This is a genomic window from Thioclava sp. F36-7, assembly GCF_002020075.1.
GTDB lineage: Bacteria > Pseudomonadota > Alphaproteobacteria > Rhodobacterales > Rhodobacteraceae > Thioclava > Thioclava sediminum.
Genome location: NZ_MPZR01000015.1, coordinates 1 through 49473 on the forward strand (window position 1 = coordinate 1; position 49473 = coordinate 49473).

Annotated in this window: 42 protein-coding genes and 4 pseudogenes; 31 read left to right on the forward strand and 15 right to left on the reverse strand. The window is 61.3% G+C overall.

Annotated elements, in window-relative coordinates; genetic code table 11:
* Positions 1–40: 40 nt before the first annotated feature.
* From BMI89_RS19270 to BMI89_RS19280, 4 genes and pseudogenes are all read right to left on the reverse strand, one after another.
* Complete coding sequence (locus BMI89_RS19270; protein WP_143593963.1) at positions 41–1597, reverse strand: serine hydrolase; 1557 nt, start codon at positions 1595–1597, stop codon at positions 41–43.
* A gap of 522 nt (positions 1598–2119) precedes the next feature.
* Positions 2120–2290 (reverse strand): hypothetical protein, encoded by a 171-nt coding sequence (locus BMI89_RS20970; protein ID WP_168173880.1) that lies wholly within the window; start codon positions 2288–2290, stop codon positions 2120–2122.
* Between the two features lie 173 nt (positions 2291–2463).
* Positions 2464–2925, reverse strand: a pseudogene (locus BMI89_RS19275) (transposase); the annotation flags it as partial.
* A gap of 301 nt (positions 2926–3226) precedes the next feature.
* Positions 3227–5440, reverse strand: coding sequence for a heavy metal translocating P-type ATPase (locus BMI89_RS19280; protein ID WP_078572429.1), 2214 nt, complete (start codon positions 5438–5440; stop codon positions 3227–3229).
* 111 nt (positions 5441–5551) lie between these two features.
* Between BMI89_RS19280 and BMI89_RS19285 the strand changes: the two genes are divergently transcribed.
* Positions 5552–5980 carry a helix-turn-helix domain-containing protein gene (locus tag BMI89_RS19285; RefSeq protein WP_078523303.1) on the forward strand — a complete coding sequence of 143 codons (429 nt, stop codon included), beginning with the start codon at positions 5552–5554 and terminating at the stop codon, positions 5978–5980.
* A gap of 20 nt (positions 5981–6000) precedes the next feature.
* On the opposite strand, the gene BMI89_RS19290 is transcribed toward BMI89_RS19285, so the two are convergent.
* From BMI89_RS19290 to BMI89_RS19300, 3 genes are all read right to left on the reverse strand, one after another.
* Entirely contained in the window at positions 6001–6621 is a 621-nt protein-coding gene (locus tag BMI89_RS19290; RefSeq protein WP_078523302.1) for a class I SAM-dependent methyltransferase, read from the reverse strand.
* A 139-nt stretch (positions 6622–6760) separates the two neighbouring features.
* Positions 6761–7735 (reverse strand): calcium/sodium antiporter, encoded by a 975-nt coding sequence (locus BMI89_RS19295; protein WP_078523301.1) that lies wholly within the window; start codon positions 7733–7735, stop codon positions 6761–6763.
* Between the two features lie 306 nt (positions 7736–8041).
* Positions 8042–8686, reverse strand: coding sequence for a metalloregulator ArsR/SmtB family transcription factor (locus tag BMI89_RS19300; protein WP_246831743.1), 645 nt, complete (start codon positions 8684–8686; stop codon positions 8042–8044).
* Between the two features lie 103 nt (positions 8687–8789).
* Between BMI89_RS19300 and BMI89_RS19305 the strand changes: the two genes are divergently transcribed.
* The 7 genes and pseudogenes from BMI89_RS19305 to BMI89_RS21165 all read left to right on the forward strand — a co-directional run bounded on the left by BMI89_RS19305 (position 8790) and on the right by BMI89_RS21165 (position 15466).
* Entirely contained in the window at positions 8790–9641 is an 852-nt protein-coding gene (locus tag BMI89_RS19305; RefSeq protein ID WP_078523323.1) for a sterol desaturase family protein, read from the forward strand.
* 139 nt (positions 9642–9780) lie between these two features.
* A complete protein-coding gene (locus tag BMI89_RS19310) occupies positions 9781–10497 on the forward strand; it encodes a DUF1499 domain-containing protein (protein WP_078572430.1) in 717 nt (238 codons plus the stop codon).
* 24 nt (positions 10498–10521) lie between these two features.
* A complete protein-coding gene (locus BMI89_RS19315) occupies positions 10522–10947 on the forward strand; it encodes a rhodanese-like domain-containing protein (RefSeq protein ID WP_078523298.1) in 426 nt (141 codons plus the stop codon).
* 514 nt (positions 10948–11461) lie between these two features.
* Positions 11462–12338, forward strand: a pseudogene (locus BMI89_RS19320) (site-specific integrase).
* A 24-nt stretch (positions 12339–12362) separates the two neighbouring features.
* Positions 12363–13561 (forward strand): annotated as a pseudogene (locus BMI89_RS19325) (IS91 family transposase).
* 962 nt (positions 13562–14523) lie between these two features.
* Positions 14524–14815 (forward strand): annotated as a pseudogene (locus BMI89_RS19330) (transposase); the annotation flags it as partial.
* A 363-nt stretch (positions 14816–15178) separates the two neighbouring features.
* Positions 15179–15466 carry a 5-formyltetrahydrofolate cyclo-ligase gene (locus tag BMI89_RS21165; protein WP_246831742.1) on the forward strand — a complete coding sequence of 96 codons (288 nt, stop codon included), beginning with the start codon at positions 15179–15181 and terminating at the stop codon, positions 15464–15466.
* 27 nt (positions 15467–15493) lie between these two features.
* Here BMI89_RS21165 and BMI89_RS19340 read toward each other — a convergent pair whose 3' ends face one another.
* Complete coding sequence (locus BMI89_RS19340) at positions 15494–16645, reverse strand: HPP family protein (RefSeq protein WP_078523506.1); 1152 nt, start codon at positions 16643–16645, stop codon at positions 15494–15496.
* Positions 16646–16698: 53 nt separating this feature from the next.
* On the reverse strand, positions 16699–17454 hold the full coding sequence (locus BMI89_RS19345; RefSeq protein ID WP_078523505.1) for a sulfite exporter TauE/SafE family protein: 756 nt from the start codon (positions 17452–17454) through the stop codon (positions 16699–16701).
* A 76-nt stretch (positions 17455–17530) separates the two neighbouring features.
* Here BMI89_RS19345 and BMI89_RS19350 point away from each other — a divergent pair, with 76 nt between their 5' ends.
* From BMI89_RS19350 to BMI89_RS19405, 12 genes are all read left to right on the forward strand, one after another.
* Positions 17531–18226 (forward strand): FCD domain-containing protein, encoded by a 696-nt coding sequence (locus BMI89_RS19350; RefSeq protein WP_078572436.1) that lies wholly within the window; start codon positions 17531–17533, stop codon positions 18224–18226.
* 512 nt (positions 18227–18738) lie between these two features.
* A complete protein-coding gene (locus BMI89_RS19355; protein WP_078572437.1) occupies positions 18739–19083 on the forward strand; it encodes a metalloregulator ArsR/SmtB family transcription factor in 345 nt (114 codons plus the stop codon).
* The gene (locus BMI89_RS19360) at positions 19076–19594 is read left to right on the forward strand and encodes an SRPBCC family protein (protein WP_078549158.1); all 519 of its coding nucleotides are present in this window, start codon (positions 19076–19078) and stop codon (positions 19592–19594) included. The genes BMI89_RS19355 and BMI89_RS19360 overlap by 8 nt, the downstream gene beginning before the upstream one ends.
* A 34-nt stretch (positions 19595–19628) precedes the next feature.
* Positions 19629–20021, forward strand: coding sequence for a GFA family protein (locus BMI89_RS19365; protein ID WP_078572431.1), 393 nt, complete (start codon positions 19629–19631; stop codon positions 20019–20021).
* Positions 20022–20312: 291 nt separating this feature from the next.
* Positions 20313–20723: a GFA family protein gene (locus BMI89_RS19370; protein WP_078549154.1), complete on the forward strand. Its 411-nt coding sequence runs from the start codon at positions 20313–20315 to the stop codon at positions 20721–20723.
* A gap of 290 nt (positions 20724–21013) precedes the next feature.
* A complete protein-coding gene (locus tag BMI89_RS21170; RefSeq protein WP_246832078.1) occupies positions 21014–21355 on the forward strand; it encodes an EamA family transporter in 342 nt (113 codons plus the stop codon).
* 149 nt (positions 21356–21504) lie between these two features.
* The gene (locus BMI89_RS21175; protein WP_240497844.1) at positions 21505–21879 is read left to right on the forward strand and encodes a hypothetical protein; all 375 of its coding nucleotides are present in this window, start codon (positions 21505–21507) and stop codon (positions 21877–21879) included.
* Positions 21880–22564: 685 nt separating this feature from the next.
* Positions 22565–23077: a hypothetical protein gene (locus BMI89_RS19385; protein WP_078572432.1), complete on the forward strand. Its 513-nt coding sequence runs from the start codon at positions 22565–22567 to the stop codon at positions 23075–23077.
* Positions 23067–24929, forward strand: coding sequence for a tyrosine-type recombinase/integrase (locus tag BMI89_RS20710; protein ID WP_143593964.1), 1863 nt, complete (start codon positions 23067–23069; stop codon positions 24927–24929). The genes BMI89_RS19385 and BMI89_RS20710 overlap by 11 nt, the downstream gene beginning before the upstream one ends.
* Complete coding sequence (locus BMI89_RS19395) at positions 24926–26329, forward strand: hypothetical protein (protein ID WP_143593965.1); 1404 nt, start codon at positions 24926–24928, stop codon at positions 26327–26329. Before BMI89_RS20710 ends, BMI89_RS19395 begins: the two co-directional genes overlap by 4 nt.
* 187 nt (positions 26330–26516) lie before the next feature.
* A complete protein-coding gene (locus BMI89_RS19400; protein WP_078542310.1) occupies positions 26517–27647 on the forward strand; it encodes an AAA family ATPase in 1131 nt (376 codons plus the stop codon).
* A gap of 15 nt (positions 27648–27662) precedes the next feature.
* Entirely contained in the window at positions 27663–27938 is a 276-nt protein-coding gene (locus tag BMI89_RS19405) for a hypothetical protein (protein ID WP_078542309.1), read from the forward strand.
* A gap of 384 nt (positions 27939–28322) precedes the next feature.
* Here BMI89_RS19405 and BMI89_RS19410 read toward each other — a convergent pair whose 3' ends face one another.
* Both BMI89_RS19410 and BMI89_RS19415 read right to left on the reverse strand, forming a co-directional pair.
* Positions 28323–29708: a sensor histidine kinase gene (locus BMI89_RS19410; RefSeq protein ID WP_078542308.1), complete on the reverse strand. Its 1386-nt coding sequence runs from the start codon at positions 29706–29708 to the stop codon at positions 28323–28325.
* A complete protein-coding gene (locus BMI89_RS19415) occupies positions 29705–30376 on the reverse strand; it encodes a response regulator transcription factor (protein ID WP_078542307.1) in 672 nt (223 codons plus the stop codon). Before BMI89_RS19415 ends, BMI89_RS19410 begins: the two co-directional genes overlap by 4 nt.
* Positions 30377–30527: 151 nt before the next feature.
* On the opposite strand from BMI89_RS19415, the gene BMI89_RS19420 reads away from it, so the two are divergent.
* The 6 genes from BMI89_RS19420 to BMI89_RS19440 all read left to right on the forward strand — a co-directional run bounded on the left by BMI89_RS19420 (position 30528) and on the right by BMI89_RS19440 (position 36793).
* Complete coding sequence (locus BMI89_RS19420) at positions 30528–31604, forward strand: tricarboxylate transporter (RefSeq protein ID WP_078542306.1); 1077 nt, start codon at positions 30528–30530, stop codon at positions 31602–31604.
* Between the two features lie 79 nt (positions 31605–31683).
* Complete coding sequence (locus BMI89_RS19425) at positions 31684–33714, forward strand: tripartite tricarboxylate transporter permease (RefSeq protein WP_075774267.1); 2031 nt, start codon at positions 31684–31686, stop codon at positions 33712–33714.
* Between the two features lie 18 nt (positions 33715–33732).
* Positions 33733–34821, forward strand: coding sequence for a 4-oxalomesaconate tautomerase (locus BMI89_RS19430; RefSeq protein ID WP_078542305.1), 1089 nt, complete (start codon positions 33733–33735; stop codon positions 34819–34821).
* Between the two features lies 1 nt (position 34822).
* Positions 34823–35638: a universal stress protein gene (locus BMI89_RS19435; RefSeq protein WP_078542304.1), complete on the forward strand. Its 816-nt coding sequence runs from the start codon at positions 34823–34825 to the stop codon at positions 35636–35638.
* 7 nt (positions 35639–35645) lie between these two features.
* Positions 35646–35807, forward strand: coding sequence for a hypothetical protein (locus tag BMI89_RS20975; RefSeq protein ID WP_166504574.1), 162 nt, complete (start codon positions 35646–35648; stop codon positions 35805–35807).
* A gap of 14 nt (positions 35808–35821) precedes the next feature.
* Positions 35822–36793 (forward strand): D-2-hydroxyacid dehydrogenase family protein, encoded by a 972-nt coding sequence (locus BMI89_RS19440; protein WP_078542303.1) that lies wholly within the window; start codon positions 35822–35824, stop codon positions 36791–36793.
* Here the strand turns inward: BMI89_RS19440 and BMI89_RS19445 are convergent.
* A complete protein-coding gene (locus tag BMI89_RS19445) occupies positions 36771–37799 on the reverse strand; it encodes an AbrB family transcriptional regulator (RefSeq protein WP_078572438.1) in 1029 nt (342 codons plus the stop codon). The two genes, BMI89_RS19440 and BMI89_RS19445, sit on opposite strands and share 23 nt — an antisense overlap.
* Before the next feature lie 104 nt (positions 37800–37903).
* Here BMI89_RS19445 and BMI89_RS19450 point away from each other — a divergent pair, with 104 nt between their 5' ends.
* The 3 genes from BMI89_RS19450 to tcuB are packed head-to-tail and all read left to right on the forward strand — an operon-like array spanning position 37904 to position 41041.
* Entirely contained in the window at positions 37904–38587 is a 684-nt protein-coding gene (locus BMI89_RS19450; protein ID WP_078542302.1) for a GntR family transcriptional regulator, read from the forward strand.
* On the forward strand, positions 38584–39978 hold the full coding sequence (tcuA, locus tag BMI89_RS19455; RefSeq protein WP_078542301.1) for an FAD-dependent tricarballylate dehydrogenase TcuA: 1395 nt from the start codon (positions 38584–38586) through the stop codon (positions 39976–39978). Before BMI89_RS19450 ends, tcuA begins: the two co-directional genes overlap by 4 nt.
* Complete coding sequence (gene tcuB, locus BMI89_RS19460; protein WP_078542300.1) at positions 39968–41041, forward strand: tricarballylate utilization 4Fe-4S protein TcuB; 1074 nt, start codon at positions 39968–39970, stop codon at positions 41039–41041. The genes tcuA and tcuB overlap by 11 nt, the downstream gene beginning before the upstream one ends.
* A gap of 955 nt (positions 41042–41996) precedes the next feature.
* On the opposite strand, the gene ligD is transcribed toward tcuB, so the two are convergent.
* Entirely contained in the window at positions 41997–44405 is a 2409-nt protein-coding gene (gene ligD, locus BMI89_RS19465; RefSeq protein WP_078572434.1) for a DNA ligase D, read from the reverse strand.
* Positions 44405–45334: a Ku protein gene (locus BMI89_RS19470; RefSeq protein ID WP_078523458.1), complete on the reverse strand. Its 930-nt coding sequence runs from the start codon at positions 45332–45334 to the stop codon at positions 44405–44407. The genes ligD and BMI89_RS19470 overlap by 1 nt, the downstream gene beginning before the upstream one ends.
* Before the next feature lie 362 nt (positions 45335–45696).
* Between BMI89_RS19470 and BMI89_RS19475 the strand changes: the two genes are divergently transcribed.
* A complete protein-coding gene (locus BMI89_RS19475) occupies positions 45697–45954 on the forward strand; it encodes a hypothetical protein (protein ID WP_078542293.1) in 258 nt (85 codons plus the stop codon).
* Positions 45955–46032: 78 nt separating this feature from the next.
* Here the strand turns inward: BMI89_RS19475 and BMI89_RS19480 are convergent, their stop codons facing one another.
* Positions 46033–47598: an FAD/NAD(P)-binding protein gene (locus BMI89_RS19480; RefSeq protein ID WP_168176847.1), complete on the reverse strand. Its 1566-nt coding sequence runs from the start codon at positions 47596–47598 to the stop codon at positions 46033–46035.
* An 819-nt stretch (positions 47599–48417) separates the two neighbouring features.
* Here BMI89_RS19480 and BMI89_RS19485 point away from each other — a divergent pair.
* A complete protein-coding gene (locus BMI89_RS19485; RefSeq protein ID WP_078523535.1) occupies positions 48418–49191 on the forward strand; it encodes a response regulator transcription factor in 774 nt (257 codons plus the stop codon).
* The last annotated feature ends 282 nt before the right edge of the window (positions 49192–49473 follow it).

Consider the following 49473-nt stretch of genomic DNA (forward strand, 5'->3'; position numbering starts at 1 on the left):
CTCGTTCGCTTCATTGTCCGTCCTCAAGTTGGGTCGGACTCTAATCGATGGTGGAGGAAAAATCCCGTGGCAGGTCAGCTGCGCGAAAGGTGACGCGCGAGACCGAACCTGCGGGTTGGTTCTCGGTCACCGGATAGACAACGAAGGTGTCACCATCCCAATGGCGCATGGGCAGCGCTCGGTGGTCCGGGCCAAGCGTTAGCACAAGCGATCCGTTGGTCTCAGAGATCGAGGCGGGGCCGAAATAGGGATTGTCATAGGTGCCGACATAGGTTTGCGCGGGCGCTGCCTGGGCAGGGTCAGCGGGGGGCTTTGCACCCACCAGCTGCCCCACAGGGGCCGATAGCGGCGCCATGATCGGGGCATAGGCCGCCAGCCAGTCGTGGGTATCCCTCCCCAGTTCCGCGCGATCGAGGAAGCTCGCGGTGATGGCTTCGGCGGCCCCTGTCGGCGGTGCATTGGTCAAGACGACGATGCCCAGATCGAGCTCGGGCAGCATTGCGACACTTGTCGATGCGCCCAATGTGAAGGCCCCGGAATGGCTTAGCATCACACGGCCTGACCAGCGGGTATCGACATTGAAGCCAAACCCATAGGCGCCCGCGCGCGCAGAGACCGCCATCGGCGCGCCTCGGATCATCTGCGGGGAGGTTGCAGGCAGAAGCGCCTCTTCAGAGATCAGGCGCGTCCCGTCCGCCATACCGCCGCCCAGCACCATCGCCATCCAACGCCCCATGTCGTGCGCGTTGGAGCTGACCCCGCCCGCCGGGCTTTGCGCGTCGGGCTGGCGTTTGTCGGAGATCACATAGCCATCGCCACCCGGCACATGGCTTGCGGCCCGATTGTCCCGCGCCATGTAATCGGCATGGGTCGAGCTGGTCGCGCCCATGCCAAGAGGCGCATAGAGCGCCGTCTCCGACAGGCGCGCCCAATCCTTGCCTGCGGCCGTGGCCACCGCTTGGGCTGCAGCCGTAATGCCGAAATTGGTATAGGTGTATTGCGCCCGGAATGGGCCTTGGGGCAGCAGAGCGAGCCGCTTGAGGATTTCGCTCCGGTCGAACCCGATATCTTCCAGATCGTCTCCGGCATGATCGGGCAGGCCCGAGCGATGCGCATAGAGATCGGCGATGGTGATATGTTCGTTGATCCACGGATCGCCCAAACTGAAGGCGGCCAGAAAATCGTGGATCGGGCTGTCCCATTTGACGCGGCCTGCGGTCACTTGGGTGGCGACAACGGTGGCACCGACGGGCTTTGACAGCGAGGCGAGAAGGAAGACCGTCTCGGGATCGACGCCCTCCGGGCTTCCAACGGCGCGCTTGCCAAAGCCGCGCGCATAGACGGTGCGTCCGTTATGAACCACAGCGACCGCCAGTCCGGGAATGCCGGTTCGCTTGAGGATATCCTGACTGAGATCATCCAATGTCGAGATCGCCGCCGTGATCCGCGCGTCCGGAACGGGAAGCAGCACCGTCATGGGCGGCGCGGGCATCGGCTTGGGCAAGGCCAGCTCGGGCAGCGGCTGGGTCGTCTGTGCCGCCGCAGACAAAGGCCCGGCCATAAGACTGGCCAAGAGCAGCGCGCCGCCCAGCAGCATGTAATGCGCGTGACTACGTCTCGAACGGCCCCGTGCCTGTGGCGCGTCGGAGGGTGCGGGGCGTTCGGCTTGTTGTCTCAAAGGGTTTTGCGGCATGGCTCGGAAATGTTTTTGGACGACCTCACAGCATCTTGACAGAAGTCGCGCGAATTAAAAGGTTTGGATCTTTGTAAAGCTGGCGTGACCCGAGTTCTCGCCTCCGGCCATAGCTCTCTAAGTGCCGATCCGAGCCTTGTCGCGCGCCTCAAAGGCCCACAGGGCCTCTTGCAACTCCAGCGCATCAATGCCGTCGCGATCCTGGCCAGGCCTCCGTCAGCCGCATCGTATGCCACGCCGCAATTCCGCCCTCGGGTGGATATTGGAACCGGGGAAAGGCAGTCCGCATTTCGCTCGATGTTCGTAGAGCGGGACCGGCGCGTCTGTCGGATTGGCGCAAGTCACGCCGACGGGGCAATAGTGGCGCTGCAGCGCGACCACGCGCTCGAAGAAGGGCAGGCCAAGCAGGGTCGGCTCTCCGCCCGGTCAGGCAAACTGCACCTCGCGCTGCCCCGCCTTGACGCTCGCCGCGATCAGATCGCGCATATAAGTTTCGAGAACTGCATCTGACATGCGGAACTTCTTTTCCTGCGGGTAGAGATGTTCCTTTTCAAGGTAATAGCAATATTTGCAGTCGATATTGCAACGAGGCCGCATTGGCTTGGTCGTCACGGCAAAGGGCCGGGAGGGGCGTCATCGGATCATCCTTGCTTGGGGCGCGGGCGACGCTAGGCCAGCGACAGGTTCGCGCCGCTTGAAGGGTCGAAAACGTGCCACGTGTCGGGTTGAACGGTCAAGTCGATCAGATCGCCGATACCGGGCAGGTGGTTGTTCACGTCGGCGGAGATCAGGCTGGCATCGACGGCAAAGCCCTTTCCGGAGACCGGCCCCTCCTTCAGGCACCGCTCCACAGTGGCTTCAAACACCTGTCGCAGCAGGTTGCTTTCGCGGAACTTGGCGTGGCGATGCCGCGAGAAGGTCGAATGATCCGGGACGTTGCCCTCTAGGCCCAACCGGCAGAACCAACGATAGGCCAGGTTCAGGTGAACCTCGTTGCACAGGCGTCCTTCGGATCGGATGCCCATGACGTAGCCGATCACCAGCATCCGAATGATCAGTTCGGGGTCGATGGAGGGGCGGCCAAGGTGGCTGTAGAACGGTCGCAGCGCGTCCCGCAGGCTGTCGCCGTCAAGGAACAGATCGATCTCTCGCAGCATATGATCGGCCGGGACATGACGGTCCAGATTGAAATCATAAAACAGCTGCACTGGAGCGTCCTGCCGACCCATCATCCCGAAATCCTCCCATCCCCTCATCGACGAGTGAATCGAAAGACTTGCCGCACTGCAACAAAGACTTTTTCAATAGAATGGGCGGAAAGCTGTCGTTCGCTACAAAGACAAAGTGGTGCCTCTATCGTTTGGAAGCGGCGATTCAGGGCACGCTATCCCACAAATTACCGCGGCGGTTTCCTTCGAAGAAAGAGTAGGCACTCCAGCTCCGAGTTGCCTCAAACGTTTTCGGCTGCCCGGTTGAACGGCACGGGGTTTGTCGATTTAGGAAATCTCCAGCGCTTGAGCAGAGATTTCAGGCCTACTGCGCCTCCGCCTTGAACCGTAGGAGGCGGAGCGCGTTCATCGTGACCAGCACCGTCGCGCCGGTATCGGCCATTACCGCGATCCAGAGACCGGTGAGACCGAGCAGCGTCGTCACCAGAAACACCCCTTTCAGCCCGAGCGCGATGGCCACGTTCTGACGGATGTTGGCCATCGTCGCGCGGGCCAGCCGGATCTGCTCGACGACATCGGTGATGCGGTCGCGCAGCAGCGCGCCGTCGGCGGTCTCGAGCGCGGCATGGGTGCCCGAGCCCATCGCGATACCGAGATGCGCGGTGGTGAGCGCCGGGGCGTCGTTGATGCCGTCGCCCACCATCATCACATGCGCATCGCGGGCCAGATCGCGCACTGCCGTCACCTTGTCCTCGGGCAGCAGCCCGGCACGGGCTTCGATGCCCAACCCGTCGGCGATCGCGCGAGCCGTCACCGGATTGTCGCCGGTCAGCATGACCGAGGAAATCCCCATTTGCTTGAGCGCGGAGACCGCCTCTGCCGCATCGGCGCGCGGCTCGTCGCGCAGCGCGATCAGGCCCAGAAGGCGCCCGGGCGTGAAGACGCAGACGACGGTTTTGCCCGCGCTTTCGAGGCGGCGGACGGTGGCGCTGTCGGCGGCGCTGAGAACGCCCGCTTCGGTCGCGAGGCGCGGTGCCCCGACATTCCAGACCTCGCCGTCGATCTTGGCCCGCGCGCCGCGGCCCGGGATCGCCATGCCTTCGGTCGCCTCCGGCACCGCGATGCCGCCCGCCTCCGCCCGGGCGAGGATCGCCTGTGCCAGCGGGTGGCTGCTACCGGTCTCGACCGCCGCGGCGGTGGCGAGAAGCTCAGCCTCGGCCCCGTTCAGCGGCAGAAGATCGGTGATCTGCGGCCGCCCCTCGGTCAGCGTGCCGGTCTTGTCGAAGGCGACGAGGCTGGTTCTGGCGGCCGTCTCAATCACCGCGCCGCCCTTCATCAGCAGACCGTGGCGCGCCCCGGTCGAGAGACCCGCCGCAACCGCGGCGGGAACCGAGATCACCAGCGCGCAGGGGCAGCCGATCAGCAGCAGCGCAAGGCCGCGATAGATCCACGTCTCCCACGGCGCGCCGAAGGCCAGCGGCGGCACGATCGCGGCGAGAAGCGCCACGCCCACAACCGCGGGCATGTAGACGCGGCTGAACCGGTCGATGAACCGCTCGACCGGGGCGCGCGCGCTCTCGGCCTCCTCCACGAGGTGCAGAATGCGCGAGATCGTGTTGTCTTCGGCGGTTTTCTCGACGCGGATGCGCAGCTCACCCTCGGTGTTGATCGCTCCGGCGAAGACCGCGTCGCCGGGCTCTTTCAGGACCGGCACGCTCTCGCCCGTCACCGGGCTTTCATCGACGCCCGAACTGCCGGAGACGATGTTGCCATCGGCGGGGATGCGGTCACCCGGGCGGGCCTGCACGATCTGGCCGATGGCGAGGCTGTCGGCGGGAACCTCGCGAATGCGGTCGCCGACAACCAGCCGCGCGGTCTTCGGCACCAGATCGGCCAGCGCCCGGATCGAACCGCGGGCGCGCGACGCCGCAAGCCCTTCGAGCATCTCGCCCACCGCGAACAGGAAGACCACGAGCGCCGCTTCCTCCGCCGCACCGACGAAGAGCGCGCCGATCGCTGCGATGCTCATCAGCATTTCGATTGTGAAGGGCATCCGCGCCCGTGCCATCAGGGCGGCGCGCTTGGTCACAGGGGCAATTGCGATCACGGTCGTGAGCACGAAGGCCCAATGCGCGACCGGCCCGCCGATCAACAGCTCGACCATCCATGCCGCAGCCAGCAGAAGCCCGGTCGCGATCAGGTAACGGCCCTTCGGGGTCGCATACCATGACGGATCGGTAGGCCGGGTATCCATGCTTTGGGCCGGGCTATCCGGCTCATCCGCGCTTTTCTCTGATCCGGGGAAAGCGCCGTCAGGCAGGATGAAGCCGCCCTTGGGCTTTTCCGGCGCAGCCCCTTTGGCCGAGACGCCATAGCCGAGGCGGCGGATCGCTTTCTCCACGCTCTCGCGCGAGGTAGTGGCCGTGTCGAGCCGCAACCGCAGCCGCTCGTTCATCAGTGTGACCTCGACAGCGTCCACACCGGGCAGAGCCTCGACCGCGCCGCGCACCTTCGCCGCGCAGGCGCCACAATCCATGCCGGTCACGCGCCATTCCTGAAGGTCTTTCGCCTCGGTCATCCGATACCATCCTCTCACTCTCGATTTCTCGACAGAGGAGAAGATAAGAGCTACAGCAACTATAGGTTCAAGAGGGAAATTCGACCTCACGTAGCCGTGAAAGGGAGCGACATGCACACGATCGGAACATTGGCCCGCCGCACCGGCACCAAGGTGCAGACGATCCGCTATTACGAGCAGATCGGCCTGATGCCCGAACCGGGGCGGACCGCAGGCGGTCAGCGGCGCTATGATGATGCCGATCTCGACCGGCTCGCCTTCATCCGCCACTCGCGCCAGCTCGGCTTCCCGCTCGAGGCGATCCGCGAATTGCTGGACCTGTCGGATCACCCTGCGCGCGATTGCGGGGCCGCGGATTCGATCGCGCGGCGGCAATTGCGCGAGGTCGAGACCCGGATCGCGCGGCTTGAGGCGCTCAGGAGCGAGCTGGAACGGATGATCGGCGAATGTCGGGGTGGGACAGCCTCGGAGTGCCGGGTGCTGGAGGTGCTGCGCGACCACTCGGAATGTCTCGCCGACGATCACGACGCGATAGGCTGACCCCGCTGCACAGGGGCCGATCAGCGGAGCTTCCGGAACAGGCTGAACTGGAAAGACTGCAGGTTGCCTGAGGGCGTCGTGTGTTTCTGGAACCGTTTCGCCACCAACTCAAAATCGGGGCCCAGCACACCGCCAAGGGCCTCCGGACTGTAGCGACGAACGGGAAGGCCGCTGCAGGTCTCCGGCCCGTCAGGAGCGAAGGTCGCGATGATCGCGTGCCCCCCAATGCGCAGAGCACGAGACAGGCGCGTCACATAGGCATCCCGGTCCGATGGGTCGACCAGAAAGTGGAACACGGCGCGATCATGCCAGAGGTCATAGACCCGCTGGGGCGACCAGCGCGTGATATCGGCGACGATCCACTCCACATCCGCGCCGCGCGGCCCAAGCCGGGCACGCTGGGCGTCGAGGGCCGTCTGGGAGAGGTCGAGAACGGAAATGTCGCGCAGGCCACGCGCGATCAAGCCGTCAACGACCCGCGAAGTGCCGGCGCCCACGTCGATCACCCGGGTGTCCGGCGTCACACCGGCGCGTTCGGCAAGTTCGAGCGAGATCTCCGGAGCGTCCTGATGCCAACTGAGGTCACTGTCACTCTTGCTGCCGTAGATCCGGTCCCAGTGATCCTTTCGCGCCTCGTTCATCCAAATCCCCTATTCGCTGGCAATAATCGCATTGCTATCAAGGCGCCTGGTGTTCGTGATCCATATGCTTTTTCAGATTTTGACGCCGCCCCGCCCAGGGTTCGACATTTCAAAGTTTTCACCTTTGGCTCCAACGTTCTCAAGGCCAAAGCTTCCAAAGATAGATACCGTAGCCCGCGATTAGCGCCAGCCCCTCCCATCGGGTGATCCGTAGCCCGGTGGTCGCGAAGACCACCAGAAGGAGTGAGACAAGAACCATCAGCGGGGCGTCAAATCGCGCGATTTCCTCGGGCACGCGCGACGGGGCGATCAGCGCCGTCGTCCCACCGATGCCGAGAATATTGTAGATGTTTGATCCGACTACATTTCCGAAAGCCACCTCGCCCTGACGCTTCAGCGCCGCCACGATCGAGGTGATCAGCTCGGGCATCGAGGTGCCAATCGCCACGATGGTCAGACCGATGACCGTTTCCGAGACGCCAAAAGCCCGCGCGAGCGATACGGCGCCACCAACCAGCAATGAGCCACCGAAAACCACGAGTCCCAATCCGGCGAACGCGAGCAACAGCGGCATGAGAATACCGTGAGGTGCATGCGGTGGCGCGAGGCCGGGATCCGCGTCAGCAAGGGCCACCGTCTTGTCGTAGATCGCGCCGCGGTCAGCGTGCTGGCGTTCCTGATGGATCACGAAGCCCAAATAGCCGACCAGCGCTGCGATCAATCCAACTCCAGCGATCCGCCCCATCGGAGCGAACGGCGCGACCCCAGCGAAGACCACGGCGACGACCAGCATCACCATCGCATCTCGTCGCAGGGCGACGCGCGCCACAACGAGGGGCGCAATAACGGCAGAAACGCCAGCGATCAGAAGGATATTCGCGATGTTTGAGCCCACGACGTTGCCGAAGGCGATGCCTGGCGATCCACTCAGACCGGCCTGAACCGATGTCACCAGTTCCGGTGTCGAGGTGCCGAACCCCACCAGTGTCAATCCGATCACAAGCGGTGAGATACCGATCCGCTCAGCGGTCTGGACCGCCCCGCGGACCATAAGCTCGCCTCCGACCACCAGCGCGACCAGCCCCGCCAGAATGGGCCCCCAAATCTCGAACATCTCAGTCCATCCCTATGCGGTCATCGCCGCTTACCGCACGCAAAATGGCGGTGGCGCGCGCGGGTATCAAGAGAGTTGCGCGAGGTGTGTCGCGGTGTAGAGCAGCGCTCCGGCATGCGTATCAACGGCAGCAACTGGCCGTCCATGAACGGCGACCCGGTAGCAGACACTAAGCGGAGGTTGCTTCCATCATGAGATCTCATGTGAAGTCTGGGCGAATTGTCATTGCATTTTTGAAGGCCTCGCATGCAGTGCGATCACATAGTCAGGTCGACCCGTAGCGACATCGAATAAGGCCTTTGTCGATCAGGATGTTGCCTGAATGGCTCGACCGTCTTCGCGCCACTCAGGCAGACCGCCGTCAAGACGACGAGCGTTGAAGCCATTCTTGCGCAAGAACGCCACGGCTTGGTGAGCGTAGACACAGTATGGACCACGACAATAGGCCACAATCTCGGTGTTTCGGTCGAGATCCGTCAGGAACTTGCCCAGCTCCGTCACGGCCATGTTGAGCGCGCCCGGGATATGAGCATCGGCGAACTCGTCGGCGGGGCGCACGTCGAGGACGGTCACCGACCCTTCACTCAGTCGAGCGGCAAGCTCGTTGCGGTTGATCGGTTCCGGCGCGTCTTCGCCGTTTGATAGCCCGCGCAGAATCTCCCCAACCTGTGCGAGGTTCCTTTCGGCCACATCGCCCAAAACCCCCAACAACGTCAGTGTCCTCGCGTCGGTCAGCCTGTAGATTATCGCCTTGCCGTCGCGCCGACTGGTGACAAGGCCAGCACGCCGCAATTGCTGCAAATGTTGCGAACTGTTCGCAACAGTGAGCCCGGTTTTTTCCGCAAGCGCCTCTACCCTGCGCTCGCTCTGGGCGAGCTGCTCAAGAAGCATAAGGCGTGCGGGGGCCGACAAGGCCCGCGCGACAAGGGCATATTCTTCGAGAAGGGTCATCTTCGGGCTAATTGACATGGGCTGCCTCGGGATATTACATCATTCAATCGAATAATTGAATGATAGCGAACCCAGCCTGCGCCACAAGAGCAAAGCCGACCGCATGACCGAAACGATCCTCACCGCTGAGCCGACGATCCGACTTGCCGCTTTCCTGGGCGTATTGGCGGCGATGGCGCTATGGGAGGTCGCGGCCCCCCGGCGGCGCAGAGAGATCCCGCGCTTGATCCGTTGGACGAACAATATCGCCCTGGTCTTTGTGGATACGGTGATCCTGCGCCTGGCATTCCCGATCCTCGCAGTCGGATTGGCCGTCATGGCCGAGGATCGTGGCTGGGGGCTGTTCAACAATCTGGAGTGGCCCACCTGGGCAGCCATCCTTGTTTCGATGCTGGTGCTCGATTTGGCGATCTACCTTCAGCACGTCATGTTCCACGCGGTTCCCGGACTTTGGCGGCTGCATAGGATGCACCATGCCGATCTCGACTTCGACGCAACGACGGGCCTGCGGTTCCATCCGCTGGAAATCCTGATCTCGATGGGGATCAAATTGGCGGTGGTCGCGGCGCTCGGGCCGCCTGCGGTCGCGGTGCTGCTGTTCGAGGTGATCCTGAATGCGACCGCGCTTTTCAACCACGCTAATGTCGATCTGCCGCGCCCGGTTGATAGGGTGCTGCGCCTGTTCGTGGTCACCCCCGACATGCATCGCGTCCACCATTCCATCGATCCGCGTGAGACCAATTCGAACTACGGCTTCAACCTGCCTTGGTGGGATCGGCTATTAGGCACCTATGTCGCGCAACCGGCAAGGGGGCATCAGGACATGGAGATCGGGATCGAACAGTTCCGCACGCGCCGTGACCTTTGGATCGACAGGATGCTCCTCCAGCCCCTGCGCGGCCCAGCTTCGGGCCAAGCTCTCGACCCACGCATCGCGGTGGAGAAAGAGAAATGACCTACATCCTCGGCATCCGTGAGAACCTGCGCCCTTTCTTGAACAGCTCTTGTAGGTGCTCTTTTCGGCTTTCAGGAGGCTCGCTGATCCATGGAAACGCACGCCCGCTTAAATCCCGCCCCCGATCAGAAAGATACAGATGCTTGAAAACATAACACGACGCCTTGGCTTTGCGGCGATCCTTCTCGGCCTTGTGTCCCTTGCGCTTCTTGCTTTGTCCGTCTGGGGTTATCGTGCGGGCGGATGGCCTTGGCCCCAAGCCTATGACATCGCCGGGTGGGGTGTCTGGACGGCGTTAGCGGGGGTCGTCGCAGCGCTCGTGACTTTGGCGGGGGCTGTCCGCAAGAGGCGCGGTGCCAGCATTGCGCTGATTGGCCTGATCCTGTCCTTACCCGTTGCAGGCCTCGGAGTGGCTTTCGAAATCGCCGCTCGAACGACACCGCCGATAAACGACATCTCGACCGATACCGAAGACCCGCCGGTCTACTGGTTCACCGCCACCCCAACGGACTACCCTGCGCAGAATGCCGAGCCACAACGCTCCGCCTATCCTGACGTGCGCCCGCTGGATCTTCCGATCCCGGTCGAGGATGCATTCGCAGAGGCGTTGACCCTTGTCGAAACGCATGGCTGGGAGGTTCTCTCGGCCGATCCTGCGGAAAACCAAATCGAAGCCATCGCCCGAACCCGCGTCTTCGGCTTCGAGGACGAGGTGGCAGTTCGGGTCACCGACATCGAGACAGGCAGCCGCATCGACATGCGGTCACGCTCGCGCCTTGGGCAGATCGACCGTGGCGCCAATGCCCGACGCATCGAGGCGTTCCTTGCGGAGCTGCAAGCACAAGTCACCGAATAAGATCGAAAACCAAGGAGCACCCAGATGAAACTGTCCCACATTCTTGGCGCGGCCACTGTCGCGCTTTGCCTCTATTCCACTCCCATTTTGGCGCAGGACGCGGCCATCGAGGCTATGCAGGAATACATGATGTTTTCGGAGTATGAGGCTGGCATCATACTACCGCAACAGATCGACCAGGCCGTCTTTGAAACGGCGCTTTTCGTCGACACACGCGACGCAGAGCAGTTCGACGCTGCCACGATTCCCGGTTCCATCAATATCGAATGGCGCGAAGTGCTGGACCGGATTGACGAGATCCCCGAGGATCGAATGACAGTCCTCTTCTGCAACACCGGCAGTCTGTCCGCCCAAGCAGCATTTGCCCTGCGGGTGGCGGGTCGAACGAACGTCGTAGTTCTGCAAACTGGTTTCGCCGGTTGGGAAAAAGACGCGGCCTACAAGCCCTGATCTGAACCGTTCCTGATGGCTCCGGGCCATGGCGTTGGCCCGGAATGCCCGTCGATCGAACTGCTTTGAGAGAAGTCTCCGAAGCGATGGGGCAACAGAATAGTCGGCTCAGCACAACCTACTATCAGCCGTTCCTTTTCTTGTTCAGTCCTTCATCGATACTGCAGCAAAAATCCAATTCCAGCGCCCTTGCAAAATCCTTCGCCCTTGCGGCACAGATCGAGTGAATGCTGCGATCGGCAGGCTTGTCCCGCAGAGCTTCTATAGGAGCCGGAAAGGTGCTGCGGCGGGCCCAGAAGACCGCTTCGGAGAAGCTGCGCGGCAGCGCCGACGAGGACAACGAATGTCTGGTTAGGACCGTTTCAGTCCCCGCGGACGAAGGGCGGGAGGACTAAGCCGCTCCGCGGCAATGGCGCTCGTGGCTGGCGTTGCCCGTCATTTCCGCGTTTTTCTATGTGGCTGAGCTTTCTGGGCTGACGATGGGGGGCTTCCCACCGTCAGACAGGAGATTCCCATGGAGGAGAAGAACACCACCCCGCTGCGCCAGCGGATGATCGAGGACATGAACATCCGCGGGTTGTGCGAGAAAACGCAGAAGGCGCACATTCGGAATGTGAAGCATTTCGCGTCCTTCCTCGGGAGGCCGCCGGACACCGCCACGCCGGAGGATCTGCGGTCATACCAGCTCAAGATGACCCAAGAGGGGGTGACCGCCAGCACCTTCAACGTGCGCATCATCTCGCTGCGGTTCTTCTTCGGCGTAACGTGCAGTCGCGACGAGATGAAGCGCTTCATGCAGTTCCACCGCAATCCCCGGAAGTTGCCCATTGTCCTGAGCGTCGGGGAAGTGGCCGATCTGATGGCCGCCGTGCCCGGCCCTGGGCTCAAATATCGCGCAGCGCTCGGGATCAGCTACGGAGCGGGGCTCCGCGCATCCGAGGTCTGCAACCTGAAGGTCAAGGATATCGACAGCGACCGGATGCTGATCCATGCCGATGACGGCAAGGGCGGGCGTGACCGCAAAGCCATGCTCTCGCCCAGCCTGCTGGATCTGTTGCCGGACTATTGGCGCGAGTCCCGTCCTGAGGGCTGGCTGTTCCCCGGTAAGCCCAAGATCAACCCGCTGTCGCCACGACAATTGAACCGGGCGTTCACCTCGGCCAAGCATATGGCGGGCATCAAGAAGGCCGCGACACTGCATAGTTTGCGACACAGCTTCGCCACCCATCTGCTCGAGGCCAACACTGATGTGCGGGTGATCCAGGTGCTGCTCCGGGCATGCCAAGCTGACGACGACGGCACGATACACCCATGTGGCGACGAAGACGATCCGCGGCACGGTCAGCCCTTTCGAGCAGATGAAGCTGCTTCAGGACGAGACCCTGCGATGAGGACTGGAGTAGCCCCCGGGGTCGGTGTTCCGGCCAAGGCTGGAGATCGCTGACATCTTCCGTGCCCATGGTCCTGCGTGGCGGCAGGCCAATGAAGGGCATGTCAGCCTGACCCAGCTGAAGGTCATGTCAGCGATCGAGGCCTGCCGGACCGAGGCGCTCGGCGGGATGTAGCGGGCTGTGCCAAGTGCGGCCACCACCATGTCGCCTACAACTGCTGCAAGAACCGGCATTGCCCCAAATGTCAGGGACCGGCGGCGCGCGACTGGATGGCGGCGCGGGCCGAAGACCTGCTGCCCGTGGAATACTTCCTCATCGTCTTCACCCTGCCAGCGGAGATCGCCCAGATCGCCTACTGGAACAAGAAGGCGGTCTACGGTCTCCTGTTCCGCGCCTCGGCCAAAACCGTTATGACCATCGCGGCCGACCCCAGGCGCCTCGGCGCCCGGGTTGGAATGACCAGCGTGCTCCACACCTGGGGTTCAGCGCTGATGCATCATCCCCACATCCACATGATCGCTCCGGGCGGCGGCCTGTCGCCCGACGGCACCCGGTGGGTCTCCCACCGCCCGGGCTTCTTCCTGCATGTGCGGGTGCTGTCGCGGCTGTTCCGGCGGCTGTTCATCGAGGACTTTCTCGACCTGCATCGCACGGGCGCGCTCAACTTTTTCGGTGACCTCGCCGGACTGGCTGACGCGGGAGCCTTCGCCGCCTGGCTCGCCCCGTTCCGCAAGAACGAATGGGTGGTCTATTCCAAGCCACCCTTCGGAGGACCCGAGGCTGTGCTGGCCTATCTCAGTCGCTATACCCACCGGGTGGCGATCTCGAACAATCGCCTGGTCAGCGCCGATGCCGATACCGTCGCGTTCCGCTGGAAGGACTACCGGATCAAATCCGGCGACCGGCAAAAGGTCATGCGGCTGGCCACGCCGGAGTTCATCCGCCGCTTCCTGATCCACGTCCTGCCAGACGGCTTCCACCGCATCCGGCACTACGGGCTGCTCTCCAGCTCCGCCCGCAAGGCCAACATCACCAGAATCCGCGCTTTGCTCTGCGTCCAGCGGTCTCAACAGGTCGCCGTGCCGGACCCGCAGACCAAGATCACCCCGCTCACCCTGCGTGAGCCATGCCCCTGCTGCGGCGGACCAATGCGCATCGTCGAAATCTTCCGGCGCGGCCAGAAACCGATGGCACGTGCGCCATCCAAGGAGCAGGCCGCATGACATATCGCCCCTCATCCGACACGAAGCAGCACCGGCTACAATCCGCTGATCCGGTCCAAATAGCTTGTGCGCTCCCGTTTACAGCGCGGCCAAAGCCGGCAGACGCTCAGAAACGCACAGCTTTGTCGGGATCACCGGCGCGTTTGCGACCGTATCAGGCATTTGGCTCGCCATCACTCGCACCCCGGATGCAGCCGCTGCCCCGACCGCCCACGCATTTTCCCCATAGGGTTATCCAAGCCCCCCGCGGCTTCCTCCTTCCGAGGTTTGTCAACGCGGGCCGCCGCCTCCCGGCCGCCCACGTCGCGCCGCGGCCCGCATCGAAAAACCTTCAGGAATGCGGTCGCTCGCTGCACTTTACACCGATGTCTGCTACGCGAAGCAACTTCTTCATATCGACCGCATTTGTGACTCGGTCTTTCCTGGCTTCGCGCGGGCTCCTAACGACGAAACGGGCTATCGAGGCAAAGATGCGCAGAGGCGGCGCACCAGCCAACTGAACGACGATATGAGGGCGCATGGCGGTGGTCCTGCAACGAGGGCACCGCCAGCATCTCTAAACGCAGCGCGGCAGCCTGTTTTCGAGCGCGCGCGGCCCTCGTTCGACGCTGTGCAAAAGTAAAGGCCATTGAGGCTGCGACACACCCAACGGCCTTTTCAACCCAACTCTCGATGAAAGGTTATGTAATCAATTTAGAACAAAAACAGTCGGGAATCAATACACCTCTGCGCTTACCTGTGCGCGGGGGCCAGCTGGCCTATCATACTGAGAACCTTTCGATGAGATTATCGAACTCCTCATCGGTGCCTTTGCTAAGTGGGCTGTCGTTGACCACCATCGTTAGGTTGCCATCGAGTATCTACTTGAGGGCATTGGCGACAACGGGCGATTCCTCTTTGCCGGTCAGATGTTCCACCGTTTGGACGATGAAGCTTATGACCGCACGATGTGCTAGTGCCCAATTGACGACAAGCGGGTGCTGAGCGGGATTATCTTCATCAACCGCAATGGCTTGCGCTGGTGCGACGCTCCTGCTGCTAATGGCCCTCACAAAACGCTCTAGAGCCGATGGAAGCGTTGGAGCGAAAAGGGCATCTTCGCGCGAATGATGTCCGCGCTGGTGTCGGAACACGGCGGAGATAAGGCCGTGATGATCGACGCGACAGACCTAAGGGCCCACCGAACGGTGACCCGCATGGCCGCCAAAAAAGGTGCGTGGTCGTCTAATTGGTCGGACCCGAGGCGGCATTGACCTGCCTCCGAGGTCGCCCCGGGCTATTTCGATCCGCTGGCCGTCGATCCCGAACAGGCCCGCGACGTGGCCCGTTGGCGCAAGGCCGAACGCGCCCGCCTGTGCGCTGCGCGTCTGGCCTTGTCGGTTGCAGAGCGCAAGGAGATCGGCGAGGCGCTGGCCGGGCATCTGCAAAAGGTGTTGAAAGACCGCTTCGGCGGGGCACCGGGCAAGGTCTTTTCCGCCTACTGGCCGATCAAGGGTGAACCCGACCTGCGCCCGCTGATGGCGGAGCGTCACAAGGCCGGTATAACCGTCGCCCTGCCACTGGTCGAAACCAAGGCGGCTCCGGCTCACCTTTCGCCGCTGGACGCCCGAAAGCCGCATGGTGTGCGGCGACTGGAACATTCCTGTCCCGCCCCCGGACGCGCGGCTCGCCACACCCGACATCGCACTTGCGCCGCTCCTCGGCTGGACCACAGAAGGCTATCGCCTCGGATATGGCGGGGGCTATTTCGACCGAACTTTAGCGGCGCTGGAACCGAAACCCTTTGTCGCCGGTGTCGGGTTTCAAGAGGCGCGCCTTCAGACCATCTTCCCGCAACCTCATGACATCCCGCTCGATCTCATCGTGACCGAGAAAGGGATGCAGACCGTGAGAGACGTGGTCTGAGCCCCATCCAGGTTCCAGGCACCCCGGTCAGGCGGAGCCGGCGCGCGCCGCGCTCCGGGACAGCGCCGCTACGAGGTCGGTCCGGGTGACGATGCCGACGATCTTGCCGTATTCAAGGACCGGAACGGCATCTGTATCTCCCTCGGCCATCATCGGCAGCAAAGCCCCGATCGGGGTGTCGCCGGTGGCGCGGGGGCTGGCGACACTCATGATATCAGCGGCGGTCATCGGTCTTTCCCGGTCCCGATCCAACAACCTGCGGAACGCTGCCCGAAAGCCGCGATCAAGGCGCAGGGCATCGTCGCGGGCCTGGCTGATGAGATGCATCTGGAAGATCACGCCCAGAAAGGTTTGATCCACACCAACGACCGGAAGCGATGTGAAGTGATGCTGCCGGAACAGATCCGCGATCTCGCCCAATGGGGCGTTCGACGTGACGGTGACGAGATTGCGCGACATGATGTCTTGCGCAGTCAACGGGCCCGACGAATGCGCCGCCGCCTGCAGTTCGGCGGCCCCGATCAGTCGGGCCAGGTCTTCGACGCCGAGGTTGAACGACTGACGATAGCGTTCGAGAATCCCCGTCAGCTCCTCTTCCGAAAGCCCAAGTCGCTCGATCGGATTGCGATCTGCGGTTCCATGAATATTGGGATCCTCGAATTGCCGGAAGGGATAGTGGCGTCCCGTCAGCCGCGCATAGAGGGTTGCCAGCAGAACCAGTGCGATGGTTCCGAACGCAATTGGCGTCAGGGCGAACCAAAACCCCAGATGCGCGATGGCGTCCGGGGACATGGCCGCGGTCATGGCGACGGCACCAGCGGGCGGATGGACTGCGCGGCACAGGATGGTTGCGGTGATGGCAAGCCCGACGGCGAGCGCGATGCGCAAGGCGGGGTCCGTCACAAAAAGGCAAACCGCAACCCCGACAAAGGCCGCGACGGTATTGCCCACGATCGCCGACCAGGGCTGCGCCAAGGGGCTGTTCGGAACGGCGAAGAGCAGAACCGAGGACGCCCCAAAGGGCGCGACGAGATAAAGACCGAGGTCCAGATCGACGGTCGGCGACAACAGGAACAATCCGGTTAGCGCCAATCCGATCAGCGCGCCAAGCCCCGCGCGCAGCGCCTCCTTGGTTGGAACACGGGCCACAGCCGGGCCAAGTGATTTCAAAATGTGCAACGCGACGCCTCAACATCAGCTGTCGCCGAAAGTTTCACCGGTTTGACGAAAGATCAACCTGCGGGGCGCATAAAGAAGGCAACGGTCATGATCAAGCCGATTGCGATAATGAACAGACGCAGCACGGCCGTGTTCCTAACCCGCCGCGCCAGAACCGCGCCGATGTATCCGCCCATGGCGCAGGACAGGCCGACGATCAGCAAGTTGCCCCAGTCGATCAGGCCCGCAATGGCATATGTCGCGACCGAGACCACCGACAGGATCACGGACATCAAGTTCTTCAACCCATTCATCCGGTGCAGGTCGGTCATGCCGATGACGCCGAAAGCCGCGAGCAGCATGATGCCGAGGCCACCGTTGAAATAGCCGCCATAGACCGAGACCACGAACACAAGAGCAAGTGCGGTGGGGCTGGGCGTCTCGCGCCCGGACTTCGCGAGATACCGAACGAAGGACGGTCCGGTGGCAAAGGCCAAGGTCGCCATCAACAAGAGCCAGGGCACCACGCCCGAGAACAGCTCTTCCGGCGTGACCAGCAGCAGACTAGCGCCAGCGAGCCCCCCGACGATCGCCGTGCCGAAAAGATGGGCGAGAGGAGGCTTCCCGCCGCGCTCGATATCTGTGCGATAGGCCCAGGCGCTGCCCACATAGCCCGGAAGGGCGGCAAAGGTCGCGGTCGCATTCGCCATGATGGGCGGAACACCGGCCCAGACGAGTGCGGGAAACGTCAGAAAGGTGCCACCACCCGCGATTGCATTGAGCGCACCGGCGCCCAAGCCGGCCAGCACGAGTATTATACCTGTCAGCATGTTCGTTCTCCTTCAAACCGCGCCGCTGTTGCATGATGCCGGATTGGTCTGCAAATTGGTCTGTATCGGGGTGCAAATGACCACGAAGCGAACTCGAAAGGTTGTGGAAGCGCTGCGCGACTATTGCGCGGCGGCCGCCATCGCGCCGGGCGGACAGCTGCCGCCGGAGCGGGATCTGGCGCGTCGGTTGGGGTGCAGCCGTGAGACGCTGCGCAATGCCTTGGCCGAGCTGGAGCTCGCTGGCGACCTCTGGCGGCATGTCGGGCAAGGCACGTTCCTTGGCCCCCGCCCGCGGGGCCACCCTGTGCGCGAGACCATTCTAGTGCAAGGGGCTTCACCGCTTCAGCTGATGCAGGCGCGCCTGACCCTCGAGCCCTCCGTCGCCGCCGAGGCAGCTGCGCTCGCGACCCCTGCCGAGATCGCCTATCTTTCCGATCTGGTCAACCGGGGCCGCCGTGCCGCAACCCGGGCCGACTGCGAACGGCTCGACGCCGCCTTTCACCGTGGTATCGCAGAGGTAACAGGCAATCCCATCCTGCTTGGCCTTCTCGACTATCTCGCGGGCGCGCGCCGCCATGCGGCCTGGCAGCGCGAATGGGAAGTCACTTACCGAAAACTCGGTGTCGCCGAATTCACCGAACGTCACAGCCTACAGCATGAGGAGGTGGTCGCCTGCATTCAACGGGGCGCGGCGGACGCCGCCGCGGATGCCATGCGCGGGCACCTGCAGGCGATCTTCACGGCGATGCGCGAGTCCGGTCTGCCGCCCTGATAGCGGTGCCGCTCCGCCCGAGCCCTGCGCCCTCAGACCACTGCCCCCAATCAATCTCGAAACATCCACAGGCGGGGGAGAGCCGCCGGTTGCGTGGGTAGAGGATAGAAACCGGCGAGAGTGACGGCGGAAAATCGGTCAGAACCTCGACGAACTCGCGGGCGGTCAGAGCCGCCTCGGCATGGTAACGCGGCATCTGGGCAAGACCGAAGCCAAGGCGCGGCGACTTTGTCCGCAATGCGGACCTCTGCGGAACCAGTTTGCTGCGCAAGGGACGGAGGAGCGGTTCGGTGACGCTGTGCCGCAGCGGTGCGCCTTGGGATCAAGGGCCGCAATGGGCCGAAGGCCAACGTTTTCTTCCCTGCCTGAACTTCTGATCTCTGTGGACCCGCAAAGCCGCACTGAGCTGAGCATTCCCGTTGCTGTGCGTCGCACCGAAATCGGCTATGCCCCTGCAGGCTTCTCAAGGTTAGGTATTGACCTAACCTTATTGCAGCCACATGCTTAGGCGCATGCCTAACTCAAAACGCCCCATAGAACGGGTCTTCATCGCATTGTCCGATCCGACGCGGCGGGCAGTAGTTCAGAAACTTAGCGAAAGGTCGGCCGCCGTCTCACAATTGGCCCAGCCATTCGACATGGCGCTGCCGTCCTTCACACAGCATCTCGGTGTTCTGGAAGACGCTGGCCTTATCGTGTCGCAACGACAGGGGCGAAGCCGTGTCTGCACGTTGAACCCGATGGCTTTGAAAGCTGCGGAAGATTGGATGGCCTCCCACCGCAAGCAGTGGGAGAGCCGCCTGGATCGCTTTGAGAGTCACCTCGAGAAAATGAAGGAGGAGAAATCCAGTGACTGATGGAGCCGCCGATATCGTCTCTGCATGGGCTGAGTGGCCTTTGGAAAAAGAAATTGTCATCTCGCGTGTCGTCGACGCTGACCGAGAAACCGCCTTCGCAGCATGGACCGATCCAGCGCAAATCGTGCAATGGTTTGGGCCTGACGGCTTCCAGATCGAGTCGCATGAAGCCGACATCCGGGCAGGCGGTGTATGGCGGTTCGACATGATTGCCCCGGACGGCACGCCGTTCTCGAACCGTATGGATTTTCTGCGGGTCGAGGCACCAAGCCTGATCGAGGCCGATCACGGTCGCGATGTCGATGATGATCCTGACCGGTTCCGGCTTCTGGTCACTTTCGACAAGCAGGATAATGGAAAGACGGTTGTCACCCTGCGCCAGATGCATCCGACGCCAGCACGCCGCGCAGTGGTTATCGGCTTTGGGGCTGTCGAATTTGGCGCTCAAACGCTTGGCAAACTGGCCGTTCATGTTGCGGGCAAGACCGGCGATGCCGCAGCGCGCGGCTGAATTTTCACAGGTTTGATCGAGGGGAAACACGATCATGAAGCGTTTCACGGGCGGTTGCATGTGCGGCGATGTTCGAATTGTGGCTTCGGGTCGCCCCTATCGGGTCGGCATATGTCACTGCCTCGACTGTCGCAAACATCATGGCGCCCTATTCTACGCGGCCGCCGTTTTCCCTGAAGACGCGGTGAAGATCGACGGCGACACGCGTGACTATGCCGGGAGGAATTTTTGTCCACGCTGCGGATCGTCCGTTTTCGCGCGAAGTGGCGATGAGGTCGAACTGCATCTCGGTTGCCTCGATGCGCCCGACCAATTGAAACCAACCTATGAGAATTGGGTCGTTCGTCGCGAAGCCTGGCTGCCGGAATTTCCGGACATGAAAAGATATGAACGTGATCGCGACGAGACCAACCACCGCAACGATTAAAGTGAGCACCATCTCTTGGCGAAGCATCATTCGTCTACAAGCCGTGAGCGACGGCTGCACGATGCGAAAATGGCGGGTTCGATCAAGCAGCATTTGCGCAGACCCGCCAACTTCAATGTCCAACTCAGGGCCGAGAGCGACGATCTTTGCTCACTGAGAGCGCCCAGCCGTGCCGCGACGCCGCAAGCCCGCTTCGAGCCCCTTTTGACCGTGATCCAACACGCGGATACAAGGAGGAAATGAAAATGCATTCGACTGGCGGCAGGAGCTTGTCTCTCGAGAGGAGTGTGAATGGACGACAATCCGGCCATAGGACAATGCCTGTGCGGCGCTGTGAAATTCCGCATATCGGGAGAGTTCGAGAGCTTTTTCCTGTGCCACTGCGCCCGCTGCCGCAAGGACAGCGGTTCGGCCCATTCGGCAAACCTGTTTTCGTCCACGGCCAAAATTAAATGGATGTCAGGTGAGGAAAACATCAAGACGTTCCGGCTCGCCGGTTCACGCCATGTTAAGGGCTTTTGCTCCGACTGCGGGGCCGCGCTGCCTGTTTCCCAACCGGAGATTGGTTTGCTTGTCGTGCCAGCAGGGTCGCTGGACAGCCGGATCGATATACGACCCAACGCGCATATCTGCTGTTCCAGTCGCGCGACCTGGGACAACGACCTGGTCGCCATCGAAAGAATCGACGGGCTTCCCGGCTGAACGGTCGCGCCGATAACGCATCTCGGGCAACAACCAGACGACGAGGGCGCGACCGTCGGCTTCGTCCGCACAGCAGACCGTCATCCTCCAAAAATGCTGCACGATGAACCAATGGCCGCTCTCGAGACGCTGCACCGCAGCGCTCGGACGCGAAGCGGACGGCAGGTAAGGGTCGGAAGCGACGAGATGCTGCTCTGTTCCTTTTGAGACCTAACGATGCTTCGACAAAGCTTGGAATGCTACCAGTGGACCGGTAAAGCTTGGGCGCTTCCTCGCTTCTGGAATCGAAAATGACAAGCAACCCCAGGTTCGGTATCTTCCTCGCCCTCTTTGGGGCGCTGGCGATCTCACCTGACACTCTGCTCATGCGGTGGTCGGAGATGAGCGGCAGCCAGATGATGGCTTGGCGCGGGCTCCTGATGGGCTCTGCGATGTTGCTGGCTTGGCTGATTTTCCGGCGACGGCAACTTCGCAAAGATTTGCGTGTCACTATCTGCTGGGCCGGTGTGCTCGTCCTGCTTTGTCAATCTTGCAACGCTTCGCTTTTCGCATTTGGCATCGCGGTTGCGCCGGTCTCGGTTGTTTTATTCAGCGTTGCCACCGTGCCGATCTTTGCTGTGCTGTTGTCCTAGATGTTTCTGGGCGAACGGGAACATTGGACGACCTGGGTCACGACCGCAGTCGTGCTGTCCTGAATCGGCATTGCAGTTTTCGGGACGGATCCCGGGCAGACCACCGGTAGTCCACTGCTTGGTGCAGCAATAGGTCTGGGCGTCGCGATGTGTTTGGCGATCAGTTTCGTTACCATCCGAGCCAATGCGCAATTGCCGATCCTGCTCCTGGTAGGTGGTGGGCCACACTGGCGGGGCTTGCATGTCTTGCATTGACGGAACCGGGCGCATTGACTGAGGGGCACGTTTGGGCAATTGCCCTCGCAGGCGGGCTGGTGCTCCCCGTGTCGTTCTTCTCGCTCTCGCTTTCATCTCGCTACACGCACCCATCGAACGTGAGCCTGCTGATGTTTCTCGAAACCGTTCTCGGCCCAATCTGGATCTGGGCCGGAACCGGCATTCAGCCAACGCCGTCCATGCTGGCTGGCGGCGTGATCGTCATTGTCAGTCTCGCCTTTTCTCTCTGGCATACTGGACGTCGTTAGGTCCTGGCGCGCCAAGCAGATCTGGTGAAGCTGCATGTTCGCCTCGACTCTATCGATGAACTTTCCGCTTAGGCTCAGGATCCAATATCCAGAATATTGCTGTCGCGGCGAAAGCAACGATGAAGGGGAAGGCTTTCGCGGCAACTCTACGACTGTCCCAGATGCAGCCGGGAACGGTCGAAATCGAACGCGAGCCCCGAGAACTGGCAGGGGGCTGCCGGGAGGTCGCGCGTATGCTCGTCGCGGGCGCGAAGGATGACCGCACGCCCATCATGCGCGCCGCACGGCCACTGGCTTTGATCCTGTTGGCTTGAGGAGCACAACGGTCTCCACGCCGACCAACGCTTCAGTTAAATACAGCGATGTGTCACTTACATCCGATCGCCAGGTTGAGAACCCGTGCCAAGGCAATTGCTTTTGCCTGCCTACTCGCCGGTTTCTTTCGTCTAAAAATCGAAAATTAAATCGTATCAGTAATGGCAATTTCCTGTGCGAAAAAATATATGTTTTTGCGCAATAGAAGGGTCGATTTCGGCTAAAATTGCGCAATTATCTCCTAATTCGCTTTGAGCCTTCTTGTTCGAGTTCGGAAATGCCTCGTAATCCACAAGTTTTTTGCTGTTTCGTGGCTTTTGACCGTCTTTGGGCGTTCCCGTTTAGAGGTGTGATGTGAAAAAATGATGGCATGAGAAAAATTGCCATCAAATATGCGAGCTATCATCCGATGACGATATCGAGGATCGCAGAGCACCTGAGCGTTACACGCAAGACCGCCACGAAAGTAGTGGGCGAGCTCTCTTGCGAGATGATGCCGGGCGGGCGCGTGAATTTCGTCGACCTGCTCCGCCGATTGTGGCGACTTCATCAGATCCCATCTTCAGAGCTGCCACAGCTCCAGCGGCCACTTCTTTCGGTGAAGCAGCTAGCGGCGATGGCGGGCGTCGAGGAACACACGATCCGCCGGGCTGGCAACGAAAGAGACCCGAAGTGGAGGTTGCCGCATCACGCGGATCTTGGCCCGCGAATTCGTCGCTACCTGCCCGCGCACGTCGATGCGTGGCGCTTGAACGAGCCATTCGAATGGTGGCTTGAGCCGCGATTTGGGAAGGCTGTGCGTCTCGTTGACACTACAGGGGGCGACACGGCGAAGGCGAGCACGATGCTCTACCTGCGTAATAAGGAACAGAGTGGGTATTAGCGAGAAAACAACGGAACACTCTCTCTTTTTCGGCGTCTCAAAGAAATGGAGTGTTCAGTTTTCCAGTCGGTTATATCGAAGAAAAGTGGAATTAGCGAACATGTCCGGAAAGAAAGAAGATGGCGCAGTTGGCACAATGGTAGATGTGCTTCGGTGGATTGAATGCGAGGCGGGATATACGGATGGAACGAAAAAGATCTACCGAGATGCGATCCGCCGTTGCTTGAAAGTTTATCAAGTCAACAGTCTCGCTAGTATCCCTGCGGATGTGGTGGCGTTTGAGGGGCGTTTCCATCGCAAAAGCTATGATCCCGATCTTTTCAAAACATTCAAATCCTACAAAGGTTGGCGCCAGAGGGTCGTTTCCATACTGAAAAAGAGCAGCGGAGCCACGACAGCGACCACGGTCGCCCCCAAAGATCTCTGGAGCAAATTACTTTTCGAATGCGAAAGGCTAGTCGATGGAACCTTTGGCCGCAGGCGCCAGGAACTTATACCGGTCGTGCAGCTTGCAAAAGAAGCTAGACGTGCTGGACGCCAGCCTCATGAACTTGACGGCGCATGGCTCTCTACCCTCTCTGATGCACTCGATGCGAAACGTCGTCGAACTATTTCTCAGGCGGTGCGCAGGCTGAATGAGTATCGGCACCTTTCATCCGAAATCGCGGAGACTCTGCCAACATGCGACCTGGAGGTTCCGGATAGGGTGCGGAGGTCGGCGCCCGATCACATTCCCGTTCATCTGCAACAGCAAGCCCATCAGTTGATCGAAAACGCCTCGTCCGGCGAGATGGATGAAATTAGTGGGGAAGCGGTCTTTGGGCTTTCTAAAGCTGCGCAAAATGTGCGCCAGGCGGCTCTCAATAAGTATCTTCGGACCGGATTAATGATTGGTGTCATCAAGCATGAGATCGTCGCATTTGAGAAGATTTTCGATCGCACTGTATTTCTCGAAATTGTTCGGGCTTGGATCCAAGACCAAGATGGAAACATCCGCATTTCGGAACGCACGATGCGTTCCTATATAACTAACATCGCCATCCTCGCAGAGTGGTTGCACCTTGATACGAGCTTCATGAGAACATCGCTCAAGATAAATCCTACCTTAAAAAAGGGGCAACGCGACGCGCAAGAGATGTCTGAACCGGCAAAAGCGTTTTGCCAGCATCTTCTTCGAAATCGTCGTGCAGAACTCACTTTTCAAAGTTTACATCTGGCATTCATGAGGGATGCTCAGTCATTACGAGCGGAAGTCTTTAATTCTCCTTACAAGGAGCGAAGAATTATTCAGCTGGGAGTTCTCGCATGCTTTTCCGCGATCGCGTTATGGGGGGTGCCGCTGCGAGTGTCGAATATGCTTCAACTTCGACATAGGGGAGAGGATGCAAATCTCATTCTTCCCGTTGGGGCGCGGAGGCAGGCATACGTATTACTACCAGCGCATTCCGTGAAAAATAAGCGTGATATCAAGGCATCGCTCGTGGACGGTCCAACGCGAGCGCTGGAGGTATTGATCTGGTATCTTGATGAAATTCGGCCAGAGATTCATGGATCGGAAGAGTCGGATTTTCTCTTTCCTGGCTATGGGGTTCCCCAACTTTCTTCAACCGTTTTGCGGGGCTGGCTGCATCGCCACGCACGCAATCATCACCTTCAAATGTTCCCGCATAATTTTCGGCATGGGCTCGCTTCTCTTTACTTGCGAGCTCAGCCTGGAGACTACGCTGGCGCCGCGCGGCTTTTGTGTAATACCCCGAACGTAGTTCGTAAATATTATGCTTGGATTGATGAAGAGCGAGAGCTTCTCGAAGTTCAGGATAAGATTATTAAGATGGCGGGGTTCTCCAAATGAAGAATGGAAACGCACCGACGTATCGCGTGAAGAGGGCAAGAGAAATTATCGAGCGCGGGCGATTAACACAAATGCTGGATATTGACCAAACTCTGAATCAGATCGTTAGGCGTGAAATTTCGGTTGCACAGATTTCGATTGTAGACGAGTTTTTTTCTGCATTGAAACTGGATGCTGAGGCACACATTGATGCGGGCCTTATATCGAAAGCTACCGAATATTGGACTTGGGGTAAACTGACCTCGCTGCGAGCGGCGCTCAGGAAAATCTTTGAGCGCTCTCCTTTTGAACGTGAATTGGACATCGCCATTGCGCGATGGCACGGCCCCCCAGAAGACAGGCATAGATCTCACAAGCCGCGCGAGAAAAGGTTCTCCCTGGATATTAGTGATCTTCCGCACAGTTGGTTGGAGGCCCTTGCAGCGATGGAAGATGGCTTGCCGGGCGTTGCGGCCAATCCCCCTGCGCCTTCCATGATTGCAACGACGAAAGTGAAGTTGCGGGAGTTTGCCAAAGTCGCACGTGATCGCGGTCTGGCGATGGACCTGACATTGGAGGCAACCCGGGAATATGAGAAGTCCCTGTTCAACCGAGAGCGCCCACTCTCACCGGTCACTATTCATTCTGCGATGCGGCAAGTGCGCGACTTCGGACGATACATCGGCGCCAAGGAGGAAGTTCTCGATTATCTTCTTGAGCGTGTTCGTTTCCACGAGCGTCGTTCCGCCAAGATTCAGCCAAAGAAGGAGGCAAAGGTCCTCTCATTGCCGACATATTCGGAGATGTTTGCGATAGCTTTCGAGATGCTTGGAGAAGCCGACCGGCTGCCAAATCCACGACATGCTCAGTATCGACGGAATGCCGCGCTTGCGATCACTCTGTTTGCAGCACTACCGTTGCGCGTCGCGGATACACGCATCTCGTTCGGCAAGGAACTTGCCTGGGACGAAGCTGGCTACAAATTCGATTTGAAGGTATCGAAGACTGGTCGTCGGTTTCAGTCCCACATCCATCCAGTCTTCGCCTTCTTCATTGATCAAGTCGTGCTGCAAGGGTGTGCGCCGATCTACTTGTCGGAAATGCGAGAATCTTGTTTCCAGAAACGACGATTGTTGTTTGTGAACTATGACGACACAGCACCTCACAAGAATTACGTGAGCTTCCTCTGGAGCCAAGTTCTGGGGACAGGATCGCACGCGGCGCGAACGAAGCTCCATGATGAATTCGCCCGTTTCGGTTCCCGCGGCGTCGAGTTAGCCATGAAGGCCTGTGGTCACCGAAGCGAAAGAACCGCTGAGGCATATCGCACAGCTGCGTTTGAACGTCTGGCCTTGGAAAAGGTTCACGACGATCTTTCCTGCAATTTCTCCGACGATGAGTGGCGGGAGTTTTTTCAATGACGACGCTCAAAAGCGCTCCTGACAAGAGAACCGCATGTATTGACCCCGTTCGTGGAATGTCGCCGGAGTGCAGGCCCCATGAGTTCTCTCGGAGGACGGCTCGCCGCTTGTGCGAACCACGGGTGAGGTTTTCTATCGTGCATAGCCGTGAACCCTTGATTTTCTGTCGAACTGCAGGGTCGTTGGAATGACGAGACGTTCCGTCCCCACCAGGAGCGGCCCGCGTCGCTCGGTTCACTTTCAGATTGCCGATATTCGGTTTTTCCCGTCGGACACAGCAAATGACATTGAGACCCGTCTCTCTAAGGCACTCTCGGAACTGCGCCGCAAGAATCTAGGGATCGATGAAGACTGGTTTTCGAACCTCGATCGAGGCGGGGAATGGTCTGATGTGACGGATCAGATCTCCCCAAGCCGCAAAGACAGGGACAAGATCCGCCGCCGCGCTCAAAAGCTCGTAGAGCTTCGACAGCAGGCCTCCAGAATGAGCCATCTCAGCTATGACGAACGGAAGAAGCTCTCGGCACTCCAAAACGGCGTCCAGCTTATTCAGCTTGAGAGCGAGCATAGGGTGGACGAAATTGCCGCGGCGCTACACGAGGAGATGCCTTGGATGTCCAGTGCGACAGAATTCGCGTGGTATGCGATGCGTGAAAGCATGCGCAAAGGTGCTCCCGCCCTCCGTCTGCCGCCGCTCTTGCTTGATGGGCCTCCTGGCATCGGAAAGAGCCACTGGGCGCGTCGATTGGCGGAATTGATCGGCACGCCGACAGAACTGATCGACGCATCGAATGAACCGGCGGGCTTCGCGGTGGCCGGAAGCCAACGAGGCTGGTCGACGGCCCATCCGGGCCGGCCTGTGGAGCTCATCCTGCATCAGCGCGTGGGTAACCCGGTCATCGTGATCGATGAGGTGGATAAGTGCGGCGATGTGCGTTCAAGTCGAGGCTTTAGCTTTGCGCTGAGCAATGCGCTATTGCCGCTGCTGGACCCCCTCAGTGCGCGGACCTGGAGCTGCCCATTTTTCCGCGTGCGGTTCGACATGCGCTGGATCAGCTGGATCCTGACCTCGAACGACCGTCTTGCCGTTCCAGCGCCGCTGCAAAGCCGCTGTCGCGTGGTTTATATCCCGCCGCTCGCCGGCGCACATCTGGCGTATTTCGCGCGGCGCGAAGGGGCGGCACGAGGCCTGCCAGCGGATACGGTCGACGCGCTAACGGACATGCTGCGAGGAGCCGAGCGCGGGTGGGATCTGCGCGCGGTGATCAAACTGATCGACACCCTAGTCGCGCACGAAAACCGTCCTCCGTTGCAGTGAAACAGGGAGATTGAAATGGCGGATTGTGTGAACCCGAATTTGGATCTGGCGATCGTGGTGGCCGCAATGTTTGGCGTCTTGGTGATCATCGCTCTATGGGCGACCATTTGGTTTGAGCGGCGCTCGTGGAAGCGATCCCATGCGCCGCTGACCGAGGAGGAGGCCCGTTGGTTCAATGCGCAGGTGGAGCAGCTCGAAGTGAGACACGATCTTGAAATGAGGGCTCGTGAAGCTTGGGAGGAGCTAAATGACGACGGCCACAAGCTAGAGGAGGAAAAAAGTAAGAGCTGATGTCGCATTAGTTTTGGCTTCGTGCGGGTCAGCGAAAAGCCAGAAAAAGCAAATGAGTGCGCAGGCGAAAGCATAAGCCTGCGCACGACCTGTCAAGCTAGAATTGAACTTGGCAGACGCACTTATTGACTTGGAGCGCACTTAGCGCTTCAAGAAATGGGTTGGCGGCTCGACTTGAACCGTCGCGTTGCCCACGGGCTGAATCGTCGCCTCGTAGCCATCGGCTTTCTTGCGGCGTAAATGGAATTTCTGCTCTGGGACCTTCCAGCAGTAATGCTGGAAACGGCCCTTTGCGGCCCTTGGGTTTGCTGGGACGTAGCATCCGCTTCGAACGTCGAACGGACACTCACCCGAACACTCGTAGTTCCCTCTGCGAAGGTCGTTCTAACAGTCGCCCGGGTTACGCGCGGCAAGCGGAAGCGTCAGTCGGACGCGAGTTCCGCGGTCGCAAGGGGTCAGTCTCACCTCCCCTCGGTGGCGGTGCAAAACCTGTTCGACGATCGCGAGGCCGAGACCGGTGCCCTCGCCATTCCTAAGTTGCGAGAAGCGCCGAAATGCGATCTCTTCTTGATCGAGCGGGATGCCGACCCCATCGTCCTGAACAATGACCTTGGCTTCCGTCCCGGATCGTTCCGTATTCACCGCGATACGTGTCATCGTTGGTCCTCCATGGTGCAGTGCGTTCTCCAGGAGGTTCCGCACGGCCTCGCCGATCAGAACAGGGTCGCCGCTCACGGGAAGGGGCTCGGGTGACGTTTCGAGTTCGAATTCGATGTCACGCGAAAGCGCCGCGGAACCAAAGCTGCGGCAGACCTCTTCCAGGACCGGGTTCAGATCGAACGCCTCGACGGTTTCGCCCCCTTCGTAGCGAAGCCTCTCGAGCGAGAGAAGTTGATCCGCCAGTCGGGCGGAGTTGCGCGCAGCCTCGATCAGTTCCTGCTGGCGCGCCTCGCGTTCGGCAGGATCACGCACACCCGGCAAAGTCTCGGCCAGTGCGAGAAGCGCGGACGCAGGATTGCGAAGCTGATGGGCCGCGTCGGAGATGAAGGCTTGATGGGTCTCTATGCTCCGACGCATCTGCAACAGCAGCCTGTTGAGCGTCGTGACGATGCCCATGACTTCTTTGGGCACGGGGCGTTTGATGCGGGCGAGATCATCGGGCGAGCGTTTTTCGATCGCGGCCTGAAGGTCGTTGAGAGGTCGGAGACCGATCTGGACACCGAACCAGATCAGCAGACTCAGCGCGACCATCAGGACGACGATGACGGCTGCCGCCCGTTGGGCCAATTGGCGGGCGAAGGCACGGCGATCGCTCGCCCGTTGCCAGACCGTTACGACGGTTTCTCCGGTCATGTTGCCGATCGTCCGGCGTTCATGCATCCGCATGACGCGCATCAGTTCGCCGCGATATTCCGCCATGTAATAGTAAGGCTTGTCTTGCGGACCGTCTGTCTCGGGGCGCGGCGGGTAGGCGTAGCCGGTCACGTAGATCCCGCCGGGTCCGGTCACGTGGTAAAAAACTTCGCCGCCGCCTGCGTCCGAAATGATATCCCGGGTGCTCGGCGAAAGCGCATCGCCCTCAGAGATCGCGACATCGCGCGAAATCGCCAGCGCCGCGGCGAGGAGACTACGATCGAATAGCTCTTCCGAGGTCCGTTGCCCCACCGTAAAGCGCCACCACCCTAACAAGATGGAAACCAGCAAGAGCGGCGGAAGGATGACGAGGAACAGTCTCATCCGCAGGGACACGGACCTGGGCTGCGCGATCATGAAGCTTCCACCTCGAGCATGTAACCCAGGCCACGGGCCGTCTTGATCTTGATGCCGTATGGCTCAAGTCGTTTGCGCAGCCGCGAGACATGCGGTTCGATTGCGCTCTCCTCGGCATCCGAGCCTGTGCCATAGACATGCGTGATCAATGCCGATTTGGAGACGATCCGTCCGCGCCGTTCGAGTAGGCATTCCAGCGTGGCGATTTCCTTACGCGGAATTTCGAGCGGAGTTTCGTCATGCATCAGCTGGCGACTGGTGCGGTCGAAGACGAGCGGACCGAACTTGTCGCGCTCCATGAATTCGAGGTTCTTGCGCCGTGCCATCGCCCGCAGCCGGGCTTCCAGCTCGTCCATCTCGAAGGGCTTGGTGAGATAGTCATCTGCCCCGGCATCCAACCCAGCAACCCGCTCGGCCGTTTCCGAGCGCGCGGTCAGCAGGATCACCGGCGCCCCGTCACCACGCCTGCGCAGCGCCCGAAGCACCTCGATCCCGTCCATACCCGGTAAGTTCAGGTCAAGCACGATCAGATCGGCGCCTTCCTGCGCGAGGAAACGGTCGGCCTCGAGTCCATCATGCAGAAGGTCCACGGCGTGGCCGCGATCCCGCAGGCGGAAGGCGATGGCGCGGGACAGAGCCTCGTTATCTTCGATGATGGCGATGCGCATGGTTACTTCTTTGTCATGTTGCGCAAGTTTCGCGCAAGGTTAGGACGACATGTTGCCGGTGTAGGAGGAGGGATTCGTCCCTTGAGGAGAATAACTACATACCGGCCGGCTTCGAGCCCGCCCGGTTCGAAAGGTCTAAGGGAGGACACTAATGACCATCAAGCAATTCATATATTCTGCGGCGGCGCTCGCCTTCATGTCGGCACCGGCCCTCGCGGATGTCGACTTCAGCGGCAAGACCATCGAATGGGTCATTCCGTTCTCGGAGACCGGGGGCTCCGCGAAATGGGCCAACTTCTTTGCGCCGCTTCTCGCGCAGGAGCTGCCGGGTAAGCCTACCGTGATCGTGAAGTTCATGCCGGGCGCAGGCTCGACCAAGGGTGCGAACTGGTTCCAGGAGCAGCGCTACGAGGACGGCACGCTGCTTTTCGGCACCTCCGGCTCGACGCAGTTCCCCTATCTGCTCGGCGATCCGCGGGTGCGCTACGAGTATTCCGACTGGATCCCGGTCATGGCATCTGGCACGGGCGGCGTGGCTTATCTCAATCCCGAGGCCGGCAAGAAATTCGACGGGTCTGCGAATAACCTCAAGGACCTCAACTTCATTTACGGTTCGCAGGGCGCAACCCGTCTCGACCTCGTGCCGCTTCTCGCATGGCGGATGCTGGGCATGAACGTTGAGCCGGTCTTCGGTATCAAGGGACGCGGTGACGGCCGCCTGATGTTCGAGCGCGGCGAAGCGACGATCGACTATCAGACGACGACCGGCTATCTCGGCGGCTCGGCCTCGATGGTAGAGGCTGGCAAGGCCGTTCCGATGATGACTTGGGGCGCGCTCGACGAGAATAACAACATCGTCCGCGATCCGACCTTCCCCGATCTGCCGACCTTCAAGGAAGTTTGCGAAGCCACCGATGGCTGCGAAACCTCCGGCGAAGCCTGGGATTCGTGGAAAGCGTTCTTCATCGCGGGCTTCCCGGTTCAGAAGATTGCGTTCCTGCCGCAGGGCACGCCCGATGACGTGGTCGAAGCCTATACCGAAGCCTTCGACGCCGTGCGCAACCGTCCGGACTTCAAGAAAATCGCGGCACAGCAGGTTGGTAAATACGACGTCTTCGTCGGCAAGGGCGCCGAGCAGGCGACGAAGGAAGGCACGACCGTGTCTCCCGAAGCCAAAGCCTATGTGACCGACTGGCTTCAAGAAGCCTACGGCGTTTCGCTGAACTAAGCGAAACCCTCGAGCGGTCCCTTCCTGCGGGACGCGGACCGCTCACTTTCTCATAATCCTAAAATTCGAGGTGGGCGAGATGGATGTCTTCGCAACCGCCGTGCCTGCGCTTGGCGAGGCATGGGCTCTGATTCTGCAACCTGTTGTTCTGGGATACCTGGTGCTCGGGGTCGTCATGGGCTTGGCCGTGGGGGTCTTCCCCGGTCTCGGCGGCATCGCCGGCCTCTCGCTCCTGCTGCCCTTCATGTTCGGTATGGACCCGGTGCTGGGGCTGGCCCTGATGGTGGGCATGGTCGCGGTCGTGCCGACCTCCGACACCTTCGCCTCCGTGCTGATGGGGATCCCCGGTTCCTCGGCGAGCCAGGCGACCGTTCTCGACGGCTTCCCGCTCGCCAAGAAAGGGCAGGCGGCGCGGGCGCTCTCGGCCGCCTTCACTTCGTCCCTCTTCGGCGGTCTCGTCGGCGCGCTTTTCCTGACCATGTTCATCATGGTCGCCCGGCCGCTGGTGCTTGCCTTCGGTCTGCCCGAGATGCTGATGATCTCGATCCTCGGCCTCTCGATGGTCGCTGTGCTCGCGGGGCGCGTGGCGCTCAAGGGGCTCGCCGCGGCGGGGCTTGGCATGCTGATCGGCACGATCGGCGAGGCCGATGCCGGCGGCAGCCTGCGCATGGCGACCTATGATATTCCCTATCTCACGGACGGGCTGCAGCTGGTGATCGTGGGTCTCGGCATTTTCGCCTTGCCCGAAATCGTCTCGCTGCTGCGTCAGGACAGCTCGATCGCCAAGGACGCGACGCTCGGCGCCGGCTGGAGCCAGGGCGTGCGCGACTGGGTCGCCAACAAATGGCTGTCCGTCCGCTGCTCGCTGATCGGCGTGATCGTCGGTGTGATCCCCGGCCTCGGCGGGTCGGTCGTCGACTGGATCGCCTACGGCCACGCCGTTCAGACCACCAAGGACAAGTCGAATTTCGGCAAAGGCGAAATCCGCGGCGTGATCGGGCCGGAAAGCTCGAACAACGCCAAGGAAGGCGGCGGACTCGTTCCGACGCTGCTCTTCGGCATCCCGGGCTCGGGCTCGATGGCAATCTTCATCGGCGCACTGGCCCTGCTGGGCTCCGGCGATATCGAAGTCGGCCCCAACATGCTGCGCGACAATCTCGATATCACCTACTCGATCGTCTGGCTGCTGGCTCTGGCAAACGTCGTGGGCACGGTGCTCTGCATCGCGGCCTCGGGCGGGATCGCGAAGTTGACCACGATCCGCTTCACCTATCTCGCGCCGTTCCTGTTCATGCTGATCTCCTTTGCTGCCTTCCAGTCAGGGCAGAATTTCGAGGACATCCTCGCCCTGTTCGCGATTGGCCTCATCGGGATCTTCCTGCGCCGGTTCGACTGGTCGCGTCCGGCGTTCCTGATCGGCTTCGTGCTGTCGAACCCGGTCGAGAAATTCTCCAACCAGGCTTTCCAGATCGCATCCTTCCGGTTCCGCAATTCCTTCTCGGCGGGCGTCGACTACCTGTTCTCGCCGATCGTGATCGTATTGCTCATAGTGACGGTCGTGTCGGTCTTCCTCGGGTTGCGGCAGGCTAAGTCGATCATGGCCGAGGGTGATGTCCAGTCGGGCTCCAAACGCGCGCCGCTGATCTTCCTGCTGGTGGTCATGGGCTACGTGATTGCGGCGCTCGTCAACGCGAGCCTGATCCCGAACTACAACATGACCGACAAGATCGTGCCGCTCGTGGTTGGGGGCATCACGCTGACGGCGCTGGTGATCCTTCTGGTGCAGATGATCCTGCGCGCCGAGCGCGATGTGATCTTCGCGGACAAGGAAGTCTCGGGAGAGGACGCGGACGCGCCCTATGGCCTGTGGGGGACGCTCGCGTGGTTCGCGGGGCTGATCGCGGCGACTTACGTCGTCGGTTTCATCCTCGCACTGGCCGGGTTCCTCGTCACCTTCCTGCGCATCCGCGCCCAGGCCAGCTGGCCCAAGACGCTGATCCTCGCCGCCAGCGGCATCGCCCTGATGTGCGTCATGGCCGGCGCGCTGAACCGCGATTTCCCGCCCGGCCTGCTGCAGCACGCAGCCAATCTTCCCTGGCCCCTGAAATGATCCGACGGAGCGAATGAGATGGAACAGACAGCCATTCCCTATGTATTCATGCGTGGCGGCACTTCGCGCGGCCCCTATTTCAACCGCGCCGATCTGCCTGCTGATCGCGAGACGCTGGCCGAGGTTCTGATCGCGGTGCTCGGTTCGGGCCATGCGAACAATATCGACGGGCTCGGCGGCGGCGTCGCGGTGACGACCAAGGTCGCCATGCTCTCGCCCTCGGACGATGACTGGGCGGAGGTCGATTATTTCTTCGCGCAGGTCTCTGTCGAAGATCGGCTCGTCGACTTCAAGCCGACCTGCGGCAACATCCTCTCGGGGGTGGGGCCCGCCGCGATCGAGCTTGGCCTCGTCCGCCCCACGGGGGACGAGACCGAGGTGAAGATCCGCGCTGTCAATACCGGGGCGAAGGTTCTCGCGCGCGTTCAGACGCCGGGCGGGGCGATGCGCTACGACGGTGACGCGGAAATCGCCGGCGTGCCCGGCACGGCCGCGCCGATCGCGCTCAATTTCATGGGGGTTGTCGGCTCCTCGACCGGAGCGTTTCTTCCGACGGGGCATCTGCGCGATGAGTTCGACGGTATCGAGGTGACCTGCATGGATGTCGCGATGCCGATGGTGATCGCGCGGGCGCAGGACTTCGGCCTTACCGGCTATGAAAGCGCAGCAGAGCTCGACGCGAATGCCGAGTTCTTCGCCCGTATGGAGGCCGTGCGCCTCAAGGCGGGCGCGGCTATGGGGATGGGCGACGTCTCGAAATCGGTGACGCCGAAATTCGGCCTGCTTGCGCCCGCCAAGACGGGTGGAACCGTCGCGACGCGATATTTCATGCCGTGGAACACGCATCCCTCGATGGCGGTCACCGGGGCGCAATGTCTTGCCTCCTGCGCGCTTACGCCCGGCACCGTGGCCGACGGACTACTGGAGCGCCCGACCACGAGCCCGGCGAGCGTGGTGCTGGAGCATGCGTCCGGCACGATCGAAGTCCTCGTCGACTTCGAAATGAACAACCACTTCACGCTGAACTCCGCGGGTTTGCTGCGCACTGCGCGCAAGTTAGCCGACGGACGGGTCTATGTTCCCGCTTCGGTTTGGAAAGGACGCTGACATGCCAATGATGAACCTTCTGGTCGCCTTCAATGGATCGAGCGGGTCGGTCGCCGCCCTGCGCTATGCCGCCTCCATGGCGGCGCAGCGTGGCGCTAATGTGACGGCGATAATGGCCCATGCGGCGCACGAGGTGATCGACCGCCGCTCACGCTGGATCCCGAAGGAAGCGCGTGCGCTTCTTGAAACGGCCAATGGCGACATTCTGCGCGAGATCGAGGCGAGGTTCGAGGAAGAGCGCCGTGCCCTCGGGCTTGGCAGTGATCTCGAGTTGAAAGTCGTGGCCGGACGCGTGGATAACGTCCTTTCCGAAGCGGCGCGCTACTACGATATGCTGATCGTAGGCACTCAGGCTGACGATGGCGATGCGCATGTGATCCTGCATCCGGATCGTATTGCGCTGATGTCGGGCCGTCCGGTGATCGTGGTTCCGGAAGGCTATAATGCGGGCGCACAGCACAGCCACGCGGCGCTCGCATGGGATGGAGGGCGGGCCGCTGCGCGAGCGCTCTCCGACAGTCTTCGACTTCTCGAGGATGACGGGCGGGTCAGTGTTCTGACCATTGGGCCGCAGGACGACCGCGCCATCAGTGACCTTCTGACCCATCTCTCCCGGCATGGTGTTTCGGCCATTCATGAGGAATGGCCGACGCCGCGACCCGTGGCGGACACGCTCCTAAGATGGTGCACACGCAACGACCCGTCGCTTCTTGTGCTCGGGGCTTTCGAGCATTCCAAGTTTCGCGAAGATTTCCTTGGCGGGGTGACCTCGGAAGTGCTTGCGCGCACGAAAATTCCCGTATTGTTGTCGCATTGAGGAGGCCATGACCCATTTCGAGAAACTGAGCCGCGTCCGTCAGGACCTCGAGGACATTCGCAAGGAGATTGTCGCGAAGATTGCCCGAGACGAAGGCAAATCACCCGACCTCGTGCTCCTGCACGACCGGGTCAGCCGTGCGATCAAGGCCCTGTCCGGTCAAGGCTAACCAAGGGAGAGGCAATGAAGGTCCATATTCTCGACGACTGGTTCGACACGCTCCGCAGCTTGCCCTGTTTTCGCATGCTGGACGAGCACGAGGTGACGGTCTGGACGGATCACGAGCCCGACGAGGAAGCGCTTGCGCGCCGCCTCGCGGGTGCTGAATGCGTTGTTCTCTTCCGCGAGCGCACGAAGATCACGCGCGGCTTGCTCGAGCGGCTACCCAATCTTCGTCTAATTTCGCAGCGGGGCACGTGGCCGCATGTCGATGTGGAGGCCTGCACCGACCAGGGCGTTCTGCTATGTTCGAACACCGGCGGGGATGGCGCCAATTATGCCGCGGCAGAGCTGACCTTCGCGTTGATGCTCGCCGCGATGCGCCAGCTTCCGCAGCAGATGGCGAGCGTCAAAGCCGGCAACTGGCAGATTGGCGTAGGCCGTAGCCTGCGCGGGCGAGTGCTGGGCCTTTACGGATACGGGCGTTTGGGGCGGGTCGTCGCGGATTATGCCCGGGCATTCGGGATGCAGGTCGTGTGGTGGGCCTCCGAGGCGGGGCGGGCGCGTGTCTTGGCTGACGGGGAAACCGTTGCCGAGAGCCGTGCCGCCTTCTTCGCGCAAAGCGACATTGTTTCGCTGCATCTGCGATTGACCCCCGAGACCCGCGGGATCGTCACCGCCGAGGATCTCGCGCAGATGTCCCCGCGCTCGGTGCTGGTGAACACGTCACGCGCAGGGCTGATTGTGCCGGGGGCCTTGCTGGCGGCCCTTGAGGCCGGGCATCCCGGGCAGGCTGCGGTGGATGTCTTCGACCGCGAGCCCGAGACCGACGCGACAGATCCGCTGCTCGCGCATCCGAACCTAATCGCCACGCCCCATATCGGCTACGTGACCGAGGACGAGTTCGACAAGCAGTTCACCGACATCTTCGCGCAAGTAAATGCCTATGCGGAGGGCAACCCGATCCAAATGGTCAATCCGTCCGCCTTCGCGTGAGGATCTTCGCCACCACGGGTGCGCCGACGATCACGAGCACGATGCGCGTAAGGTGATGGGTGATGACGAAGCCGAGATCTGCTCCGGTCACGATCGCGAGGACTGTCATCTCCGCCTGGCCGCCGGGCGCGAAGGCCAGAAACGCTGGCACCCGCTCGCCCAGACCCAACACGGTCACCAGACCGGAAAACCCCGCGGCCAGCACGGCCAGCACCAGCACGTAGGCGATGCCTGCCGACACGATGCGGGTGAGCTCTTTCCACGTCACCCCGAGGAAATGCACGCCGATCCCGCAGCCGATGAAGAATTGGGCCGCGAGGATCGCCTCGGCGGGCGGGCGGAAATGGATGATCCCCGAGAGCGACAGGGCCGCCGTGACGATCATCGGGCCGAGAATCGAGGCGCCGAACAACCCGAGCCTCTCGCCGCCTTTCCAGCCGAGCACCGCGGCGACGGCCATGATCGCCAGCTCATACCACGGCAGATCCGCGACGGGCGCGCCGATCGGGTTGCTGAGTTCGGCACCGTAGAAATGGCTCAGGAAAAACGGCGCCACGGTCACGATGATCAGAACCCGTGTCGCGTGCACCAACGAAAGCGCGCGAGGGTCGCCGCCCGCTTCCGTGCCGAAGATCACCATGTCCTGCAGTCCGCCAGGCATCGCGGCGTAATAGGCGGTGGGCGCGTCGAAGCCCCAGAACTTTCGAAAGAAAGGCACGCCGACGAGCGCGATCACCGCGATGAAGACAGGGACGAGAGAGACCGAGAGCGCCATGCGCGGCAATTGCGCGATGACCTCGGGCGTGATCGAGGCGCCGACGGCCACCCCGAGGATCGTGCGCGCGCCGACAGAGATCTGGCCGAAGCCCTGAAGCGGTAAATGCGCCAGCGCGCCGGCAAGGCAAAATGCCATCGGCCCGAAGAGGAATGGAAGCGGCAAATCCAGCGCCCAGAAGAGCGCGGTGCCGCAGGCTGCGAGGAGAAATGTAAGGCCGCGCCGCCGCATGGCACCCGCATAAATATGTTTGCGCAAACTGGTCTCCTGTTCGTCTTGACGTGACGTGTATACGATTGTATCCAATTGGACACAAGATGAACGCGGAGGGCGAAATGGCAAATGAGGATGGCAGCACACCGCAGGGAAACGCTGCTTACGACCGTCTGCTGACCGAATTGCGCGAAGGGCGGCTCAACCCGGGCGACCGCTTGCGGGAAACCGAACTTGCGGAGCGCCTGGGTATGTCGCGAACGCCTGTCCGGGAAGCGATACGAAAGCTCGAAGCGGATAACATCGTCAGTCACGTTGCGCGGCAGGGCGCCTGCATTCGACGGCTCGACTATGCCGAAGTCATGGAGCTCTACGAGATGCGCGCGGTGCTCGAAGGCACAGCGGCACGGCTTGCGGCCCGGGCGGCTTCGGATATCGAGATCGACGAACTCTACGAGATGAACCGTCAGCTGGGCGAGATCGGCAATGTCCCTGAGGCATTCACGCTTAACCGGCAGTTCCACGCCGCTTTGCTCGACGCAGCGAAGAACCGGTTCCTCACCCGCTCGATCCGCTCGCTGCAAAAGGCGCTGATGATCCTTGGACCGACCACGCTGACCGAGCCGGACCGGGCGGTGAAGGCGGTAGAAGAACATTTCGCCGTGCTGGAGGCCGTCAAGGCGCGCGACGGCGCGCTCGCCGAGAGCGCGATGCGCGCACATATCGAGGCGGCCCAGCGGGTGCGCGTGCGTGCCCTGCGCTCCGAGCCCGGCCAGACCCCCAGCTATGACGGAGATCTGCTGTGACACTTGCTTCACCTCAACCCGACATTGCCGTCATCGGCGGCGGTAACGCGGCACTCTGTGCCGCGATCACCGCGGCAGAGGCCGGGGCGCGCGTTTTGATTCTCGAAACCGCGCCGAAACCCTATCGGGGCGGCAATTCCCGCCATACGCGCAACTTCCGCTGCATGCATCGCGGGCCGCTTGGTCCACTCACCGACAGTTATACCGAGGAAGAATACCTTGCCGACCTGATGAAAGTCACCGGCGGCAAGACCGATGAAGGTCTGGCGCGGCTCGCCATTCGAAGCTCCGAGGAATGCCTGCCGTGGATGGAGGCGCATGGCGTGCGCTTTCAGCCCTCGCTGTCGGGCACGCTTTCGCTCGCGCGGACAAACGCCTTCTTCCTCGGTGGCGGCAAGGGCCTCGTGAACGCCTATTACCGCACCGCAGAAGCGCTCGGGGTTCAAGTCGAATACGAAGCGGCCGTCACCCATCTGGAGATCGACGATGATCGCGTGACGCATATCGACTACACGCAGAATGGCGAGACGCGGCGTATCAGCCCGAAATCGGTTGTGGTCGCTTCGGGCGGATTTCAAGCCGATACCGATTGGCTCGCCCGCGCCTGGGGGCCGGCCGCGAAGAACTTCCTGATCCGCGGCACGCCCTACAATCGCGGCGTCGTGCTCGCGGACCTTCTCGAGCAGAAGGTCGAACAGGTAGGCGATCCGACGCAATGCCACGCGGTCGCGATCGACGGGCGCGCGCCGAAATTCGATGGCGGGATAGTCACGCGGCTCGATTGCGTGCCGTTCTCGATCGTCGTGAACAAGAATGGCGAGCGGTTTTACGACGAGGGGGAGGACGTATGGCCGAAGCGCTATGCGATCTGGGGTCGTCTCGTCGCGGCGCAGCCCGATCAGGTGGGCTATGTCATCATCGACGCGAAGTCGCTCGAGTTGTTCATGCCCTCGGTCTTCCCGCCGATCAAGGCCGATACGCTCGAAGAACTGGCGACCAAGATGGGACTTCCGTCCGCAGCCTTGGCCGAGACCGTGGCCGAGTTCAACGCAGCCTGCGGCGACACATCCGGATTTCACCCGACCGAGCTGGACGGCGTGTCCACCACCGGGATCACGCCGCCAAAGACCAACTGGGCGCGTCCGATTACCGAACCGCCGTTCTACGGATACTCGCTGCGCACCGGTGTGACCTTCACCTATCTCGGTCTGAAGGTCGACGAGCGCGCACAATGCTCGGTCGGAAACCGCCCGGTCTCGAACCTATGGGCTGCCGGCGAAACCATGGCCGGGTCGATCCTCGGGCAGGGGTATCTCGCCGGTTTCGGCATGACGATCGGCACCGTTTTCGGACGTATTGCAGGCAAGGAGGCCGCCGCCCATGCAAACTGAGTTTCTCGAAGAGGCACGTCGTCAGGCCGAGATCTGCAACGCCTGCCGGTATTGCGAAGGATATTGCTCGGTCTTTCCGGCGCTCCATGCTGAGCGCGCCTTCAGCGACGGCGATCTGACGCAGCTCGCCAATCTCTGTCACAATTGTCGCGGGTGCTATTACGCCTGCCAATACACGGCACCGCACGAGTTTGCCCTCAATCTGCCGCAGGCGCTGGCGAATGTTCGGCAGGATAGCTGGGAAGAATTCGCGTTTCCCCGCGTGGCGGGGCAGGCCTTCCAAAAAAGCGGGCTGCGCATCGCGCTCGCGACCGTGCTGGGCTTTGCGCTCCTGATCTGGGCCATGCTGTCGCTTGCAAGCGCAGGCGGCGAGGGTTTTTACGCGGTCATGGCGCACAACACGATGGTGGCGATCTTCCTGCCTGCCTTCCTGTTCCCGCTACTTAGTCTCGCGATCAGCTTGCGGCGGTATTGGCGCGCGGTCGGGGCCGGTCGGGTTCGCTTCTCCGATCTTCGGGGAGGCTTTGCCGCCGCGGCGAACATGCGCAACCTCAAGGGCGGGCACGGCGACGGCTGCAATTTCGAGGACGAGGACCGTTTTTCCCAAGGCCGCCGCTTCGCGCATCAGGCCGTGATGTATGGCTTTCTTCTGTGTTTCGCCGCCACGAGTGTGGCGACATTGATGCATTACCTGCTGGATCTGCGCGCCCCTTACCCGCTCTGGTCCATGCCGAAGCTTCTCGGCGTGGCGGGTGGCTTGCTGCTGACCCTGGGTTGCATCGAGATGATCCGTCTGAAGCTACGGGCGGATCCGGAACTCGGTGCCTCCGGCGCGACGAGCGGCGAATTCGGCTTCATCGCTCTGTTGGGTTTTGTGGGTTTGAGCGGGTTGGCGCTTTATGTGCTCGGTCAAACCCCGCTGATGCCGGCCATGTTGGCCTTGCATCTTGGGGCCGTGCTCGCATTCTTCCTGCTGACTCCGTTTTCCAAGATGGCGCACGGCTTCTATCGCCTCGCCGCGCTGACCGCCGATGCGCAGAACAAAAGAAGGGGCGCTCGGTAGGCGGCAGCTGCAAGGCGCGCAAAGCTGTCGTCCGAACGGGACCCGGGTCAACGCGCCCTGGTTTTGGAGAGGGGCGGCTTTGTGCGCATAGCAGGCATTTGGGCCGAGCGCAGCGAAGGTCCGCTTTCCGCCCTCTCTGTCAGGGCGCCCTATCGGGCGTCTCGGTCGGCCCCGAGAGGAGCTCGCTCCCTCAAGGCCATTCAGTCCGAGGATCTTCGCGAGGCGCCCCCAAGGGTCAGAACTTCCGTCTCGTCGCGCTTAATTGCAAGATTTGGGACGTGAATAACTGAGTTCGTTCAGCCCCAATCAGACGAGAAGAGGGCCTTCGCGGCCCAATCTTTCTACGAGATCGGCGGGTCTCGCCGCGGAGGGATCCGAGCCCCGCAGGCCCGGCAATAGGCGGCCCGTTCAGCACGTCGAATCTCCACGGGCTGGTGGCAACGCGGGCAGAGGATACTCTGAGAGGCATTCTCGTCCTCACGAGGCCTGAACCTGCTGGCGAGATCTCCGCCCCACAAGAGCACAGCCATGCACAGATAGGTAAACCCTGTTACGGCGACGGCGATAGCGGGTGGAACCTGAAGATGCCCCAAAAAAGAGGAGAGCCCAAGGCCCGCGAGGGAGGCGAGACCCAAGATGGTCCCCGCCGCTGCAAGCACTCGTAAGATTGACATCCGTCCTCCAAGGAAATCCTGACGTAGTCGACACTCATCAAGTCACGCTAGTTCTTCTCTACTTTTGCGCGAGAAACTTTCCGCCCGCCGAAGGCTTAGGTCAAGCACACATGTTCGAGGCCGATTGCCGCTGTGCTCAAGACAAAAGAACGAGCGACGCGGCAGGTCGCGCGCCTCTCAGGCGTCTCGGAACTCTCGGAAGATCAGTTGCCCAACCGCTCAATGTCGTTAAGCATTTCGCATCCGACCTCCGTGGCACGGCGACCCTCGCATGAGGCGCGCTACTCCGAAGCCTCCAGCATGTCCTTGAGCTTGTCGACCCGGCCCTGACTAATCGACACGGCGTCGGGAAACGCGATCTCTGCATCACGCTTCAGCGCCGCGCCCAGATCGAAGGCGTTGGCCTTGCGGACTTTCTTCAGCTCGTCCCACGAGACCGGCATCGCGACCGGCGCCCCGGGCCGTGCACGCAGCGAATAGGGCGCGATCGCCGTGGCTCCCTCACCGTTGCGCAGCCAGTCGACGAAAATCCGGCCCTTCCGCTTCGCCTTCGACATTTCGGCGGTGTAGCGCTTGGGCGACCGCGCCACGAGCAAATGCGAGAAGACCCGCGCGAAAAGCCTCACCGTGTCCCAACCGGCACTGCGCCGCAGCGGCACCGTTACATGGACACCCTTGCCGCCGGACAGGAGCGGCCAACTCTGCATGTCCAACTCGGCGAGCAGATCGCGGATCTCGAAACCCGCATCCCTTACCGCCGCGAAATCCAGCCCCTCGTCGGGATCGAGATCGAAGACCAGACGGTCGGGCCGCTCCAGCCGGTCGACGCGGCTGCCCCAGATATGGAACTCGATCGTGCCCATCTGCGCCGCCGCGACCAGACCTTCCGCCTTTCGGATCACCATGTATTGCGCGGTTTTGCCGTCGCTCTCCGTGATCTCGACATTCTCGATCCCGTCAGGAAAGCCGCGCCCCGCGTGTTTCTGGAAAAAGCGCTCGCCGCCCAGACCTTCCGGCAGCCGCAGCAGCGACACCGGGTGCTCGGCAAGATGCGGAAGGATGCGATCGGCCATTGCCTCGTAGTAGCGCGCCACGTCCAACTTGGTATAGCCCGCACCTTCGAAGACCACTCGATCGGGCGAGGAAATCCCGATCCCCGCAACGTTCGGGCGCTCCTCGGAGGCTATGTCATTGTCCAGCCGCACCGTGCGCGCGGGCTTGTCCTCGCGCAGCCCGAGGAAGACCGCGTGCCGCAGTCGGTCGCCCCCGGTGCGCTCGGCATAGCGAATTTCCGCAACCAGCTCGGGCGTGATCCAGTGCATGCCCTTTGCCTCCGACGCCTCGACATCCGCGGGGGCGGTCTTGCGAGCGAGCGGTTTCATCGCCTTGGCCAACGCCTCGGCCTGATTCTCGTCGAAGCCGGTGCCGACCTTGCCGACATAGCGCCAGCCGTCGCCCTCGGCGGCCCCCAGCGCCAGCGAGGCGAAGGGCCGACCGCGCTTGTCGCTTTCCTGCCAGCCAAGGATGACGAACTCGTCGCGGCGCTCGCATTTGACCTTCATCCACGCCTTAGAGCGCGCGCCGCGATAGGGCGCGTCAATGCGCTTTGCGATCAGCCCCTCGCCGCCCGCCTTGCAGATTGTGTCGAATGCACTCTCGGGATCTTTCGAGATCACCGGAGAGAGCTGCGCGGGCCCAAGCGCGGGGAGCGGCTTCATCACCTCTTCCAAAACCTCGCGGCGTTCGGAGAGCGGCGCCTTGCGCAGGTCGTTACCGTCGCGCGACAGGATGTCGAAGCCGTAGAAGCGGAACGGTCCACCTGCGGTGATCGCCTTTTGCAGCTCCGAAAACCCGTCGAGCCCTGCGCCTGCGACGATCTCGCCGTCGATCAGGGCGCTGTCGCAGTCGACCTCGGCCAGCGCGGGTAGCAGGTCGTCGAAGCGATCCGTCCAATCCTTGCCGTTGCGGGTGAAGACACGCGGACCGCCTTTGCCAAGCGCGATCAGGGCGCGGTAGCCGTCGAATTTCAGCTCGTGCCACCACCCGTCGCCTGCGACCATCTTGTCAGAGAGCGTCGCGAGCTGCGGCTTGGAGAAGCCGGGGCGCTTGCCCACCTGCGTCTCGATGGGCGCCTTGTCGGTAGCGATCTCGCGCATCGTGCGCTGGCTCTGGACAGAGCGGCGATAGCGCGCCACCGGATCGCGCGCGCCGCTCGCCGCGTCCTCCGCCTTCATCAGCAGCCAGTTCTCGCGTTTGCTTTCGGTTTTCATGCGGATCAGGTGCCACTCGCCGGTGAGTCGCGCGCCATGCAGGCGCAAATGCAGATGCCCTTTCTTGAGCGCCTTGCCGACCGGGATCAGCGGCTGCCAATGCCCCAGATCCCAGAGCATCACCGTGCCCGCGCCATAATTGTCCTTCGGTATCGTGCCCTCGAAGGTGAGGTAATCCAGCGGGTGATCCTCGGTCCGCACCGCGAGCCGTTTTTCACCCGGATCGAAAGACGGTCCCTTGGTGATCGCCCAGGACAGCAGCACGTCCTCCCATTCGAGGCGCAGATCGAAATGTGTGCGGGTCGCGTCGTGTTTTTGGATCGAATAGCGCGGCGCGAGATGGCCCGAGGCAGTGCCGCCATCGGGCTCTGGCGTCTGCGCGAAGTCGCGCATCTCGAGATAACGGTCGAGGCTTCCCATCACGCGGACTTCTTGGTTGAAGACTTCGCGCCGGAGGATCTGCTGGATTTCGACGCGGACGACTTCGAACCGGAGGTTTTCGATGACGATTTCCGACCCGTCGATTTGCCCCCGGACTTCGAGCCGGATTTGCCGCCGCCATCGGCCTTGAGGCTGTCCTGCAGCGCGGACATCAGGTCGACCACGTTATCGCCGCCTCTGCTGCTGTCGTCCTCTCCCGTCTTGGCGCGGGGCGTCTTCTTCGACTTGCGCTTGCGGTCGATCAGATCGCGCAGCGCCGCATCGTAGTGATCGGTGAAGGCGGATGCGTCGAAACTGTCGGTCTTGCGGTCTATCAGCTGCGTGGCGACCTCCAACAGCTCCTTGTCCGCCGGCTCGTCCTCGATGTCGGAAAACAGCGGATCGGCCTCGCGAATTTCATCGGCGTAATGCAGCGTCTCCAGCAGGATACCGTCGCCGCAGGGTCGCAGTGCGCAGAGATATTCCTTGCCGCGCATCACCAGTTGCCCAAGCCCGACCTTCTTCGATTGCCGTAGCGCATCGCGCACCACCCGGTAGGCATCCTGCGCGAGATCGTCGGTCGGCACGACGTAATAGGGTCGATCGTAATAGAGCGGCGGGATTTCGGGCGCGTCGACGAACTGCACGAGTTCGAGCGTCTTCTTGGTCTCGAGCTTGATCGCGTCGATCTCCTCGGGTTCGAGCAGCAGATACTCGTCATCGCCGATCTCGTAGCCCTTGAGGATCTCGTCGGCATCGATAGGCCCAATACCGGAGACGGTTTTCTCGTAATGGACGCGCTTGCCGGAGGGGCCGTGGATTTGCCGGAACGAGAGCCGCGCGCCCGTTTTGGTCGCGGAGTGGATTTCGACGGGGATGCTGACCAGCGACAGTCGCAGCTGGCCTTTCCAGATCGCGCGTGAGGCCATGGGCGGCTCCTTATGCTTGACCTTGGGGTAACGCCCTCTGCCGCGCCAGGTTCCGGTGGGCGACGAACGCTTGGATTGGGTGGCGTTGGGGCGGGGGGCAGACTTAGTGCGAGGTGCGAAGAGGGGCCCTTTCTGACATGCTCGAAACCACCAACCCCTCACCCTTTAAGGATCAATCGGAACCTCCCTCCAAACTTGAGAGGTGTCACCCGATCGCGAGAGCTGGGCTCTGTCCGCTTTGTTTGATGAGCGCTATGTTAGCTATGTCGGCGAGATGCTGATTTCGGTCGCACCCTCGACGAGAAGGGCATTCCCATCTTCTGGGTTACGGGTGCAAAGGTTTTCCATCAATAACATGCGCATTGCATGCCGATGGAACGCAGGCCCCACGCTTTTCGTCTGATGGACTCAACGAGAACACGCCGAACGGCATTCGTATCCTGCGCGAACCCGACGAGATGGATTATGCGCTTTGCTCCCAAATGGAAGACATGCCCTACGCGACGACGTGCCGCGTGATCGACAAGCTCGCCCCCTCGCATACGAAAACGAAAGACGCAGCCCGGGTGGCCGAGGTTGAGAGAGCGCAGCGCGCCTTTCTCTTGCCTGCGGCAGAGTGATTGGGAAAAGGTCCGGAAAGAAGCAACGGTGCAGTCTTCGTGGCTACGCCGTTGTTTGTTTGAAGCGGGTGAGTGCTCTTAGGCTTGGCTGCAGAACGCGATTGCATCGGCGATGTTCTGCGCGGCGCGCCGCCCCAACGCTTCGGCATTTTCCAGTCCCTGCACGAAGGGGTTGCGTTTCAGCACTACCGGGATCGCCACGCAGGTTATCGTTCCGGCTGCTTGATGCGGGCCGCTGACCAGTAGAGTCTCTGGATCGAGATCGGCCGCATCGCGGAGCGTCGGGAACATCAACTCGGTGAGGTCGGCAGGCCTTTGGCCGCGCGCATCGATCAAGTGCTCAACTGTTATCGTGCCGGAAGCACCGGTGATTCTTACCGTCTGTCCCTCCGCCGCGATCGTATAGTCCTCCCCAAGCCTCACGAGTTCGAGCACGCCAGCGTCGTGCAGCGCAAGCATGCGTTCGATTGAGCGATGCGGCACCGATGCATAGACATCGGAGAAAACCGGAAGCAATTCACGATCAAACAGTGCGCGGTCTTCAGGTGTCAGATGCTGAACGATGCCCTGATAAACTTCATGTGCTGCCAGTAAGCCCACGCGCCATGGTTCACTGATCTTTGCGGCGCGCTTCGCCTTCGCGAGACTCAAATCGGAACGCACATCCTCCCAAGAGTTTGTTGACAGCCGATCGGCAAAATGGCGCTGCGCGAACCCTTCAAGCTGCGCGGGTCGCGTGCGTGCGGCATATGCGGGGTCCAGTGCCTCCAGTTCTTTCGCAAGAACCGATTGGCAATTGATCAGGAAGTTGTCGTGCTTAACGAGCTCTGAAAGCGCTTCGTGGGTAAACAGCGAAAGTGGCGGAAGCGGGTGAGGGTAATACCAGTCTGCATCGGGTAAGGCACCACGGCGCGACATCATTACCATCGTGAACCCGGCGTCGGGAGCGTGGGGGACCCAGCGCACTTGGTTCTCATTCTCTTCAAATCGCCCCTGGAAGGATGCCAGGGCGACAGCAGCATCAATCGCAGTAAGCGAACTGCCAAGGAGTCCTACTGCACAGCCAATGAAGCGTCGCAACGATTCCGCGGGCCACGGCGAATGGAGCTGAACTCCCGAGTTATCCTTCCGATCGCGCCATTGATGCCCGGTCGCCAGGATAACGTGGTTGAAAGTTTCCGTGCCTCTTTCGTGCGGTGTCTCCCACTTCACACGCGTCCCGAGCTTGGTCGGCTCTACATCCACGACAGTATGGCGCGAGCGGACCTCTACACTATGTCCGCGGCCACGCGCTTTCGCTATGAGAGCCGCTATTTGAGCGATAAAGTAGCGGCCGAGGACGACCCGCGGATAAAAGGCCTCTGGCCCAATTTCCGCACGAGTGATCCCGAATTCTACGAGTGTTGCCGCATTGCTCTGTAGCAGAAACGCTTCCAAGCTCTCCACCACGGGCGGGATCTCTCGACTGCCTATATTGGCGAGCATCTGCGGGTGGTTAACCCCATTTCGATAGGGCATCCCGGGCCCGATCTCGCGCTCGCGCTCGAAGATATGAATTGTGAGTGGGGAGGAGATCTCAATCAGGTGCTTGAGCGCATAAATGGCCGTAGCTCCGCTGCCGATGAGCGCAACCGATTGTGGCACGTTTGCGCTTTTGCGGGAAGCGAGACCGACCGCCGGGCGGGCTATCGGCGTGCCATGAGATGGGCGCGGAGTGGGGCGTCTTACGATCCGACCTTTCGAAAGGCTTCGCAGGGCTAACAACTTTGAAAAAGTAAGAGTTTTTGCGCGATCGGCCGCACATTATCGAAACAAGCATCGATAGGGTTGGTTCCTCCCGAGACAACTTTTAGGTCTCATTCTTGCAGATCTAGCCGTCGTTACCCGGAGCACTCTTCGCTCAGGAAAGATAACTCCAATGCATGTTGCTACTATCTTTCGTATTCGACATCGCATTTCCGCGCGGTCCATGTTCGCGTTGGAGGCGCACTCCCACAGCCTCGCAAAAGGCCCTGTCGCGCGTAGGCATAAGGTGACGTCTTTGCTTCAGGCGACAGTCATTCGCCTGGAGGTATGATGTCGCGTCAAATTTCGGCGGCCGATTTCCGTGACCTACAGACGGTTAGTGTCCCTCTCGATCGTCGTTTCGCAGCCATTTTGCGAGAACCGGACGCTGACCTGCCGCCGATCTCAAGGCCACCCCGGGAGGCCATTGCCGCCGCCATCTGAAAGGCCGCATCGACGATCTCCGGTCCTGCAACTTCATACCGCCACGCTTTACCCGGGGGAGGGAGGCAGCAGCCGTTTACGGTCGTTGAAGCTTTCCACGAAACCGAGTTTCGCATCGGCATGCACCGGTCGTTAGGGCCTTTCGATTATATATCACTCGGGCAGATACCCCGTTCACGCGCTTGTGTTATCCTGTTTCATTAAGGCCTGGGGAGGCAAAAAATTGGAGGGGATATGGATACGCACAATAGGGCGGATTTTAGCGGGGTGTCTCGAGCTGCGCCACGGCGCAAGAGTGATGCGCGCATATGTTTAGTAGGGCAGCGAGAGATTTTCGGCGATGCGATCATCCGGACGATAGAGAGCGAAGTGCCGGAGGTCTCGGTGGACCGCGTAGACTATCTGGAGGAAATCTCTCAACGCATTGATGAGAATGGCCGCCTTGCGAATGGCGAAAGGGTTTGCGCTTTGATCGTGGATGAAGGCAACGCCGCGGGACTAAGAGCGTTCATCGCGGCGCGCGGAGAAGCCCTTTCGCGCATGCGTGTCGCGATTGCCTACAGCGAGGACACGCCCGAAATGGAGGCAATGGATTTCCTTCGATCGGGCGCCTTGCTCGAGCAGGTGAGTTTCCTTCCGATGAGCATCAATATCACGACTTGGATGCTGACATTGCGCCTCATTCTGTCGGGGGGGCAGTTTGTCCCGCCAGCGCTTCTTGAGACCGGATTGACGGTCTCGAAAACGATCTCGAAAAAGCTTGCCGAGCCGGGCTTTGATCTGGTGGCTGCGCCGGGCCTGATCGAAACTCTGACGCGGCGCGAACGGGAGGTCTTGCAACTCTTGGCATCCGGTCAGCAAAACAAGATCATCGCGGATCGCCTTCAGGTCTCCGAGCACACCGCGAAAATCCATATCCATCGGATCATCAACAAGCTCGGCGTGAGTAACCGCACAGCGGCGGCCGTCTGGTATCACCGTCACGAGGCAGCAGCCGCTCTTCAGTGAAAAAGTATCAAACATCCCGCCACGCCGAATTGGCGGGCGGGGTTTAGGTATGGTTTTGCGAGTTGTCTGTTCAGGCTACTTGCGCGGCAAGCTCGCGCGGAACGCAGCACGCACATTGCCATCGGCAAATCGTTGCAAGTTGGTCGAGGTGGAAAGCAACAACTTCGATGGCACCACCTGGCTGATACTTGTGCGATCACCTGAAACACGTTCTCTGATTGCGGCTTCGTCAAGTGCGGATCGCGACGTCCGTCCGGGTCATGGTTCTCTCCGAGGTCGCAG

Coding starts and splice junctions, on each gene's coding strand:
- BMI89_RS19385 (WP_078572432.1), top strand. CDS start 22,565: ATGAGAAAAATTGCCATCAAATATGCGAGCTATCATCCGATGACGATA.
- BMI89_RS19405 (WP_078542309.1), top strand. CDS start 27,663: ATGGCGGATTGTGTGAACCCGAATTTGGATCTGGCGATCGTGGTGGCC.
- tcuB (WP_078542300.1), top strand. CDS start 39,968: ATGCAAACTGAGTTTCTCGAAGAGGCACGTCGTCAGGCCGAGATCTGC.
- BMI89_RS19370 (WP_078549154.1), top strand. CDS start 20,313: ATGGACGACAATCCGGCCATAGGACAATGCCTGTGCGGCGCTGTGAAA.
- BMI89_RS20970 (WP_168173880.1), bottom strand. CDS start 2,290: ATGCGGCCTCGTTGCAATATCGACTGCAAATATTGCTATTACCTTGAA.
- BMI89_RS19295 (WP_078523301.1), bottom strand. CDS start 7,735: ATGTTCGAGATTTGGGGGCCCATTCTGGCGGGGCTGGTCGCGCTGGTG.
- BMI89_RS19300 (WP_246831743.1), bottom strand. CDS start 8,686: ATGACCCTTCTCGAAGAATATGCCCTTGTCGCGCGGGCCTTGTCGGCC.
- BMI89_RS19450 (WP_078542302.1), top strand. CDS start 37,904: ATGGCAAATGAGGATGGCAGCACACCGCAGGGAAACGCTGCTTACGAC.
- BMI89_RS21165 (WP_246831742.1), top strand. CDS start 15,179: ATGGTGTGCGGCGACTGGAACATTCCTGTCCCGCCCCCGGACGCGCGG.
- BMI89_RS19445 (WP_078572438.1), bottom strand. CDS start 37,799: ATGCGGCGGCGCGGCCTTACATTTCTCCTCGCAGCCTGCGGCACCGCG.
- BMI89_RS19355 (WP_078572437.1), top strand. CDS start 18,739: ATGCCTAACTCAAAACGCCCCATAGAACGGGTCTTCATCGCATTGTCC.
- BMI89_RS19315 (WP_078523298.1), top strand. CDS start 10,522: ATGAAACTGTCCCACATTCTTGGCGCGGCCACTGTCGCGCTTTGCCTC.
- BMI89_RS19415 (WP_078542307.1), bottom strand. CDS start 30,376: ATGCGCATCGCCATCATCGAAGATAACGAGGCTCTGTCCCGCGCCATC.
- BMI89_RS19280 (WP_078572429.1), bottom strand. CDS start 5,440: ATGACCGAGGCGAAAGACCTTCAGGAATGGCGCGTGACCGGCATGGAT.
- BMI89_RS19285 (WP_078523303.1), top strand. CDS start 5,552: ATGCACACGATCGGAACATTGGCCCGCCGCACCGGCACCAAGGTGCAG.
- BMI89_RS19485 (WP_078523535.1), top strand. CDS start 48,418: ATGGATACGCACAATAGGGCGGATTTTAGCGGGGTGTCTCGAGCTGCG.
- BMI89_RS19365 (WP_078572431.1), top strand. CDS start 19,629: ATGAAGCGTTTCACGGGCGGTTGCATGTGCGGCGATGTTCGAATTGTG.
- BMI89_RS19350 (WP_078572436.1), top strand. CDS start 17,531: ATGACCACGAAGCGAACTCGAAAGGTTGTGGAAGCGCTGCGCGACTAT.
- BMI89_RS19425 (WP_075774267.1), top strand. CDS start 31,684: ATGGATGTCTTCGCAACCGCCGTGCCTGCGCTTGGCGAGGCATGGGCT.
- BMI89_RS19470 (WP_078523458.1), bottom strand. CDS start 45,334: ATGGCCTCACGCGCGATCTGGAAAGGCCAGCTGCGACTGTCGCTGGTC.
- BMI89_RS19395 (WP_143593965.1), top strand. CDS start 24,926: ATGAAGAATGGAAACGCACCGACGTATCGCGTGAAGAGGGCAAGAGAA.
- BMI89_RS21170 (WP_246832078.1), top strand. CDS start 21,014: ATGACAAGCAACCCCAGGTTCGGTATCTTCCTCGCCCTCTTTGGGGCG.
- ligD (WP_078572434.1), bottom strand. CDS start 44,405: ATGGGAAGCCTCGACCGTTATCTCGAGATGCGCGACTTCGCGCAGACG.
- BMI89_RS19430 (WP_078542305.1), top strand. CDS start 33,733: ATGGAACAGACAGCCATTCCCTATGTATTCATGCGTGGCGGCACTTCG.
- BMI89_RS20975 (WP_166504574.1), top strand. CDS start 35,646: ATGACCCATTTCGAGAAACTGAGCCGCGTCCGTCAGGACCTCGAGGAC.
- BMI89_RS19345 (WP_078523505.1), bottom strand. CDS start 17,454: ATGCTGACAGGTATAATACTCGTGCTGGCCGGCTTGGGCGCCGGTGCG.
- BMI89_RS19310 (WP_078572430.1), top strand. CDS start 9,781: ATGCTTGAAAACATAACACGACGCCTTGGCTTTGCGGCGATCCTTCTC.
- BMI89_RS19435 (WP_078542304.1), top strand. CDS start 34,823: ATGCCAATGATGAACCTTCTGGTCGCCTTCAATGGATCGAGCGGGTCG.
- BMI89_RS19410 (WP_078542308.1), bottom strand. CDS start 29,708: ATGATCGCGCAGCCCAGGTCCGTGTCCCTGCGGATGAGACTGTTCCTC.
- BMI89_RS19400 (WP_078542310.1), top strand. CDS start 26,517: ATGACGAGACGTTCCGTCCCCACCAGGAGCGGCCCGCGTCGCTCGGTT.
- BMI89_RS19270 (WP_143593963.1), bottom strand. CDS start 1,597: ATGCTGCTGGGCGGCGCGCTGCTCTTGGCCAGTCTTATGGCCGGGCCT.
- BMI89_RS19420 (WP_078542306.1), top strand. CDS start 30,528: ATGACCATCAAGCAATTCATATATTCTGCGGCGGCGCTCGCCTTCATG.
- BMI89_RS19290 (WP_078523302.1), bottom strand. CDS start 6,621: ATGAACGAGGCGCGAAAGGATCACTGGGACCGGATCTACGGCAGCAAG.
- BMI89_RS19440 (WP_078542303.1), top strand. CDS start 35,822: ATGAAGGTCCATATTCTCGACGACTGGTTCGACACGCTCCGCAGCTTG.
- BMI89_RS19305 (WP_078523323.1), top strand. CDS start 8,790: ATGACCGAAACGATCCTCACCGCTGAGCCGACGATCCGACTTGCCGCT.